The organism is Metabacillus sp. YM-086 (assembly GCF_048059995.1).
Lineage (GTDB): Bacteria > Bacillota > Bacilli > Bacillales > Bacillaceae > Metabacillus > Metabacillus litoralis_B.
Genome location: NZ_JBLUOI010000026.1, coordinates 1 through 57,671, shown reverse-complemented (window position 1 = coordinate 57,671; position 57,671 = coordinate 1). Strand labels below are relative to the sequence as shown.

63 protein-coding genes and 2 pseudogenes (1 of these 65 running past the window's edge) are annotated in these 57,671 nt (G+C 33.3%); 21 read left to right on the top strand and 44 right to left on the bottom strand.

The annotated features are described in order from the left end of the window. The 5 genes and pseudogenes from ACEWK1_RS12965 to ACEWK1_RS12945 form a co-directional block, all read left to right on the top strand. A protein-coding gene (locus ACEWK1_RS12965; RefSeq protein ID WP_212138009.1) for a heavy metal translocating P-type ATPase crosses the window boundary here: on the top strand, window positions 1-2,247 show its 3' portion. 153 nt of this gene lie to the left of the window's left edge; only the last 2,247 of its 2,400 coding nucleotides appear in the window; its start codon lies off the left edge, out of view; it ends in the stop codon at window positions 2,245-2,247. A gap of 225 nt (window positions 2,248-2,472) precedes the next feature. Continuing rightward, window positions 2,473-3,891 carry a dihydrolipoyl dehydrogenase gene (gene lpdA, locus ACEWK1_RS12960; RefSeq protein WP_212138008.1) on the top strand — a complete coding sequence of 473 codons (1,419 nt, stop codon included), beginning with the start codon at window positions 2,473-2,475 and terminating at the stop codon, window positions 3,889-3,891. An 85-nt stretch (window positions 3,892-3,976) separates the two neighbouring features. Beyond that, entirely contained in the window at window positions 3,977-4,675 is a 699-nt protein-coding gene (locus tag ACEWK1_RS12955; protein WP_212138007.1) for a ZIP family metal transporter, read from the top strand. Between the two features lie 124 nt (window positions 4,676-4,799). Further along, window positions 4,800-4,894: pseudogene (locus ACEWK1_RS12950) on the top strand (hypothetical protein); the annotation flags it as partial. A 17-nt stretch (window positions 4,895-4,911) separates the two neighbouring features. Further along, on the top strand, window positions 4,912-5,373 hold the full coding sequence (locus tag ACEWK1_RS12945; protein ID WP_212138006.1) for a putative iron-sulfur cluster-binding metallochaperone: 462 nt from the start codon (window positions 4,912-4,914) through the stop codon (window positions 5,371-5,373). Between the two features lie 187 nt (window positions 5,374-5,560). On the opposite strand, the gene ACEWK1_RS12940 is transcribed toward ACEWK1_RS12945, so the two are convergent. From ACEWK1_RS12940 to ACEWK1_RS12930, 3 genes are all read right to left on the bottom strand, one after another. Continuing rightward, window positions 5,561-5,857, bottom strand: a complete 297-nt coding sequence (locus ACEWK1_RS12940; protein WP_416636358.1) for a hypothetical protein — start codon at window positions 5,855-5,857, stop codon at window positions 5,561-5,563. A 58-nt stretch (window positions 5,858-5,915) separates the two neighbouring features. Next, a complete protein-coding gene (gene lspA, locus ACEWK1_RS12935; RefSeq protein WP_311315563.1) occupies window positions 5,916-6,371 on the bottom strand; it encodes a signal peptidase II in 456 nt (151 codons plus the stop codon). Between the two features lie 88 nt (window positions 6,372-6,459). After that, window positions 6,460-7,134, bottom strand: coding sequence for a CadD family cadmium resistance transporter (locus ACEWK1_RS12930; RefSeq protein ID WP_212138003.1), 675 nt, complete (start codon window positions 7,132-7,134; stop codon window positions 6,460-6,462). A gap of 230 nt (window positions 7,135-7,364) precedes the next feature. Between ACEWK1_RS12930 and resA the strand changes: the two genes are divergently transcribed. The 4 genes and pseudogenes from resA to ccsB all read left to right on the top strand — a co-directional run bounded on the left by resA (window position 7,365) and on the right by ccsB (window position 11,564). After that, a complete protein-coding gene (gene resA / locus ACEWK1_RS12925) occupies window positions 7,365-7,892 on the top strand; it encodes a thiol-disulfide oxidoreductase ResA (protein WP_061785993.1) in 528 nt (175 codons plus the stop codon). Between the two features lie 28 nt (window positions 7,893-7,920). Further along, window positions 7,921-8,627 (top strand): annotated as a pseudogene (locus ACEWK1_RS12920) (cytochrome c biogenesis CcdA family protein). A 104-nt stretch (window positions 8,628-8,731) separates the two neighbouring features. Beyond that, window positions 8,732-10,375 (top strand): cytochrome c biogenesis protein ResB, encoded by a 1,644-nt coding sequence (gene resB / locus ACEWK1_RS12915; protein ID WP_098796757.1) that lies wholly within the window; start codon window positions 8,732-8,734, stop codon window positions 10,373-10,375. 13 nt (window positions 10,376-10,388) lie between these two features. After that, entirely contained in the window at window positions 10,389-11,564 is a 1,176-nt protein-coding gene (gene ccsB, locus ACEWK1_RS12910; RefSeq protein ID WP_098796760.1) for a c-type cytochrome biogenesis protein CcsB, read from the top strand. A gap of 164 nt (window positions 11,565-11,728) precedes the next feature. Here ccsB and ACEWK1_RS12905 read toward each other — a convergent pair whose 3' ends face one another. Then, complete coding sequence (locus tag ACEWK1_RS12905) at window positions 11,729-12,109, bottom strand: ArsR/SmtB family transcription factor (protein WP_082138369.1); 381 nt, start codon at window positions 12,107-12,109, stop codon at window positions 11,729-11,731. Between the two features lie 220 nt (window positions 12,110-12,329). Here ACEWK1_RS12905 and ACEWK1_RS12900 point away from each other — a divergent pair, with 220 nt between their 5' ends. From ACEWK1_RS12900 to ACEWK1_RS12885, 4 genes are all read left to right on the top strand, one after another. Beyond that, window positions 12,330-12,563 carry a hypothetical protein gene (locus ACEWK1_RS12900; RefSeq protein ID WP_231309849.1) on the top strand — a complete coding sequence of 78 codons (234 nt, stop codon included), beginning with the start codon at window positions 12,330-12,332 and terminating at the stop codon, window positions 12,561-12,563. Further along, the gene (locus ACEWK1_RS12895; RefSeq protein WP_231309848.1) at window positions 12,544-12,993 is read left to right on the top strand and encodes a class I SAM-dependent methyltransferase; all 450 of its coding nucleotides are present in this window, start codon (window positions 12,544-12,546) and stop codon (window positions 12,991-12,993) included. The genes ACEWK1_RS12900 and ACEWK1_RS12895 overlap by 20 nt, the downstream gene beginning before the upstream one ends. Window positions 12,994-13,120: 127 nt before the next feature. Beyond that, a complete protein-coding gene (locus tag ACEWK1_RS12890) occupies window positions 13,121-14,497 on the top strand; it encodes a phenylacetate--CoA ligase family protein (protein WP_098796763.1) in 1,377 nt (458 codons plus the stop codon). A 390-nt stretch (window positions 14,498-14,887) separates the two neighbouring features. Next, entirely contained in the window at window positions 14,888-15,448 is a 561-nt protein-coding gene (locus ACEWK1_RS12885) for a recombinase family protein (RefSeq protein WP_098796766.1), read from the top strand. Window positions 15,449-15,691: 243 nt separating this feature from the next. Here the strand turns inward: ACEWK1_RS12885 and ACEWK1_RS12880 are convergent, their stop codons facing one another. The 12 genes from ACEWK1_RS12880 to spoIIP form a co-directional block, all read right to left on the bottom strand. Then, window positions 15,692-16,045: a hypothetical protein gene (locus ACEWK1_RS12880; protein WP_098796769.1), complete on the bottom strand. Its 354-nt coding sequence runs from the start codon at window positions 16,043-16,045 to the stop codon at window positions 15,692-15,694. A 356-nt stretch (window positions 16,046-16,401) separates the two neighbouring features. Next, window positions 16,402-17,550 (bottom strand): tyrosine recombinase XerS, encoded by a 1,149-nt coding sequence (xerS, locus tag ACEWK1_RS12875; RefSeq protein WP_396653920.1) that lies wholly within the window; start codon window positions 17,548-17,550, stop codon window positions 16,402-16,404. Window positions 17,551-17,633: 83 nt separating this feature from the next. Then, a complete protein-coding gene (gene hepT, locus ACEWK1_RS12870) occupies window positions 17,634-18,038 on the bottom strand; it encodes a type VII toxin-antitoxin system HepT family RNase toxin (RefSeq protein ID WP_098796774.1) in 405 nt (134 codons plus the stop codon). A gap of 89 nt (window positions 18,039-18,127) precedes the next feature. Next, the gene (locus ACEWK1_RS12865; protein ID WP_098796777.1) at window positions 18,128-18,862 is read right to left on the bottom strand and encodes a Fic family protein; all 735 of its coding nucleotides are present in this window, start codon (window positions 18,860-18,862) and stop codon (window positions 18,128-18,130) included. 49 nt (window positions 18,863-18,911) lie between these two features. Continuing rightward, entirely contained in the window at window positions 18,912-19,058 is a 147-nt protein-coding gene (locus tag ACEWK1_RS12860) for a hypothetical protein (protein ID WP_231309847.1), read from the bottom strand. 550 nt (window positions 19,059-19,608) lie between these two features. After that, window positions 19,609-20,166 (bottom strand): type II toxin-antitoxin system VapC family toxin, encoded by a 558-nt coding sequence (locus tag ACEWK1_RS12855; protein WP_212138002.1) that lies wholly within the window; start codon window positions 20,164-20,166, stop codon window positions 19,609-19,611. Next, entirely contained in the window at window positions 20,159-20,485 is a 327-nt protein-coding gene (locus ACEWK1_RS12850; protein WP_212138001.1) for an STAS-like domain-containing protein, read from the bottom strand. Before ACEWK1_RS12850 ends, ACEWK1_RS12855 begins: the two co-directional genes overlap by 8 nt. Before the next feature lie 15 nt (window positions 20,486-20,500). After that, window positions 20,501-21,370 carry a hypothetical protein gene (locus tag ACEWK1_RS12845; protein WP_212138000.1) on the bottom strand — a complete coding sequence of 290 codons (870 nt, stop codon included), beginning with the start codon at window positions 21,368-21,370 and terminating at the stop codon, window positions 20,501-20,503. A 691-nt stretch (window positions 21,371-22,061) separates the two neighbouring features. Further along, the gene (locus ACEWK1_RS12840) at window positions 22,062-22,874 is read right to left on the bottom strand and encodes a DUF4362 domain-containing protein (RefSeq protein ID WP_212137999.1); all 813 of its coding nucleotides are present in this window, start codon (window positions 22,872-22,874) and stop codon (window positions 22,062-22,064) included. A gap of 136 nt (window positions 22,875-23,010) precedes the next feature. Further along, window positions 23,011-23,574 (bottom strand): hypothetical protein, encoded by a 564-nt coding sequence (locus tag ACEWK1_RS12835; protein WP_416636357.1) that lies wholly within the window; start codon window positions 23,572-23,574, stop codon window positions 23,011-23,013. Between the two features lie 318 nt (window positions 23,575-23,892). Then, window positions 23,893-24,156 (bottom strand): CPCC family cysteine-rich protein, encoded by a 264-nt coding sequence (locus tag ACEWK1_RS12830; protein WP_212137997.1) that lies wholly within the window; start codon window positions 24,154-24,156, stop codon window positions 23,893-23,895. 377 nt (window positions 24,157-24,533) lie between these two features. Beyond that, window positions 24,534-25,025: a stage II sporulation protein P gene (spoIIP, locus tag ACEWK1_RS12825; protein WP_311315564.1), complete on the bottom strand. Its 492-nt coding sequence runs from the start codon at window positions 25,023-25,025 to the stop codon at window positions 24,534-24,536. 4 nt (window positions 25,026-25,029) lie between these two features. Between spoIIP and ACEWK1_RS12820 the strand changes: the two genes are divergently transcribed. The 3 genes from ACEWK1_RS12820 (at window position 25,030) to ACEWK1_RS12810 (ending at window position 26,532) form a co-directional block, all read left to right on the top strand. Beyond that, complete coding sequence (locus ACEWK1_RS12820) at window positions 25,030-25,215, top strand: hypothetical protein (RefSeq protein WP_212137995.1); 186 nt, start codon at window positions 25,030-25,032, stop codon at window positions 25,213-25,215. After that, window positions 25,172-25,687, top strand: coding sequence for a hypothetical protein (locus ACEWK1_RS12815; protein WP_212137994.1), 516 nt, complete (start codon window positions 25,172-25,174; stop codon window positions 25,685-25,687). The genes ACEWK1_RS12820 and ACEWK1_RS12815 overlap by 44 nt, the downstream gene beginning before the upstream one ends. A 149-nt stretch (window positions 25,688-25,836) precedes the next feature. After that, window positions 25,837-26,532, top strand: coding sequence for a hypothetical protein (locus ACEWK1_RS12810; RefSeq protein WP_212137993.1), 696 nt, complete (start codon window positions 25,837-25,839; stop codon window positions 26,530-26,532). Window positions 26,533-26,691: 159 nt separating this feature from the next. Here the strand turns inward: ACEWK1_RS12810 and ACEWK1_RS12805 are convergent, their stop codons facing one another. After that, window positions 26,692-27,129, bottom strand: coding sequence for a hypothetical protein (locus tag ACEWK1_RS12805; protein ID WP_251406675.1), 438 nt, complete (start codon window positions 27,127-27,129; stop codon window positions 26,692-26,694). A gap of 269 nt (window positions 27,130-27,398) precedes the next feature. Here ACEWK1_RS12805 and ACEWK1_RS12800 point away from each other — a divergent pair, with 269 nt between their 5' ends. Beyond that, entirely contained in the window at window positions 27,399-27,908 is a 510-nt protein-coding gene (locus ACEWK1_RS12800; protein WP_212137992.1) for a hypothetical protein, read from the top strand. A gap of 213 nt (window positions 27,909-28,121) precedes the next feature. Here ACEWK1_RS12800 and ACEWK1_RS12795 read toward each other — a convergent pair whose 3' ends face one another. Then, window positions 28,122-28,457, bottom strand: coding sequence for a YolD-like family protein (locus ACEWK1_RS12795; RefSeq protein ID WP_212137991.1), 336 nt, complete (start codon window positions 28,455-28,457; stop codon window positions 28,122-28,124). A 60-nt stretch (window positions 28,458-28,517) separates the two neighbouring features. Further along, window positions 28,518-28,778: an AraC family transcriptional regulator gene (locus tag ACEWK1_RS12790; protein ID WP_212137990.1), complete on the bottom strand. Its 261-nt coding sequence runs from the start codon at window positions 28,776-28,778 to the stop codon at window positions 28,518-28,520. 200 nt (window positions 28,779-28,978) lie between these two features. On the opposite strand from ACEWK1_RS12790, the gene ACEWK1_RS12785 reads away from it, so the two are divergent. Further along, window positions 28,979-29,959, top strand: a complete 981-nt coding sequence (locus ACEWK1_RS12785) for an aldo/keto reductase (protein WP_098796829.1) — start codon at window positions 28,979-28,981, stop codon at window positions 29,957-29,959. A gap of 433 nt (window positions 29,960-30,392) precedes the next feature. Next, the gene (locus tag ACEWK1_RS12780; protein ID WP_212137989.1) at window positions 30,393-30,575 is read left to right on the top strand and encodes a hypothetical protein; all 183 of its coding nucleotides are present in this window, start codon (window positions 30,393-30,395) and stop codon (window positions 30,573-30,575) included. Between the two features lie 25 nt (window positions 30,576-30,600). On the opposite strand, the gene ACEWK1_RS12775 is transcribed toward ACEWK1_RS12780, so the two are convergent. The 12 genes from ACEWK1_RS12775 to ACEWK1_RS12720 form a co-directional block, all read right to left on the bottom strand. Next, the gene (locus ACEWK1_RS12775) at window positions 30,601-31,623 is read right to left on the bottom strand and encodes a hypothetical protein (RefSeq protein ID WP_212137988.1); all 1,023 of its coding nucleotides are present in this window, start codon (window positions 31,621-31,623) and stop codon (window positions 30,601-30,603) included. Next, complete coding sequence (locus ACEWK1_RS12770) at window positions 31,620-32,813, bottom strand: hypothetical protein (RefSeq protein WP_251406673.1); 1,194 nt, start codon at window positions 32,811-32,813, stop codon at window positions 31,620-31,622. The genes ACEWK1_RS12775 and ACEWK1_RS12770 overlap by 4 nt, the downstream gene beginning before the upstream one ends. A 218-nt stretch (window positions 32,814-33,031) precedes the next feature. Then, window positions 33,032-33,748 carry a type II toxin-antitoxin system PemK/MazF family toxin gene (locus ACEWK1_RS12765; protein WP_251406671.1) on the bottom strand — a complete coding sequence of 239 codons (717 nt, stop codon included), beginning with the start codon at window positions 33,746-33,748 and terminating at the stop codon, window positions 33,032-33,034. 681 nt (window positions 33,749-34,429) lie between these two features. Beyond that, the gene (locus ACEWK1_RS12760) at window positions 34,430-35,023 is read right to left on the bottom strand and encodes a hypothetical protein (RefSeq protein WP_212137986.1); all 594 of its coding nucleotides are present in this window, start codon (window positions 35,021-35,023) and stop codon (window positions 34,430-34,432) included. Between the two features lie 55 nt (window positions 35,024-35,078). Beyond that, window positions 35,079-35,819: a M23 family metallopeptidase gene (locus ACEWK1_RS12755; protein WP_098796791.1), complete on the bottom strand. Its 741-nt coding sequence runs from the start codon at window positions 35,817-35,819 to the stop codon at window positions 35,079-35,081. A 106-nt stretch (window positions 35,820-35,925) separates the two neighbouring features. Then, on the bottom strand, window positions 35,926-37,743 hold the full coding sequence (locus ACEWK1_RS12750) for a reverse transcriptase/maturase family protein (protein WP_212137985.1): 1,818 nt from the start codon (window positions 37,741-37,743) through the stop codon (window positions 35,926-35,928). Between the two features lie 582 nt (window positions 37,744-38,325). Next, window positions 38,326-39,468, bottom strand: a complete 1,143-nt coding sequence (locus ACEWK1_RS12745) for a hypothetical protein (RefSeq protein ID WP_212137984.1) — start codon at window positions 39,466-39,468, stop codon at window positions 38,326-38,328. Between the two features lie 22 nt (window positions 39,469-39,490). Next, window positions 39,491-41,845 carry a hypothetical protein gene (locus ACEWK1_RS12740; RefSeq protein ID WP_212137983.1) on the bottom strand — a complete coding sequence of 785 codons (2,355 nt, stop codon included), beginning with the start codon at window positions 41,843-41,845 and terminating at the stop codon, window positions 39,491-39,493. Next, window positions 41,842-43,983 carry a VirB4 family type IV secretion system protein gene (locus tag ACEWK1_RS12735; RefSeq protein WP_212137982.1) on the bottom strand — a complete coding sequence of 714 codons (2,142 nt, stop codon included), beginning with the start codon at window positions 43,981-43,983 and terminating at the stop codon, window positions 41,842-41,844. The genes ACEWK1_RS12740 and ACEWK1_RS12735 overlap by 4 nt, the downstream gene beginning before the upstream one ends. After that, window positions 43,970-44,854 carry a hypothetical protein gene (locus ACEWK1_RS12730; protein WP_212137981.1) on the bottom strand — a complete coding sequence of 295 codons (885 nt, stop codon included), beginning with the start codon at window positions 44,852-44,854 and terminating at the stop codon, window positions 43,970-43,972. Before ACEWK1_RS12730 ends, ACEWK1_RS12735 begins: the two co-directional genes overlap by 14 nt. Before the next feature lie 3 nt (window positions 44,855-44,857). After that, window positions 44,858-45,163 (bottom strand): PrgI family mobile element protein, encoded by a 306-nt coding sequence (locus ACEWK1_RS12725; RefSeq protein WP_212137980.1) that lies wholly within the window; start codon window positions 45,161-45,163, stop codon window positions 44,858-44,860. A gap of 65 nt (window positions 45,164-45,228) precedes the next feature. After that, window positions 45,229-45,618 carry a hypothetical protein gene (locus ACEWK1_RS12720; RefSeq protein WP_212137979.1) on the bottom strand — a complete coding sequence of 130 codons (390 nt, stop codon included), beginning with the start codon at window positions 45,616-45,618 and terminating at the stop codon, window positions 45,229-45,231. 256 nt (window positions 45,619-45,874) lie between these two features. On the opposite strand from ACEWK1_RS12720, the gene ACEWK1_RS12715 reads away from it, so the two are divergent. Together ACEWK1_RS12715 and ACEWK1_RS12710 are read left to right on the top strand one after the other, a co-directional pair. Then, window positions 45,875-46,399, top strand: a complete 525-nt coding sequence (locus ACEWK1_RS12715; protein ID WP_212137978.1) for a hypothetical protein — start codon at window positions 45,875-45,877, stop codon at window positions 46,397-46,399. Window positions 46,400-46,424: 25 nt separating this feature from the next. Continuing rightward, entirely contained in the window at window positions 46,425-46,670 is a 246-nt protein-coding gene (locus ACEWK1_RS12710; RefSeq protein ID WP_212137977.1) for a hypothetical protein, read from the top strand. A 41-nt stretch (window positions 46,671-46,711) separates the two neighbouring features. On the opposite strand, the gene ACEWK1_RS12705 is transcribed toward ACEWK1_RS12710, so the two are convergent. From ACEWK1_RS12705 to ACEWK1_RS12645, 13 genes are all read right to left on the bottom strand, one after another. Continuing rightward, entirely contained in the window at window positions 46,712-47,554 is an 843-nt protein-coding gene (locus tag ACEWK1_RS12705) for an ArdC-like ssDNA-binding domain-containing protein (RefSeq protein ID WP_212137976.1), read from the bottom strand. 82 nt (window positions 47,555-47,636) lie between these two features. Beyond that, complete coding sequence (locus ACEWK1_RS12700) at window positions 47,637-47,894, bottom strand: hypothetical protein (RefSeq protein ID WP_212137975.1); 258 nt, start codon at window positions 47,892-47,894, stop codon at window positions 47,637-47,639. A gap of 46 nt (window positions 47,895-47,940) precedes the next feature. Beyond that, window positions 47,941-48,348 carry a hypothetical protein gene (locus ACEWK1_RS12695; protein WP_212137974.1) on the bottom strand — a complete coding sequence of 136 codons (408 nt, stop codon included), beginning with the start codon at window positions 48,346-48,348 and terminating at the stop codon, window positions 47,941-47,943. Between the two features lie 188 nt (window positions 48,349-48,536). Continuing rightward, a complete protein-coding gene (locus tag ACEWK1_RS12690; RefSeq protein ID WP_212137973.1) occupies window positions 48,537-48,782 on the bottom strand; it encodes a hypothetical protein in 246 nt (81 codons plus the stop codon). 67 nt (window positions 48,783-48,849) lie between these two features. Further along, window positions 48,850-49,332 (bottom strand): single-stranded DNA-binding protein, encoded by a 483-nt coding sequence (locus ACEWK1_RS12685; RefSeq protein WP_212137972.1) that lies wholly within the window; start codon window positions 49,330-49,332, stop codon window positions 48,850-48,852. 28 nt (window positions 49,333-49,360) lie between these two features. Further along, window positions 49,361-50,191, bottom strand: coding sequence for a Rad52/Rad22 family DNA repair protein (locus tag ACEWK1_RS12680; protein ID WP_212137971.1), 831 nt, complete (start codon window positions 50,189-50,191; stop codon window positions 49,361-49,363). A 204-nt stretch (window positions 50,192-50,395) separates the two neighbouring features. After that, a complete protein-coding gene (locus tag ACEWK1_RS12675) occupies window positions 50,396-50,659 on the bottom strand; it encodes a hypothetical protein (RefSeq protein WP_212137970.1) in 264 nt (87 codons plus the stop codon). A gap of 118 nt (window positions 50,660-50,777) precedes the next feature. Beyond that, the gene (locus ACEWK1_RS12670; RefSeq protein WP_212137969.1) at window positions 50,778-51,347 is read right to left on the bottom strand and encodes a hypothetical protein; all 570 of its coding nucleotides are present in this window, start codon (window positions 51,345-51,347) and stop codon (window positions 50,778-50,780) included. A 75-nt stretch (window positions 51,348-51,422) separates the two neighbouring features. Next, the gene (locus ACEWK1_RS12665) at window positions 51,423-51,794 is read right to left on the bottom strand and encodes a hypothetical protein (RefSeq protein WP_212137968.1); all 372 of its coding nucleotides are present in this window, start codon (window positions 51,792-51,794) and stop codon (window positions 51,423-51,425) included. Between the two features lie 666 nt (window positions 51,795-52,460). Beyond that, window positions 52,461-53,582 carry a hypothetical protein gene (locus ACEWK1_RS12660; RefSeq protein ID WP_231309841.1) on the bottom strand — a complete coding sequence of 374 codons (1,122 nt, stop codon included), beginning with the start codon at window positions 53,580-53,582 and terminating at the stop codon, window positions 52,461-52,463. 1,120 nt (window positions 53,583-54,702) lie between these two features. Beyond that, window positions 54,703-55,008 (bottom strand): hypothetical protein, encoded by a 306-nt coding sequence (locus tag ACEWK1_RS12655; RefSeq protein WP_212137967.1) that lies wholly within the window; start codon window positions 55,006-55,008, stop codon window positions 54,703-54,705. Window positions 55,009-55,024: 16 nt separating this feature from the next. Beyond that, window positions 55,025-56,605: an LXG domain-containing protein gene (locus ACEWK1_RS12650; protein ID WP_231309840.1), complete on the bottom strand. Its 1,581-nt coding sequence runs from the start codon at window positions 56,603-56,605 to the stop codon at window positions 55,025-55,027. Window positions 56,606-56,903: 298 nt separating this feature from the next. Further along, a complete protein-coding gene (locus ACEWK1_RS12645) occupies window positions 56,904-57,599 on the bottom strand; it encodes a hypothetical protein (RefSeq protein WP_212137965.1) in 696 nt (231 codons plus the stop codon). Between the last annotated feature and the right edge of the window lie 72 nt (window positions 57,600-57,671).

The following is a 57,671-nucleotide window of genomic DNA, read 5'->3' as shown; positions in this document are numbered from 1 at the left end:
GTTTACGGTGATACAACGATTGAAGAGCTAGAAAAAGCTGGTGCATTTGAGAACCTTAAAGTGGCTCCTGAAAAACCAAGGCGGGAAGCTAAACAAGAGGTTAAAGAGGATAAAAATGTTTACCGTGTTGAAGGATTTACATGTGCAAACTGTGCTGGGAAATTTGAGAATAACGTAAAACAGCTCCCAGGAGTTCAGGATGCAAAAGTAAATTTTGGTGCATCTAAGATATCTGTTTACGGTGATGCAACAATTGAAGAACTAGAAAAAGCCGGTGCATTCGAAAATCTTAAAGTGACTCCTGAAAAATCGGCTCGCCAAGTTTCACAAGAGGTAAAAGAAGATACGAAAGAAGAAAAAGTGCCGTTTTATAAAAAGCATAGTACTCTACTGTATGCTTCCTTATTGATTGCATTTGGTTACCTTTCCTCGTCTGTGAACGGAGAAGAGAACATTGTTACTACCTTATTGTTTTTAGCATCCATGGTTATTGGAGGGTTGTCACTTTTTAAAGTCGGTTTGAAAAATTTACTACGCTTTGAATTTGACATGAAAACCCTTATGACAGTAGCTGTTATAGGTGGTGCTATTATTGGAGAATGGGCAGAAGTTGCCATTGTTGTTATTCTCTTTGCAATCAGTGAAGCACTTGAGCGATTCTCTATGGACAGAGCAAGACAATCGATTCGTTCATTAATGGATATCGCTCCTAAAGAGGCACTCGTTAGACGTAATGGACAAGAAATAATGATTCATGTCGATGATATTGCTGTTGGGGATATTATGATTGTAAAACCTGGTCAAAAGATTGCGATGGATGGTGTAGTCGTAAATGGCTACTCTGCAGTCAACCAAGCAGCTATTACCGGTGAATCAGTCCCTGTTGAGAAAACAGTTGATGATGAGGTATTTGCAGGTACATTAAATGAAGAAGGATTACTTGAAGTAAAAATAACGAAACTTGTAGAAGATACAACGATTTCTAAAATTATTCATCTTGTAGAGGAAGCACAAGGAGAACGGGCTCCTTCTCAAGCATTTGTCGATAAATTTGCAAAATATTATACACCGATCATTATGATCATTGCAGCATTAGTTGCTATCGTCCCTCCTTTATTCTTTGATGGTAGTTGGGAAACATGGGTTTATCAAGGATTAGCTGTTCTTGTTGTTGGTTGTCCTTGTGCGTTGGTCATATCGACTCCGATTTCGATTGTTTCAGCGATTGGGAATGCTGCGAAAAAAGGTGTTCTTGTAAAAGGCGGAGTTTATTTAGAAGAAATGGGTGCCTTAAAGGCCATAGCATTTGATAAAACAGGTACATTAACAAAAGGAATCCCAGCTGTAACTGATTTTAATGTGTTGAACAAACAGATAAATGAAAAAGAATTACTATCCATCATTACTGCATTAGAGTATCGTTCTCAGCATCCACTTGCATCTGCGATTATGAAAAAAGCAGAAGAGGAGAACATTTCTTATTCTGACGTACAGGTAGAGGACTTCTCTTCTATTACAGGTAAGGGTATCAAAGGTATTGTAAACGGGACGACTTATTATATCGGTAGCCCGAAACTCTTTAAAGAATTAGCAATTTCTAATTTCGATAAAGACTTAGAGCAAAATGTTACTACTCTTCAAAATCAAGGTAAGACAGCCATGATTATTGGAACCGAAAAAGAAATACTTGCAGTTATTGCAGTTGCTGATGAAGTTCGTGAATCAAGTAAGGAAATTATTCAAAAGTTACATCAACTTGGAATCAAAAAAACAATTATGCTTACAGGTGATAACAAAGGTACTGCTAATGCTATCGGAGGGCAGGTTGGAGTATCTGATATTGAGGCAGAACTAATGCCACAGGACAAATTAGACTTTATTAAACAGTTAAGATCCGAGTATGGCAATGTAGCTATGGTAGGAGATGGTGTCAATGATGCACCTGCATTGGCCGCCTCAACAGTTGGTATTGCAATGGGTGGAGCTGGTACAGACACCGCCCTGGAAACGGCAGACGTCGCTCTAATGGGAGACGATTTAAGAAAACTTCCATTCACTGTAAAACTTAGCCGAAAAACTCTAAATATAATCAAAGCTAATATTACTTTTGCAATTGCTATTAAATTTATTGCCTTACTATTGGTTATCCCAGGTTGGTTAACGCTATGGATTGCTATCCTTTCTGATATGGGTGCAACCCTTCTGGTAGCACTAAATGGTTTGCGACTAATGAGAGTGAAAGAATAAAGGGAAAAGGGCTTTCCAGACTGATTGGAAAGCCCTTTTCTAAAAATGATCTCATTAATAGTATAACTTCTAAATATCCAGCCTAATTAAAAATGGAAAGATTGGGTATAAGTAAAACAGCAGCTTTTATATTACATATTGGTAACCACATGGGACAAAAACGCTTTCATCCTTAATTTAAAATAATTCTTTTCAATCTTTATAAAATCGAAGGAGGAAACTGAAATGACTGTTGAAGGAAAAAATGATGTAGATCTGTTAGTTATAGGCGCAGGATCAGGAGGTTATGTAGCTGCCATACGTGCTGCTCAGTTAGGGAAAAAAGTGGTTTTGGTGGATAAAGCAGAACTAGGAGGGGTTTGCCTTAACCGTGGTTGTATACCTTCAAAGGCTCTTATTAGTGCTTCTGAACGAGTAAAACACATAAAACATGCCAACTCAATGGGAATAAAGGTTTCTGGTGAAGTTGAAGTAGAGATGCCAGAAGTAGTGAAGTGGAAGGACGGTATAGTAAATAAACTAACGAATGGAGTTCGGACTTTACTAAAAGGCAATGGAGTGGAAGTTATTAGTGGGGAAGCTTATCTTACTGAACCCTATGTTGCCAAAATCAAAATTGGTAACGAAGAAAAATTCTTTTCATACAAAGACTTAATCCTTGCGATAGGATCATTACCTACTGAGTTAAAAAGTATGCCATTTGATAGAAAAAGAATTATCTCTTCAACTGAGGCATTGATGCTTCAAGAAGTACCAAAACATTTAGTTGTAGTAGGTGGTGGTTATATCGGTTTGGAATTGGGTACTGCTTATGCTAAATTCGGAGCTAAAGTGACCATCCTTGAAGGATCAGATACAATTCTTCCAGGTACGGACCCTATGCTTACAAATGTAGTAAAACGTCATTTAAAGGAACTTGGAATCACAGTTATAACGAATGCTTTAGTCCAAGGTGGAGAAAATACAGGCGATGAAGTAAATGTTCAAGTTCAGGTTAATGGGAAGGAAGAGATAATTAAAGGGGATTATTGCTTAGTTTCCATTGGAAGAAAACCGAACACAGGAAAAGTTGGATTGGAAAATATCGGGGTTGAATTAGATCAACGCGGTTTTATTAAGATAAATCATACATGTCAAACAAATGTTGAACATGTATATGCGATCGGGGACTGTGCTGGTGGTTACCTCCTTGCTCATAAAGCTAGTTATGAAGGTAAGATAGCTGCAGAGGTAATAAGTGGACTAAAAAGTGTAATTGATTTTCAGGCAATGCCTTTTGTTATTTTTAGCGATCCTGAAGTAGCCTATACAGGTTTAACGGAGAAGGAAGCAAAGGAAGAAGGATATGAAACGGTTTCTAGCCGTTTTCCATTCCAAGCTAACGGCAGAGCTTTATCTGTTTCGGATGCCGATGGTTTTGTACAAGTTGTGGCGGATAAAGAATCTAATCGGGTTTTAGGTGTACAAATGGTAGGGCCAGAAGTATCATCTCTTATTGCTGAAGCAGTTTTTGCAATTGAGTCAGGGGCAACGGCAGAAGATCTCAGCCTTACAATTCATGCACACCCAACTTTACCTGAACCACTCATGGAAGCAGCTGAAGGCGTTATGGGACATGCTATTCATATGCTGAATAAAAAATAATTCGAACAGTTAGAGCATATTTAATTTAACTAGGCCTGCACAATCATACGTGCAGGTCGAATTATTTATTTTGGAGTGACGATTAATGGAAATCATTTTTTATGTAATAACGGCAGCTTTAGCTAATGTTTTGGGCGGTTTTGTTATTTTTCTTAAGAAAAATTGGTCCAGAAGAAGTTTATATGCTCTAATGGCTCTAAGTTCCGGATTGCTTTTCTCAATTGCAATTATGGATCTAGTACCAGAAGCTTTAGAAATAATGGAATCAAGTTCAATTTATATCATTTTAGGTTTTGGCATCATATTTTTATTTCAACAGCTGGTAGCACCTCATTTTCATTTTGGAGAAGAAACACATCAATCTCAAACCCATACTACAATGTATGGTGCATTAATAGGCATGATAATACACACTTTTTTTGATGGTTTATCAATTGTAGCTAGTTTTGCAATAAACAGCGGATTAGGTTTTGTCGTATTAATTGCCGTCCTACTACATAAGATACCTGATGGTTTAACTATATCTTCCATTGTATTTACAAGCTTGAAAAGTAAAAAGAAAGCCATCGGTGCAGCTGTTATATTAGGTTTATCTACCGTAATGGGGGCTACAGCAGCTTTGTTTCTAACAGAACTTGTTTCTTTACAAAGTAGCATACTTGCCATTTCGCTTTCATTAACTGCAGGTATATTTTTATACATAGCTTTAACAGATTTATTACCTGTTGTAAATGCGACAGAGGATAGGCCTATTATTCTTTTCTTTTTCGGGGGGATTTTTTAAAATTTCGGGCTTCATTGGATGTTTGAGCAATTAGCTCCTCATATACACTAGAATGAAAAGAAGTAAATATTGTTTAAGGATATAGGTGTGGCTTTGAAATAAAGTCTGATAATTTGTAAAAAAGCTTGATAAAAAAGCACCAGATATATATATGACTGGGTAGGTGCAGGTATATGTTTAATTGGTGTCTCGGTAATGCTATTTGCACCTCGCCAATAAAAAGGAGAGCGTAAAATATGTCTGATTGTTGTTCTACAAAAGGGCAGGTTTCTGAAAGTAGTAGTAATGAGTTGTGTCCTTCTTGTAATGTAAAAGGGAAAAAAGTAAAAATAATTACGTTAAAATCAATGTTAAAACCAACAATTTTAGGTACATTGAATGCAGGCTTAACTCATTATTTTTGTTCGTCAAAAGATTGTAGTGTTGTTTATTATGATACGGATAAAAAAACGTATTTAAAGTCAGAAATTAAGGTTTCTGTTTATCAAAAAGATAATGCCACAGTTGTTCCTGTCTGCTATTGTTTTGGTTGGACAAAAGAAAAAATTAAACAATATGTTGAAAATGGAATTAATCCTAATCCAGTAGAACATATTCGTAAAAATATAAATGAAAACCGATGTGGTTGTGAAGTAAACAATCCTCAAGGTAGTTGCTGTTTGGGGAATGTAACGAGCTATATCAAAGAATTAACCTAAATAAAGATCCATCTTCAACGAATTTTTTTGTGCCGTAGAATATGGGTTTGTTGAACGATTTTTATTAAACTTTATTTTAAAGCTACAATATGGTTTTGAGGAGAATCTATTTTTTATTTCTAAACAAAGAAAGAGCTTGGACATTTATTGTAGCCCATGCTCTTTCTTTTTTGTTGTTTATTTCCTATCAACAATCATCATACATAGAATGGTTTTGGTTCTGGTGGTTATTCGAGGTACTATCATTATTTGAATTAGTCTGTTCTATATTTAAATTCTTTGATGTTGAGGTTATATGCTGGATATTGTTTTGATGATTATTCATGAAAGAATTCATCATTTCAGAACAATAATCCATCATTTGTTGCCAATTTCCGTTCCCTTGACTAGGAGTGCTGTTTGAATGTGCAAGAGCAGCAGTGCCAATACCTAGAAATAAAGCAACAGCTACTATAGACGTAAGTAATTTTTTCAATACTTCCACCCTCCTTTGTCCCCATTATACCCATATTTATAAAATACGAAAACAATGAAGATTCTTTTTAAGATTGATTCCTTTCTAATTTTGACTCTTTATAAGTGCTAATAAGGAATAAAATAACTCCACTAACTAAAAATACATCCGCAGTATTAAAAATTGGATAATTAATAAATGTAACTTCGAACATATCTGTTACTTCACCAAAAATTAAACGGTCTACAACGTTTCCCATTGCACCTCCTATAAATAAGCCAAAGGCTATACGCGTTAGCTTATCAGTTACTTTACGAGAATAAATAAGACCAACTACTATCACAATAATTGCAATGCTAATTAAGAATATTTTTTGCCCTGAAAAAATCCCCCAAGCAGCGCCTGTATTGCGATGAGATGTCAATTGGAAAAAACCATTAATAACGGGAATGGATTGCCCATAGTCCATAAAATTTCTAACTAAATATTTAAAAAGCTGATCAATACTTAATGTGAGTATAATGATCCAATACAAAGACTTCACCTCAGAATTTATTTTCTATAAAGACTTGTACTCAATACTTTAAAAGGAAAGAGGGTTTAACAATATTTTTGTAAATCATTACGGTTAATTAGGAATTTATATTTACGAAGTGAGACCACAGGTTAGAAAATATATTATTTTCTGCCATGATATAAAGGCCTAATCCTATAAACACAATTGGAATAACCCATCGGCCGTATTTCTCAAGTGTTTCAGAAACATATCTGAACCTTGCTAGACGATATCCTATTAAACACCAGACCGCAACCATTATAAAGAAAGTAACAACTGTAATGACCAGTTGGTTGTTATTTAAAGTAGAAAAGAACGGAACATAAATTCCAATATTGTCTCCACCATTGGCAAATGTGATAAAGGCTACACTTAAATAGAACTTATTAAATTTATTTAAACTGGAAAGAATAGCACCTTCATCTTCATCTTCACCTTTTATAAACAGTTTAACTCCTAAATAGATCGGGATAAATCCTAGAAAACCTACCCATTGATCCGGAATGAGTGTTACTCCAAATGTTGCTAAGAGACTGATTAAAACTAAAAGTGCAAAACCAAGATATTGGCCAATGACTATATCTTTAGGGTAAATACGATTTCCCTTGGCCTTCATGTTAACCGTTCGGCCATTACTTGCTTTCGCTTGTGAACTTGCCTGAGAGAACAGCAACATCAAAACAAAAATATCATCGATATTGGTTACTATAAAAGACCCTAAAGCAGAGAGAATTGTTAAAATTAAATTCATAAAAAAACTCCTTTTTAAAATACTCCCTAATCGGAATAAAAGATATTTAGTTGTGTTAGTTGTGTTACACCTCTATGTTTTCCCTTTCATGTTATTTTAGATGATGAAAATAATTAGACCCTATTATTCAAATATTTGTTTGAATATATTGTGCTTTTAGATTAAAATTATTAACGTAAAATGTCAACATTAAAATGTTGGTTTGAATGAAAATAAAAAGGGAGAGTAAAATGAAAAACAAAAGAACCAGATCGATTGTACGTATTAGTCTTCTACTTCTTATGGCTTTAGCAGTAGCCTATACTCTTTATCAAAACTTTTTTACAGAAAAATTACGAGTTCAGGCAGGGGACCAAGCACCTGATTTTGTTCTTGAAGATATGAACGGTAACAACGTTCAACTTTCTGATTTAAAAGGAAAAGGAGTTTTTCTTAACTTTTGGGGTACTTGGTGCAAGCCTTGTGAAAAAGAAATGCCTTATATGGAAAGACAGTATAGCCATTTTAAGAATCTTGGTGTAGAGATATTGGCGGTTAATATTGCAGAAAGTGATATTGCTATTGAATCGTTTGTAAATAGGCATGGGCTTACATTCCCTATACTTAAAGATAAAGATCGAGCTGTGACGGAAGCATATGACATAACCCCGATTCCTACAACATTTTTGATCGATAAGAACGGAAAAGTGTTAAAAGTGATCACAGGAAGTATGACCGAAAGGGATATAGCAAATTACATGGAACTCATTAAGCCATAGAATTAATAAACAGTTAGGTGGTATCTTTTTGGAACAACTAAGCTTATTTCTTGCATTTGGTGCAGGTCTTTTATCATTTATTTCACCTTGTTCACTTCCTTTATATCCAGCTTTTCTTTCCTATATTACAGGAGTGTCGTAAATGATCTAAAAAAAGAAAAAGGTATTTTACGAAGGAAAGCTTATATACACACTATCTTGTTTTTGGTAGGATTTTCAATTATTTTTTTAGCTTTGGGGCTTTCTACTTCTTTTATCGGTACATTTTTTATGGATTATCAAGATTTGTTAAGACAACTTGGAGCTATTGTGATGGTGTTTTTTGGTTTAGTTCTAACAGGGGTTCTTAAATTTGATTTCCTACTTTCTGATAAGAAAATTCATTTTCAAAAGAGACCTTCAGGTTATATAGGATCAATTTTGATTGGAATTGGTTTTGCTGCTGGATGGACTCCTTGTACAGGTCCCATCCTTGCAGGAGTCATTGCGTTAGGTGTATCAGACCCAGGAAAAGGACTACTATACATGGTTTTCTATGTCTTAGGTTTTTCTATTCCATTTTTATTAATGTCTTTATTTATTGATAAGATGACTTTTCTAAAGAAACACAGTGCAATCTTTATGTCTATCGGAGGCATTTTGATGATTGTGATGGGAGTATTATTGTACTTTAATATGATGACAAAAATTATTGCAGTCTTAACAAGTTTGTTCGGAGGATTTACTGGATTTTAAGGGGTTTTTAGAATCATTCTTTTTAATGGATTAAAAAGCAAATCTGAAAAATTAAAAGTGTAGTTAAGTATATTTAAATGATTAAATCGTAAGGAGTTATTAGAATGGAACATGTCAAATGCGAATGTGGTCACTCCATTCCACATGGAACGGTTATTTGTGAATCTTGTGGACGAACTATCGGGAATAAGAAGGATGAAGTTTCTAAAAAACTATTGGATATGAGATACGATGGAGGCGCAAGACGCTCACAAACATATAAAAAGTCACTTATCGATAAGATTTGGAACTTTTTCTCATCCGTTAAAGTAGGAATTTGGATAATTGTTCTTCTTTTAATTGCTTCTGCGATTGGAACAATTTTTCCTCAAGAGATGTATATTCCTCCAACCGTTGTCCCACAAGAGTTTTATAAAGATGAATATGGATTTCTTGGACAAATGTATTATGAATTAGGTTTTCACAATCTATATAGTTCATGGTGGTATTTTTTATTAATAGCAGCTCTTGGAATATCACTTGTTATCGCGAGTTTGGACCGGTTTATTCCATTGTATCGCGCTTTGAAAAAACAAGGGATTACACGTCATGAAAGCTTCTTGCGTAGACAACGTCTTTTCAGTGAAACAAAAGTCGAAGAGAACCTTGATGAACAACTGGATTTGATAATATCAAACTTGAAGAGGAAGCGTTATCAAGTACGTGAAGAAAATGGTCATTTTCTAGCTGAAAAAAGTCGGTTTTCAAGATGGGGACCTTATGTAAACCATGTTGGATTAATTATTTTCCTCATTGGAGGAATGCTGCGATTTGTACCGGGGATGTATGTAGACGAAATGCTTTGGATTCGTGACGGTGAAACAAGTGTTATCCCAGGAACCGATGGAAAATACTATTTAAGCAGTGACAAGTTCATTATGGATACCTATCAAAAAGATCAAGAGGATGAAGTTTTTGCTAATACTCTTTCACGAGTCGGAGATGGAAATGTCGTTAAAAACTTTCAAACAAACGTGACTTTGTATGAACGAAAGGGTGAAATCGTTCACGGGGCAGAACCTGAACTTGAAAAGATAAAAGATGAACAAATTAGAGTTAATTTCCCCTTAAAACACGATTCATATGCTCTTTATCAAACCTCTTATAAATTAAATGAACTAAATAAGTTTAATTTTAGTTTAGTAGACAAAGAGACAGAAGAAAGTTTTGGCAAGATTACAGTTGATTTGTTAGAGCCAAAGAAGGAGTATGATTTAGGCAATGGGTATAAAGTTGAAATTGTGACTTATTTGCCAAACTTCTATTTCAATAGTGAAGGTGTACCTGATACAAAAAACCGTGTTCCCGACAATCCAGCATTTGTATTTAACATGATATCTCCTGAAAAACCAGAAGGTGAAAGAAGCTTTGTTGCCATTCAAAAAACGATTGAACCAGAGAAAGATAATCAATTAAAAATGAAATTTGAAGGCGTAGAGACAAAAAATCTGTCAGCTCTTACGGTTCGGAAAGATCATACGCTATGGTTTCTTGGTTTAGGCGGAGCTATTTTCATGATTGGTGTTATTCAAGGAATGTATTGGAATCATAGACGTATATGGATTAGACGCGATGGTGAACGTATATTAATTGCAGGCCATACAAATAAAAATTGGTACGGTATTCGAAATGAAGTGAACCGTATTTTAAAAGAAACAAGCATTCAAGAACTAACCGATCAAACAAACGAAAAAAGCAAAAATTCGTAGAGGAGGTAAAGATGTGGTAGCTCTAAGCAGTAACTTACTATACGCAGCATTCTTACTATATCTAATTGCAACATTTCTATTTGGAGGAGCCATTCGAGATAAAAGAAAGCAATACGAAAACCCAAGCAAATGGGCGACAGTCGCAATAACTGTTACCATTTTAGGTTTTATTGCACATCTCGGTTATTTTATCACTAGATGGATCGCTTCTGGACATGCACCGGTGAGCAATATGTTCGAGTTTATAACGGCATTTTCTATGATGTTTGTATTAGCATTCATCGTCCTTTACTTTTTATATAAAGTAGCCATTTTAGGTTTATTCACCTTACCAATTACATTATTAATTATTGCCTATGCAAGCATGTTCCCAACAGACATCTCTCCATTAATACCAGCATTGCAAACAGATTGGCTTGCAATCCACGTAACAACAACTGCACTAGGTTCAGCTATTTTAGCCAGTAGTTTCATTGCAGGGGTCATTTATTTACTTCGTTCTGTTGATCAGACGAAACGCTCAAAAGAGACTTTTTGGCTTGAGGTTGTCATGTACACGATTGTGGCGACACTTGCTTTTGTAGTGGTTACAAGTGTTTTCAGAGGGATGGAGTATGAAGCCGTCTACAAATGGGTTGATAAAAATGATCAAGAGGTTGAAATGACATATAATCTACCTTCCATTGTAGGTCCAAATCAAGGTGAATTACTTACAAAAGGTAAAATAGAAGCCTTTGTTGAAGTACCAGCTATCATTGCAGCAGGCAAACTAAACATAGTTATCTGGTCATCTGTTACAGGTTTATTTTTATACGGGGTGCTAAGACTGATTTTAAGAAAAAGAATTGCTGCAGCGCTTCAGCCATTAACGAAAAATATCAAACTTGATTTGGTCGATGAAATCGGATATAGATCCGTTGCAATAGGTTTTCCAATATTCACTTTGGGTGCTCTTATTTTTGCGATGATCTGGGCTCAAATTGCGTGGACGCGTTTCTGGGGATGGGATCCTAAGGAGGTATGGGCCTTAATTACATGGTTATTTTATGCTGCTTATTTACACCTCCGCCTATCGAAAGGTTGGCATGGTGAAAAATCAGCATGGCTCGGAGTAATAGGTTTTGGAATTATTATTTTCAACCTAATTTTCGTTAATCTAATTATTGCTGGTCTACACTCTTATGCATAAAGAAATAAATTCTTTTAAAGCTAACTAAAAGTTTATGTGATAAATCTAAATTCATTTTTATCTATGTTATTGGAGGGGAATAATCTTGTAGATCCCCTCCACTTATGTAAATTGAAAGTATTTTTGAAAATGTATTTTAAACATATCCGAATTTCTATTCTTATTCAACTCTCCTTATGATGAAAAGAAAGTAGAACCATCGATTTAAAAATTTCATCATCGATATAGTAAAATGCTAATTTACCTTCCTTTCTATAGTTAGCTACACCTGAGCGTTTTAAAAACCTCAAATGATACGAAGCTGTAGCTATAGAGGACTGAATAATATTAGCCACATCACATACACAAAGTTCCCCTTCTATAGCTAATGAAAGAATAATCTTTAATCGTGTCTCATCAGCAAGAAGTTTAAATTTTTTTGATAGATGAAGTGTACTTTTAGAACTTAACAAATCTTGTAACCTTGATACTTTTATAGGGTCATAACAATAGATCTCACATTCATCTTTTAGAGTATCTTTTATATTTTTATCAACTAATGACAATTTTCCCACCTCATTAAAAATATGTGACTAGCTTATAATGAGCAAGCTTTAATGTCAACATTCAAATATTTACTTGAATAAACAAGCGAAGCGTTTCATATTCTTTTATGTCACAAATCGTAAGATACACGTGTTACTTTATATTAGCTCTTAACAAAAGTCGTTTATAAGTAATCCAAAAATCATCATAAGTTATTATAAATGAAGGGATGCATGTTTAATGGATAAAAACAAGAAAGGTGATTATATCCCTGCACTAAAATATCATTGGATGACTCGATTTTATGATCCGTTAATTCAATGGGGAATGCAAGAAAAAAAGTTTAAAACGCATTTAGTTAAGCAAGCAAACCTCCAACCAAAGGAAACGATAATGGATTTTAGCTTGCGGTACAGGTACGCTGGCACTTTTAATACAGCAATCACAACCTGGTGTGCAAGTAATTGGGGTTGATGCTGATCCTAAAATATTATCAATTGCTAAGGAGAAAATTAAAGAAACTCAAGTTAATAATATTACCTTTGAGGAAGGGTTTTCTGATAAACTTCCCTTTTCCAATAATCTATTTCATCACATATTTACAAGTTTATTTATTCATCATTTAACTCTAGAAATTAAAAAGAAAACATTTGAAGAAGTTTATCGGACACTCAAATCTGGTGGCCAATTACATATTATTGATTTTGAAAAGCCACAAAATTGGTTGATGCGTGTTGCATTTTTTCCTATTCAATTTTTAGATGGGTTTGAAACAACTTCAAATCATGTTAAAGGAATTATCCCTAACCTATTAAAAGAAACAGGATTTGTTTTAATTGAAGAAACTGGACAATTTTCAACTATCATGGGCACACTAAGGGCATATAAAGCTTTAAAGCCATAAGCTGTTTGATTTTTTATCAGACTTCTTTCATATTTAGTACCTGTAATTTTCAAATTTCCATTTTATTGTAAAAAGTAAATAGTTCTGACAATAAAATTTTAAAAACAGAGAGATGGGAATGACATACATGGAGAATATTTCACCTTTAAAAGCAGTTATGGATATCTGGAAGGTTAAACGAGGTAAACCAGAAGACATTCCCTCTCGGCAACAATCTCGTTTAGCTGAACTTATTAGTTTTGCACGATCAAACGCTCCATATTACGCACAAAAATACAGCGAGTTGCCCGAACAGATTACAAGCTTACAACAAATCCCACCAGTCACGAAATCAGAACTCATGGCTAATTTTAATGATTGGGTGACTGACCCAGAAGTAACCATCGAAAGTGTGAAAGAATTTGTATCAGATATGTCATTAGTTGGACAACTTTTTTTAGGACGCTATATGGTATCGACCACTTCAGGGTCAACCGGGGTACCCGGAATCTTTATTCAGGATAAAGGTTCAGATACGATCATGAAAACATTGATGGCGATTCGCGGAACAACAAAATTGAAATGGAGTGACATATTGAAAGTGGCAGCCAAAGGCGGACGAAATGCGGCGGTATGCTCTACAGCTGGGCATTTTACAGCATTCTCCACTGCTGAACGCCTACGTTTAAAACAGACAAACGGAAAAATAAGAGCTTTTTCTATCCAATCTCCCCTATCCAAGCTTGTCAAAGAATTGAATGAGTATCAACCAGCTTTAATTGGAGGGTATGCCACAGCGATGGAAATTCTAGCAGAAGAACAAAAAGCAGGTCGGTTAAATATTCAGCCTGTAGCGATCCTTTTGGGGGGAGAAAAGTTATATCCAAATGTTCGTGAGAAACTAGGATCCGTTTTCCAAGCTCGCGTTCTAGATCTTTACGGCGGTACAGAAGCAACAGCCATGACTTTCGAATGTGAAGAAGGTCAGTTTCATGTAAATACAGATTGGATTATATTTGAACCAGTAGATGAATATTACCAACCTGTGCCACCAGGGAAGCAATCTCATTCGGTTCTAATTACAAATCTAGCCAACAGAATACAGCCTCTTATTCGTTATGAACTAACTGACCGTGTTATCATGTCCCCAGAACCATGCAAATGCGGGAGACCATTCCCGGTCGTTCAAGTCGAAGGGAGAAAGGATGACATTTTCAAATTCTCTAGCTCCAACGGTCAAATCGTTCATGTTCTGCCCTTGGCTCTCAAAACCATTGTGGAGGAAATACTAGGCGTAAGGCGTTTTCAACTAATTCAAACGGCACCAGATAAATTAACAGTACGTTTAGAAGTGGACGAGGGTAATCTTAGAGATCAAGTTTGGGAAAATGTTAGAGAAGCTCTATTAGATTACTTTGCTACCCAGGGACTAACTAACCTTTCAATAGAAAAATCGGAAGAATTGCCACAAAGGCACCTTAAAAGTGGAAAGTACCAGCATGTTTTGATTGATTATCTTAAATAAAACAAATATTAAATAACATTGACGTATATTCTGTACGCTAAGAGATTTCAAATTTGCTTAAAGTATTAAATTCACGTTTTTGCTCTGGACATATAAAGACAAGGCTAATTCACCTTAGTGTTGGAGAAATCAGTCTTATCTTTTCTATTTATTATATAAATCCCAAATAGTACATAAAATAAATATCATAAACATTATTACTTTTAATAATAAGCTTTTTTTGTACTACACGTAACAAAAACGAACATTTTTGTTACATGTAGTGATGATCAACTTTTAGTCTAGCTAACTCGTTTAATGAGCGTAACAAAAATATGTAACAATATTATTCGTAACAATATTTATCACGAATGGATTTTGGTACAATATTTGATAGAGGAGAGGATGAACATGAAGTTTGGCTATATGCGTGTTTCTACATTTGATCAAAATTTGGATCGCCAAAAGAAACAACTTGAAGAATTTGGGTGTGATCGCATTTTCTTTGAAAAAGTAACCGGTACAAAACGAGAGCGACCGGAGTTGAATCGTATGTTGGAATTTTTGCGAATGAACGATACGGTTGTTGTGACGGATCTGACTCGTCTATCCCGTTCTACGAAAGACCTTATTGAAATTACAGAACTCATCTCACAAAAGGGAGCGCATTTAAAAAGTTTAAAGGAATCCTGGCTTGATACAACAACAGCACATGGGAAAATGTTGTTTACTATCTTTGCAGGTATTGCTCAATTTGAGAGAGATTTAACTTCTGAACGGACAAAAGAAGGGATTCTGGCTGCAAGGAAACGAGGAAAATATCCTGGAAGACCGAAAACCGATGAGGAAAAGGTTAAGTATGCCTTGTATCTTATGGACCAAGGGTTGAGTCGTACTGATGCTGCCGAGAAGGCTGGTATTTCTCGCATGACTTTGTATCGTAAGATGCAAAATAACAATAAAATCGAGTAGCAACCATCGGACAAAGGAATTCTGTCGATCATTTCTCAGATTTACTTTGCCCCTGGTTGCACGAACGCTGGTACTGCCCCAAAGAGCCAAACCCTTGATATCAATGGGTTTGGCTCTTTGACTTACTTCGTATAGTTGACATTATGTTAACTAGTTTTGTATAGAGTATTCATCTGATAAAATAATTCCAGAAATCCCTAGTGTTAAAAAGGGCCAACCTAAATATAAGATTGGCTCTTGTCATTATTTTTTGACTTCTTCATGCTCATATTTTATTAATTTCATTTGTTTAAGTACTTTAGGAAGATTAGTTTCGTTTACTCGTGAAGGTTCAACAGCAAGATATAAAGTGACTTTACCACGAATAGTTCCATCTTTATCCGTAGGAAGTATTGTTGTTTTTAATACATAACTAAATTGCTCTTCTACATCTTTTAGATTTGTTGAAGTCCTTATGTAAACAGGTTTATTACCTTCTGGCATGGAATAACCATTGATTTTCTCATCTTCATAATAATTCTTAATATGGTTCATTATATCTTTATGGTAAAGGTCTAACATGAAATTTCCGAATAATTGGTTATTTGCTTCAACCATTGATGGAAACTCAATATCTTTCACTTTTTTGTTTTTAGTTTTATATTTCTTTTATGTTGTTTTTTAATACACCATATTTATAAAAGTTATGGCTTACTTCCCAAAAATAGAATAGAGTAATCTTCCGCAATAGAATAAGCTTATCTTGAATTTAAAGGTCAATGCTTTTTTACAATAAGGTAATTACGATAATATATCTGGTTTCAAAAAATAAATACACCATCAATGAAACTACTATATTTTATGAAATTACCATATTTTAAAAAGGCCTTATCTTATCTATATAATTTATAATAAAGACAATTGAAGAGCTTAATTATCTGTATCTCGAAAGGATTACCAATCCCCTTTCTAGTTTAAAAAATATCCTTATCAGCGTCTTTTAAACGTTTCCTACGCTCAGATAACGCTTCGGCGGCTTTACGAGCTTTCTCTTGACTGGTATGAACATATAATAATGCCGTAGTTTCAGAAGTGTGTCCAAGCTGCTCCATAACGAGGGAGAGGTCCTTAGTTTCGTCCATTAGATTAGTCGCATATGTATGACGTAATTTATGAGGAGACATGCTGCGTTTTCCTTTATTAAACGCTTTAGTATATTTTCGTACTAGATCTTGAATTGTTCTAACTGTAGCAGGGGAGAAACCTTTATTATATTTTGAGAGAAACAAGTATTCATGCTCTGCATTAGTACCCTTATATCGCTTATTCCTTATATGTAAATATGCCTCTATATCTTCCATAACCTCTGCAAAGACAGTCACAATATCTTTCTTATCACCTTTTCTCATAACAGATATTGTACTCTTTTCAAAGTTAAGATCTCTAATTCTAATTTCAGCAATCTCGTTTACACGTATACCGCTACCTAGAAGAAGGGAGAGGATGGCGTAATCTCTTTCTTTATCTCTTAAAAAATAGGATAGTTGACGATTAGAAAGCCCTTTCTCATAATCATTTTTAACATAATATAGGAAATCAATATCAGAATCGTCCTGAAAGATAGCATCTGCCATTTTATTACTTCGGGAATTTAATGATTCTTTTTCTTTTATGACAGGTATTTTTTGCATAACATTACGATGAAATAGTGGCTCACCATCGTTACCCTCATATTGAGTCGTTAGGTATTTAAAAAGAGAACGTAAAGCTGATTTCTTCCTGTTAATGATAGACTTTGAACGAGTTTTCTTTTCATGCTTAGAAACATTATATTCTTCTTCTTCCAACTTCCTAAAGTATGCTTTCGCTAACTCAAGGGGGAGGGTAGCTAAAATATCATGATGAATGTCGTTTAAATGATCTGCTTCTGAGATTCCTTCCTGTATTAACCATTTAAAAAAATCTTGATAATCTAATAAATAATTTAATAGGGTGGAGGGAGACCGCTTGTTGTCCTCCATAGCAAATATATAATCCTTAACATATTCTGGCATTTGAGAGTATAATGCTTTATATTTTTCTTTGTGTTTTTGATGTTGTCTGGTATTGGCCAATAAAGACATCCTTTCTAATTGGAAATTATGTAGAATTTCGTGTAAAATACAATTTTTACGAGTAGTTGTTTACATAATAAATTTATTGTTAATTAATATAATAGTAGTGATCTTGTATATTCCATAAAGTCTATCAAATGATCTTCAACTAATCTTTGTAAGGTAGATAAATTGGTTTCTTGAAAATCGTAAACAGCAATATTTCTAAAACCCACTAAAAACTTCATTTTTTGAACGATTGAAGAGGGGAGAATATAGGCTGTTTCTAATAATGTAAAAGCATCTAGACTATTTTGCGGCAAACCAATTTTCTTTTCAATAACAATATGCATCGCCAAATCAATACTTGCTTCACACGCACGTTGCAAGTTAAGGATGATAGAGTCTTGCTTAGTGATATTTTGTAGATTTTCGGGATTATTGTCATATTCTTCTTTGACTCGTTTAACACAACGTTCAATAACGTTGATTTTATTTAGAATTACATCATTCTTCATTTAAGATTGACTCACTTTCTAGAACATAGTTACAATTAATTTAATCATTGGAATATAAAGTCATTTAATATAAGGCACATTACGGTGTTTCAGTTTTTGCTAATTGCGCTTAAATATAAATCCAGAGAATCTTCTACTTCTTCAGCAACCAATTGGATAAAATCAGAATAATCCTCTTTTGTATGTGATAAATCAAGTGCCTCATAATATGCTAATCGATTTTTTACTTTTATAACAACTGGTGGATACCCATCCTTCATCAGCTCTAAATTTAACAATAAGCGTGATGTTCTTCCATTTCCATCGATAAATGGATGAATACCAACAAAAATAGCGTGTAACATTGCACCACGTACGACTGGATGAAGTTTAACTCCTTCGTCATGATACCAATTCATCATTTGCATCATTTTTTCAGAAATCAAGTAATGTGCTGGAGGAGTATGTTGTGCACCCGATATGAATACTTGTTGATCACGATAAACCCCAGCATATTCATCATCAATTCCTTTAAGTACTAGCCGATGCAAATTTTTAATTTGCCATTCAGATAAGGGATCACTTTTATGTACAATATCCTCAACATACTGAATAGCATCACGATGGTTTATAACTTCTAGGTGTTCTCGCATAGTTTTTCCACCTACAGTTATTCCTTCTAACACTATTTTCGTTTCATTAATAGTGAGTGTATTACCTTCAATTGCATTTGAATTATAAGTCCATTCAAGCAACATCTTTTCTCTGAGGCCTTTTAATGTGTATTTTGGTAATGGCCGTGCTGTATCTAATGCGGCCTTTTTACGATTGATTTCATCAAACATTGATTATCATCCTTTACATGAACATAATTTTGATAAATTTAAATTATTCTTATTGCTCATCTGGATAGTAAAGGTATTTACGAAGAACAATATCTCGATGCTTTAAGGATTCACCATTAAAACGAAGCCATATTTCATCATCTGCCATTACTCCATGTGTTTTACGAACGATTCCCCAACGGTTATAAATTTTCAACCCGAGGACATTTAATAATTCATCGGTATTGGCCCTAGTAGGGGGAAATACACGCCATTTTAGCCATCTTTCTAGTTCTTCTTTAGTTATGGATCCCTTAGGGTTAGGGGGAAATTGTTTATTAAACCCTTCAATGTAATTAATAACGTATGGTCTGTCACTTCCAGGTGGTTTTAGAACTACTTTTGCAATAAATCATCAAAAAACATTACATCAAACTTCATATAACCGATCAATTTTATCACCTTAAATTTTCTAACATATTTCAAATTCATTTCGGAAAAACTTTCATAAATTGACTTAATTTTATTATAGCAAACATTTGTTTTGTTTTCTATATTCAACTATTCGTAAAATTAGTATTTTATACGAAGTTTAACTCGGAAGAGTTTAGGGAGCATGTCCTCCCTTTCTGTTTTTAAAATTATTAATTACTATGTTCAACTAACTGATCAACATTCGTATCTTACCCGAAGTCCTTAGTTAATATTTTAAGATAAGTAACGAAGTGAAAAACACCAAAGATTAGTTGTTGTTTGTTATCGAAAAATTAAATGTGTATTGGACGCTTATGATTAGTTAAAATAGTTACATCTTTTGAAACCTTAAAGAAATCTCTGTCATGTGTAACTATAGCAATAGAATTTTCCTTACATAAATCAATAAAATATTGATCATTAAAATCGAAATCCTTTGATTCACTAAACAACATATCAATATTTATACTTTCAAAATCATCATTTAACCTGTTTGTATTTTTAAGAATTTTCCTTTTTAAAATACTATGTATTAATCCTATTAATTCTTCAAACTCTTCACTTTTCCGAAAGTCTCTTTTATATTGGAATTCATGAAAACTCCTGTTTCCCCTGGTTATTTCATATTCCACTCTACAATAGGCATTGAAAAATTCAGAAATCACCATTGATGTAACATATATATTTGACCCAGCTTCAAGAACTCTTTGAAAAAAAGAGTTATATGAGTTTATATCTCGTTGGAAATAGTTACCCACACTACAAAATAAGTGCATCCATATATTAGCATCAAAGAAGAATCTATCTTCTCTTTTAGGGTTATATTCTGAAATTTTTATTATTTTACTCACTTCCGAATTCCCCCTTGATATTTCTTTCTTCGATGTTAAGTTTGGCTCTTTCAATTACTTTTTTCAATAAATATAAATCATAAGTATCTAGGTCAGTAATTTTTAGAAACTGATTTAACTTTTCAGGATTAAAATCATTGTAAAGTTTGGCAATAGCATTATTAAGAAAAGCTGTAGTTATTTGTTCTAACCCTTCAAAACTTACTACTGTATCGAGATCATTAATTAATCTGCTTTTAATGTTTTCATAAACCTTATCCCCATTCTCTGGTGACACCGCAAAATTAGTTCCAATAATATTTTTAATTATGATTAGCATCTATGTCTTCCTCCTCTAGAACTCTATATGCAGCGACATGTCTTCAAAAGTGTTCTCTAAACTAGATTGTATGTTAACAATTGTTCCTGGAAAGTAAGAGTCCATTTCAACAAAATTAACATAATTATTTTTCTTTTCCCAGTAACCACTACCCGAAATAATTTGAAAAGTACCCCCGTTTTTTTCAAGGAATTCATCTATTATATGTAGCCCAATTCCACCAGGCTCACCTTGGGCTTTAGTGGTGTTCCCCCATTTTGTAGCCCAATCAATTGATTCGCTATCACTTATAAAGGGGTTTTTAAGTTTACGTTTAACATTATTGCCTATTGTTTGACCAATATCAACTATTGTAAAACAAACCTTTTTATTTTTATAATAATATTGTCCGCAGGTAATTACCTCGTTGCTCTTAGCATGTAGGTCTACATTAACAAAAATTTCTGTTAAACTACTTATAAAACCTTTTGCTACCTTAGTTTCTAACTCCAGTTGTATCTTTGGTATAACATTTTCTTGTATATATTTTATAAATATCTCTTCTTCATCAACATTAAAGATTCTATATGAAATTGTGCTGCCGTAATCATCTCTTTCAGAACCCAAATTATAAAATTCATAAAATCCATTTTTCATAAACACTTTTCGAATTCTTTTACTGAGGTTTTCAAAAGTAAACGATATCTTATTGCTTTTCCTGTGAAACTCAATCCAAGCGCCTAATACTGCTACTAAATTAGCTTCAAACCAACGAGTATTGTTAAATTCTAAAATTATGTGTTTCCTACTATACTTTTTAGTTTCCTCAAATAAGTTGAGAAGAAATGTAAATCCAAAAACATCATTTTTAACCTTGTATGGTACTTTTATTTTAACTTGTTCCAAATATAATACACCCTTTAATAGTTTTCCTCTAAATTCGACACTCTTTAATTAGATTCCTGTAAATCCTAGAAACCAATTTATTAATCATTTGTACATATGCTATAAGTAACATTCTACTTACTTTATCCATTTATGGTAAGCGTCACTTTGTGGAAGAAGGTAAGGTAGAAGCTAGTGTTTCTTCCTCGAAGAAGAGTTAATAACACTGCTCTTATAAAAAACGCCTCAACTCCAATATTACCAATGAATGAAGACGTTATTAGCTTTCATTTTATAAAACTCTACAGCCCATGTTGTAATAGTTTTTTTCCTATTAAGCATATAGCTAATGATCCTGCAAAAATTAGAACAATAAAAGTTGCATTTGGGCTTTCTCTCCTCCTACCATGTATAGATTTCTCAATCTAATTCAGTTTTGGATAAGAAACTTCATTTATAAGTATTATATTTCGCACATTATTCTTTAGTTTATTTTAAAGTACTCCTATACCTATAAAATGATAAAGGGCCCACATCCTTATTCAAGATTAGCTCTTGATTGCTGAAGATTAATCCTATACTATTTCCTTGAAGTGACATAAAAAGAAATATAAAACTAAAAAAAGTGAGGTAGTTATATGAGCACCTACACTATATTTTTTAACATTGTTTTATAAATTAGTTAAGATTCAACCATTAGAATATATAGTCATCAAAACTCAATCACATCATTTTTATAACAATCTGTTATATATGACATTATTGAATCCTTAACTAGTTTCTTACAGTAATCTTCTTTTACTTTTTCCTCCTGGACTTGTATAACCTCTTCATCTTGGTCTATTCGGTTGTCTCTGTTAACTCTGGTGCTATCCTCTCGATAGTAAATAAGTTCACCATTAAATTGAAACTCTGTAATTATGGGGCTATTAGGTGAAGGGAACCGAACGAATCGAATAAAATCTGATTTATTATTATTTACATTACTAATAAACTCATTAATTCTTCTTCTCTGAGTTTCAGTAATAAATCCAGGTAGAATATCACCGTTTTCTATGGCATTTTTCTTACTATAGTTTTCAGGGACTTGATTCGTAAGCTTTTTACCAAAATCTTTAATTTGTTTATCAAACGAAGTGTCCAAACTTCTTGCTAACAGATTTTCTCCTTCTATATTAGTTACGGTTATAAAGTAATTTGCGTAAGCAACTTCAATATTTTTGGAAGACACTATATCATCCACTTTATTTTTAATTTCTTCAGCTTTACTCTCAGAGCCTTCATCAGTTTCTTTTAATGTTGTAAAAATCGTAAAAGTAGCCATTGTTTCAGTAATGTTTGGCAAAACATCAGTCACTTCTTTGTAATCTTTTAACCCCTCTAAAATACTCTTTCGCAACGTTTCAGATGCTTTGTTTGTCTCGGAGTAAACTTGTTCAGGTTCTTTGGAATAAAAATCTACAAACATAACTGTAAGAATGAATATACAAAGTAAACCTAACAGCCAAAAATATACTCTCTTCAATGTAATCCCCCCTTATATAAGGAATGTCCATCAATATGTAATTATGTATAAAACCTTATTCTAAAAGGCTGTCTACTTAAAAAAGACGCAAATATTTTACACATTTGCGCCCTTTAATGGAATAAATCAATTATTATTAAAGATTTGTAAGTTTAAAGAAATCAGGGTCTGGTTTCATCAATTTTGTACCTTTTTCTGATTGAAAATATATTTCTTTGCCATCTTCATAAAAAACCTTTATTTCTGTATTTCCTAATTCTATGACACTTGTTTTTTCACTAGATAATACTTCCTTATCCCACTCAATTGCATCATTTATAAATCTTACGATTTTCTCTACCTTAGATTTTTCTTCTATTTCATGACATTTTTCATCATTTTGATTCTGATAAATACAGATATTTTTTGGAGTTTCTTCAATCCAGGTTGTTGAATTATATAGAGGTGTTTTGTCAAAGATGACCTCTGTTTGTTCATCAAATTGATTGTAGTTTGCTGATATCCATAACTCACCGTCAAATCCTTCTTTTATCCATCGGGAATAAAACCCTGACCAATCATTTTCAGTATCGCCATCATTAAGAGCAGAATCCTCATATTCAACTTTCCACACCAAGGCAGGTAGCTCTTTTAAATAAAAATTATAAATATCAATCCATTTATTTCCTTTAACCACATATTGATGTTCAGTTGGTTTCAATCCCTCAAACAGAGGAATATCTTTGTGGTGTTCTGGAATTATGGACATCCCGTCATAAGTGTCATCTGTGATTTGTTTATATGTAAATTAACAATGCAATAACCGCAAAAGTTTTCCAATATGTCTTTATCACCAGATTTACTCCTTCCCAAAATATTACTTAGTAAAAATAATTTTTTCGGAAAATGCTGCCCTATTCCTCAATACCAATTATTTCAAAGCCACTCGTTCAACTCAATCTTTTTTTCCGTAAAAAAGACGCGTTTCAATAAACGCGCTTTTATTGTGGAAGATCGAACATTGGAGTGTTTATAACTCCTATAAAGGTTTCCAGTTAGGGTCTTTTATATCATTCTCGTTTGGTTTTCTAACAGAATCTATACAAAATTCTGAGCATGCACCGAATTTAATAAAGTTTTCTTGTGCTTGCCTTAATGAAACATCATTTGCTCCCCCCTGGTAATCTGGATCTCGAAATTGTACACCATCGTCTTCCCAAAAGCATATTTTACAAATTGCATATGTATCTGTTGGCTCTTCATCCAGCGTTTTATATCCACAACAAGGACAAGTATATTTCATGTAATCACCTCACTCTATATAGAAGAAAGTCTCCAATATTTTCTATAACTATCCACTTTATGTTCTTTATGTTCATAAATTAACTGAAGGGTCACGAAAAAAATAATACGAACTGAAAATACTTTACAAACAACTCTAAACAATCATTCCTTAACTTACAAAAGGCCTTTCCTTATTCATTAAAGGCGCTTTTGTTTGTGGAAGATGATTAACTACCTCTTAATCAACTCTCGCTTCACATAAAATATCCACCTCATGCTACATTTCTTATTGAATTATTCAGTTTATGTTTTTATACATTCTTTGTTTCTAAATTAAAAAGGCACATCTCAACATGAAATATGCCTAGTCTTTAGAGACAAACTCATTTTTTTATTTTAGTGTAGTTCTAATAATACCTCTTCTATAACCTCTGATAATATCTTTGTACTGTTGAATTCCTCAACTAAGGTGTTATCGACTCCACCAATTTGAACCATTAATGAATTGCCAAAGAGATCTTGGTTATAAGTATTTTTTGTATCTTCACCTTGTATAAAGACACCTGATGAAACTCCTGGATATTTCTCTTCTAATTTATTGTGAAATTGCTGTGCTATACTCATATTTTCATCAAATTTATTACTACTCCCAGAAACTATAAAGCTAATTTTCGAAGTACTGACACCATTAATATCTGTGGTTGTCTGGTCTTTTCTTTGAGAATCTCTGTGAATATCCAAGATTAACTTTATATTTTCATTTTCTTCGAGTGCCTTACTAATAATTGGCCTTGTAACCTCGTAGGACTTTGAAAACCTTAACCCCTTTTCTTTCATTAATCCCTGAAAATCAGTAAAAATCCCTGAACCTTCTAGAAAGAATGAAATTATTATGATGAAAGATTGGGCTATAAAAAGTGCAGAAAAATGGAGACGAATGGGATTAACTCCAGAAGTGAATCGTATGATGAATGTAATTAAAGATTGTGATCGAGAGCTACAAGAAATAGACTTAATTGAGAGGTTTAGAGAAGATGAAAATTACGACCCACCGATCCAATTCAAGCATAAAAGTTAATAATAAAAAATGGTTAGAAAAAGTATATAAACAAAAAAAAGAAAGAACACTTATTTTAGTAAAACGAAGTATTGATTATCTGTTAAAGTCAAATGAAGATATTACGCTTAGTAAAATCTCCAAAATTAGTAAGGAGTTAGACTCTGAAAATAAAGGGGTTCATGTCAATACAATTCGCACTAACCATGAATCTTATGATTATTATAAGCTCCATAGTTCCGAATATAAAAAACGAAACAATTCAACTAAGGGAAATAACAAAAAGATTTATAAATTTGACTATTCTAAATTGATTTTAAATAGAGATTTAGAAACTCTTAAGAGAAGATACTCTCGTCTTTCTAAATCCGAGCTCATCAACCGGCTAATATCTGTAGAGGAATATGTAATAAAAAACAATCAAAAATGGATCCAAAAACAATTTATGGATTATAAAAATTATAAAAATCAAACGGATGACAACCCTTCCTAAGATTGCCTAGAAGGACTTTTTACTAAACCTATTTTAACTGCAGAAAGAAAAATATTTAATTAGAGAAGTAGATTACTAATTTGTGTATTACAATTTTTCTGTAATAAATTAATTAAAGTGGACATTCCTTATAAGAGGAGGTGTCTAATTTGAAAAAGATAATTTTTGTTGGTGTTCTTTTAGCTTTTATATTAGTTGTTTCCGTTGTCTCTTTAAAAATGCAAGCCGAAAAAGATGAGGTAATTTTTCTAAAAGGTAAAGAATTGAATGAACAACAGTATGAAGAGTTTAGAAAAAGAACTTTTAAATTAAAGGACTTTATTAATGAGAAATTAAGTGATTCGAATCTAAAATTAAACACTATTGAACTTTTTCCTAAGCAGCTTATTCAAATTGATTCGATGGACGAAAGCTTAAGTGAAAAAGAAGTCGAGAAAAGAATTAGGAACATTATTAACTTAGCAAAAGAAGAATCAATATTAGAAGAGGATGATCCTTCTTTTGATGTTTTAGTTACTATTGCTAGTAAAGAATCTGTTACAAACAAAGGTGATAAAGTCGATAATCAATTAGCTTTGAAGGAATTAACAAGCATAACAGACAAAGTTATAGAGGTGTTAAAGAGTTATGAAGGGATTGGAGATATAGAAACTGATTATCAAAGTTCTCTAACTATACAAACATCTTTAGACAGTATCAATGCAGAAACTCAAAATATAGCAAGAGAAATTCAAGATAAAGTTGAGAAGGTTTTAAATTCTAAGGAACTAGAATCAATATCTAAAATTGACTCATATAAGATATATGTAACGAATAAAGATGGTAAAGTTATTCCCATCAATTAAACTAATTTAATTCCACACAATTTATAATAAGTTGCTCTACCCATAATTATCATTTATCTATCCCTTTTACGTCCAACCTAACATTAGAAGCATAAACCTCTTTTATTAATGAAAGCTTAGTAAAAGCATCGCATCCACGATGCTTTTTTTGTTTAGGGATTAGTAACTAACTGAGTTTGCTATCTCCACTAAAACTTCTGTGGGTACTTGATTGGATACCTTTTTATTAATGCTTAAAATATATTGAAAATCATCTTTCTCGAATATAAGAAGATTAACCCCTGCAATTTTCGAGCTATAAATAGCCCTACTTCCATCTTTAAGTTTAAATGTTTGGTCTATATTTTTCTCAATAATTTTAAGACCAAATTTAACTGGTTTAACCCGAATTACATAGTTATTTTTTGGTTTATCTTTATGGTGATACTCAATTTCAAATCCATCATTTACAACACCTTCTGAATCATTAAACCTTCCAAAAACATGCGTAAATTCAATAGGAGGTATTTGTAATGGTAATGCAATTTCACGTTTAAAATGATTATTACTTTCTTGTAGTGCTTTATAAACTTCTTTGTAGCCAATATCAAAAAACAATTTCTGAAACTCTTCACTTGTTGTATTGCTAGCTTTAGCTACAAATGGAAAAAATGTGGTTAAAACAAAACATATTAGGGATATTTTTATAATCTTAATAAATAATCACTTCCTTAATTAATGTTATTATTTACAATTATTGCCTTAATTATCTACCGTAATTATTATCAATCAATATTTCATTTAATTTATTTTTTCTAAAAGACATCATAAAAGTAAGTCTGATCTTCAACAATTTTGCATAGTTATTTGGACAAGGGGTGATTAGTTTGAATAAGACGTTATACCTATTAACCTTATTTGTTTTACTAATTGGTTGTGACGATAATATACAAAAGGAAAACCAAAAAGAATATATCGAAAGTTCTGCTGTTGATCCAAAAAAGCTTGGTATTTATACACAATTATCAGAAATAGAACAGGATTTAGATGGTAATGGAACAAATGAAGTAATATCAGTATATATAGGGTCAAGTTCAAATAATGACGAAGAACAGTCAGCCTTTACCCCCGATGAAGTTAATTATAGATTAATGGTTAAAGATCAAAAAGAGACCTACACGTTAATAAATTCAAATAAAAAAATCAAGAATATCAGAGAAATGTGGTTCGAGACAGAGCTGCATAAAACTAAGATAGTTGTTTTTTTTGATGGTAAGTTTAGGGAAATAGCTTCTTTTAGTTACGACAGTAAGAATTCAAGATTCATAAAAGAACTCCAATACATGAATACTGGAAATATAAAAGACATCCAACAGCAATTCTATCCAATAAAATAGTTTGTAATGATTAATAGTTCACTTTCAAACAAAGCAAAGGGGACAGAGGATTTTCGTCCCCTTTGTTCCTATGTAATTTTATCTAATTGCTTTCATTGATCTTAAACATCTCTTAGGAAATAGTAGGCATATTTATACCTTTCGTAATCCACACCGCGATTCATAATGAATTAAGTCCAACTAAAACACAAAAGCCAGCGAAACATACTGGCTTTACGTCTTGTTAAGGTCAACATTAATTATAGAGTTGAAGGAAATTTGAAAAGCCTTCCCTTCTCTAGATACCACTCTAATTTTTTGATTTTGCTCATCTACATAGTGAATATTTCCGATAATTGTTTTATATTGCTTATTATCAAAAAACAGCATCGAAATCGGTGAACCAAGAGCCATTGACTCGCAGATAACTTTATTCATTTCTTCAAATTGTTGTTCATCAAGTTCTGGCATTTTTTGAAACTCATCTTCTTTCTCCCAATCTCGTAAGAGTTTTACATGTTCAGGGAGCATCATTGAAACCCACTTGATATTTCCTCTGTCCCTAAGCAATTTTTCATCCCCCCATAAAATGTATAACATCATATAAATAAACTTTATATATATTAATATTTAATAAATATATTGACTTTTAATATAAACAATGTAATCCCAAGGACCATACCTAAAATATTCCTCTCCTAACCATACCTCTTTTTCTCCTTGTACGATAATGCAAAAAGAGGGCTCATTAACCCTAGAGATGGGTTCGGTAATAATAGATTCACGGATGAGAAATAAAGATGAAATAGAGGTTTGATGAACACCATCCTGCCATGTGTAACGCTCAATAAGTTTTCGTAGTTCATTCTGCTTATCAATTTTCTCAGACATATCTTATCTCCTTCTTCGTTCATCTTAGATTGTTTCATTTTACTTGATATTGGTTGAGTGAGGAAGTGATTTGATAGGATTAGGCAAAAACCTGATAGTAATGGGTTTAGGTTTAGTTCCTGATTTGTGACATAATTAGAAGTGCAATATCCTAACTAAAAATAGATATGTGTTAATAAATGAAAGTGAGGATTAAAGAAGTGGAATATGTGAAACTAGGTAATACAGGATTGGATGTATCTAGATTTTGTCTTGGCTGTATGAGTTTTGGTGAAGCAGAAAAATGGATTCATAAATGGGTACTTAATGAAGAGCAAAGTCGCTCTATTATTAAAAAAGCACTTGATCTTGGGATCAATTTCTTTGATACGGCAAATGTATATTCAATGGGAACCAGTGAGGAATTTCTTGGACGAGCTCTAAAGGATTACGCCAATCGTGATGAAGTTGTAATCGCAACAAAGCTACATGGCCGAATGCATGAAGGTCCAAATGGCGCAGGATTATCCCGAAAGGCAATCATGAGTGAAATTGATAAGAGCCTGAAGAGACTGGGAACCGATTATGTAGATCTTTATATTATCCATCGTTGGGATTACAATACCCCTATCGAAGAAACGATGGAAGCATTACATGATGTGGTGAAAGCTGGAAAGGCAAGATATATCGGTGCATCAGCCATGTACGCATGGCAATTCCAAAAGGCATTACATGTAGCTGAAAAAAATGGCTGGACTCGCTTTGTTTCGATGCAGAATCATTACAATCTCATATACCGTGAAGAAGAAAGGGAAATGCTTCCTCTTTGTAAAGAAGAAAAAATTGGGGTGACTCCATATAGTCCGCTTGCATCAGGAAGATTAACCCGTGATTGGTTGGAATCAACTCAACGCTCCGAAACAGACTTCATATTAAAATCTAAATATGATGCGACTGCTGAAGCAGATCGATATGTTGTAGAGAGAGTTGCTGAATTGGCAGAAAAACATGGAGTTCCACGAACTCATATCGCACTGGCTTGGCTACTACAGAAAGAACCAGTAACTGCGCCCATTATAGGTGCAACGAAAATCTCTCATCTCGATGGTGCTGTAGGTTCTTTATCAGTTAAGCTAACTCCTGAAGAAATGACATACTTAGAAGAACCATATGCACCACACCCAATAGTTGGTCATAATTAATCCTTTGTTTATAAATAAAAGAGAACCCAATTTTCTTTACAAGGAAGATTGGGTTTTCTTATAATCTTCGAGGAATCTCCACTTGCTCTAACAAAATCACCTAAAAATGAAGATATTTATTGCGCAGTATTTAGTCAATTGTGTACTTATAAGAGTTTCCACAACATGGCCGATTGATGAAAAAAGAGACTTGGATTGAATCCTAGAGTTTCATCCCACTTGATGTGTTAATAACACTTATCTCTCTTTCCTGAAAAAACCGTCTAAATCCCAGTAATTTCAATGGTTTAAGACGTTATTTATACTTAGGTTTAGTTGTGTTACACGAAGTTTATTTAAGAGTTAGAAAATGCTAGCTTCTTTAACTTCTCGGTCACAATCGAAAATTCCCCTTCATGCTTATACCTAAACGTTGCGTCAATGATGATACTACATGCGAGCGGATTGGTCTGTTCAACCTATCTCAATAGCTTGTCCAATTGCAACGGTCAGTCAAGAGATGAATGACCGTTGTCAAATCATTGTGGAAAAAACAGGTCTTATTTCTGAATCCTTTGTCTACTTTTCTAGGATATCTTCAGATTTACGGAAGTCTTTATTTAATATCCTATTTTAGTATGATTTTCTTACCTATAACCATTTTAAACAACATCTAAAAATTCATCGATCGTCAGTTGCTCAAAATTCTCAAAAATATTTTGTCCGGTTTCAAGGAATCTATCTGAAAGTAGGTATCTTCTTACATTTTTAATTTTTTTCTCTTCAACTGAAGTGAACGAATAATTCTGTTCATGTACAGTTACATTTATACCCATTTGTACAATTTGTTCGATAATTTCTTTTATATAATTATGAACCCACCGCCTCATTTTCTTCTTAAATGGGACCGGTAATTGTCCCCAAACAGGATTAATTTTTTCACAAATACTTGTACTATTAAAAGAAAAAGGTTGTGGTCCGATATTTTTACCTATAACACTTCTTATAGAATTTCGAACCTGCGTTTGTAGAATTTCTCCATTTTCTTTCTCTAATTGACCATTAATATCTACTGGAATAATATAAATCAGAGCATTGTTTAATAAAGTTTTTTCATTTATAACCCTATGACTCTCTAACTCCTCTCCATTTCGCACTGATAAGTATAAACCATCTGGTTTAATTTCAATTCCAAAAGTATCATGCTTCATAGCATGTCCCAACGTATCTTTAACTGTTTCACTAATAGATTGCAGAGTTTCAAACATATGTTGTTCTTTTTGTTGATTAACACCATAAATAACTTTTGTATTTATTTTCGCTTTACTTTCTAATCCAAAAAAATTTTTTAAATGATCCAATGGTAAACTCAGGTATCCAGCAGCCTGCCTTGTTCCATGATGTGTCCAATCAACATCAAAGTCTTGGACTTTGCATTCAATTAATAAATATTCTTTATCACTGTCCTTATATAAGACTACTTCTGGTGTCACTGCTCTTTTAGGTTCACATATTCCTTTTAACTTTTTTATACTCCCCAGGTCAAGTGGTATAGTCTTTTCTATTTGTTTTAAAGAATAACCTTGCCTATTAAAATATGGGTTTAAGCTAGAACCTTCCGGGTATGGTAAACTTAAATGTATTAGCAAATTTAGTTGAAATAATGGAGTCAATTCTGTTTTCATAAATCTTTGCCACCTATTACTTGATTTAATATTCCTTCATACGGAGAGTTACCAATATATACATCAATCTGTGGATCTAAGAATTTCTGAATATTAGTTACTAAGCGGTGAATTGTATTCCCGCATGTACCTTTTGGAAGAAATAGAATAAATTCTTCCTTACTTAAATCTAGAACAACATTTTGCCATAAGTGAAGATCTACCCCGTAAATGTGCACCCTTTCTTCACTCACCCTTTTTATTTCACCATAAATTTTAAATGGTTCTCTTCCTTTCGGAAAAGTGTATTCCACAAAATTATTAAATACATAATTATTTAAAGGCTTACTAAACCTAATTGTAACGGGACTTGCCTTAAAAGAATTATCTATTAGATTATTCTTACTCTTTATTTCCTCTACCTCTATCCACGCCTTTTTCTCCAAACGCTCTGTCATATCTTGATATACTGAGACTATTTGTTTCAGTTGCATACGATGATCAGAAAAGCTATCGGAGCGATTTGTAAACTTACCATTTTGATATACATCATGACCACCTTTTCCAACATGACTTGGAAAGCGTAAACTTCCAACTGAGTGAAAAGAAGAGATGTACTGTCTCACTCCATTTAGTTTATGTACTATACCACCTAACTCTTCCACTAATGATACCGACGAAGCTTTATGTTCTATAATCTTTTCTTTATTTAGGTGATCTATTTCAAACATTGAATTAAACTCGAATTTCATTTTTGTAAAACGTTCTGGGGGATGGTATAAAGTAATTTCCCTTAAAAAGTTGTCATACATTTTACCAGAAATCCATAAAGAGTCTAAGGTTGTTGACTTCTTTACATAAGATTGGGCTAGTTGGTCTGAATACTTAGAAGATTCAGTCGTATATAATGTACAAAATCGTGGATTTATCTGCTCGATAAACCCTACTAATTTATTATTTTCATTTAAAGTATATAGTTCCTCATCTATTTGTTTAAGAAAATGTTTTTGGTCACCAAATAAATTCTGAATATTTAAAATTTCTTTCGAAATAGGTACAGACTCAAAAAGGCTTTCATTAAATGTTTCAAACACATATGACTTTAAGAGAGTATTTTTCATTTTATAATTATCAATTTGCTCTTTGGTACTTTGAGAATATTCTTCAAGATAACTAAATATATCTTCTCTAGAATTCCACTTACCTTCCACTCTAACAGTTCCCCCCATGTTATATGATTATAAGTACGAAAAAACCCTCCCCATGTAAAGATGAGGAGGGTTCGTGGGAACGGTGCGCTCAATTGCGCGGAGTGCTAGGACTCAATGTTCCCAAACATTGAATGCGCTCGGTTACGCGGTGCGCTAAGGCACAACATACTATATTATATACTGATACTTTACTACATATTCCATCATATTGCAATATTTTATTCCTCTAGAGTAGCAGCCGCTGTCTGGTATGCACTTTGTTTCAATTGCTCTTTCAATGTTTCAATTTCATCCATTAATTCTTTATTTTTTTGTTGTTCCTCAATTAATTTAATTTCTGCATCTTTAAATTTTTTAAACATATTAGGCATGAAATGCTCCATAACTGCTAAATCAATCCTATCCAATACTTCTGATCTAACTTTTGCATTTTTTCCATCTTTTGAATGTTGATATAAAACCCTATTTTTGTCTACCCCACGAATAGCCTCTAAACAAATTCCACTTTCATGATGAAGTCCATCACTTGAATCAACATCAATATGAAGAGGATCACTATCTCCGTGTTTTCCCGAAGTAATAGGTGCTACAAGAAGTTGCCCTTTATTATTATCAAACAATACTACTGCAGGATGTAAAAATGTTAGTTCTTTGTTAAAATGCCCAAATAACTCAACTTCCACTATATGGCCTCTAGATAGATTTTTCCTAAAGATACGAGGAATTTTTTTTGATTGGTCTAAAACATATCTTTCCAGTCCCATTAACCAACGAATACCATAATATTGGTTTTGTTTCAGTATTACATTAAATAAATCTGATAGTAGTTCATTACTGTCTTTAATTAACTCTAGATCTTCATGCATTTTAGGTATATTTGCACTTGGAGTTGCTTTGAAACCACTTAGTTTCGCTTTGTATTTATTTGTTCTCAATCAGACCTCTCCTACTTCAAGTATATAATTCTAATGCTCCTCTATTATACTCTTATTAACGGAGTTACTTAAAGAAAAAATACAGATAGATAGTATTAGATTAATAACAATTCAATGTTTTCCATCCGTATAGTACTAGATTATTCATACTCCATTAGTTAGGCACAAAAGCACTCCCCCTTCCAACCGGTTGTGTTAGATAGTTATCGCTCCCTTTTCCTCTTGTTCATACCGTACGTGAGACTTTCATCTCATAAAAAGGCAGTGTCTTATATTAACGCAATTAAGGGATTTACTGTATTTGCGAGTTCAGTTTTTATCCTATATTTAATTACACAGCTATTATTGGAGGTGACAAAGTGCTTTTTGAAAAAAATTCACTCTTTGACAAGATTAAAAAGCAAGGAGCCACGGGAAAAGAACAGAGTACTACTACTCCTGTTCCTTCAAAAGCAAAAGTGTGAATGCAAATATTTTACCTAAATTTGGACATAAACTAAACTAGAAATATCATCCAAGAATAGAGAAGTTTGAAAGCTAAAATAGCAATTGATAAATATGAATATAAATGCTATTATTAATGTATCCTAAAATTTTTAAAGGGATGTTTTTTCATCCTCTTAAAATGTGTAACAAAAAAGCGGCTCTTCGGAGTCGCTTTTTTGGCTTTTATTTACTTTTTCATAGACCTTTTAGGTTCTCTTTTACCTGGTCAACAAAGTTTTTAGGACTATTATTTATATAGTATATTCTTTCGCTATTAAAATGTTCTGTTCCCACCAATTGCAAATCTATTTTTGCAGTTGATATCTTATTATCATTGTAAATAAGCTGAAGATTTATATCTTGATCATCCCTTGAAAAGGATTTACCTTCTGCCATATGAGATTCCCAATTCACTTCAATTAATTTTCCTTCTCTATTAATTTCTCTTATCATTTGAAGAATGACATCCTCACTTGAAGGATCGTCACTATACTCAAACATTGATTTAGAAAGGTTCTCAGGTAAAAAAAGTGAAGAAAAATACTCCCTCTCTTCTTCTATCAATGTAGCCGCCATAAAGTCAATCGTATTACCAACAGATTGAAATTCTTCTATAATTTCAACATCATAGTCATAACCAGCCTCATTATGATCATGGCTATGATTATGTTCATCATCTGAAGAATGTACTAAACTCTCGTCTAGTACATTCATTAATTCTTTCCCTTGTGCAATATCAGCCGAGTTAGTTTTAAAAAATAATAAATAGACTCCAGCACCAATAACCATTAAAACTATATATCCAGTAAAGAATAATATAAATCTCTTAATACTTCATCACCTACTAATCTAATTGCAGGAGCCCTGATCCTATTGGATCAATAGCGTTTGATTTATTTGTTGACCAATCCCCTTTACGAATTTCAAAATGAAGGTGTACACCTGTAGAGCTACCTGTTGTTCCTTTTATTCCAATCACTTGCCCTTTTTGAACTGTTTGTCCCGTCTGAACCCTTCTACTACCAGTAACCATATGAGCATAAACCGTAGTATAAGTTTCACCTTCGATATTATGTTTTATCATAATACATTCTCCATAACTTGAAGATGTATAGGACCTAACTACAACGCCATCCGCAGAGGCTACAATAGGGTCTGTTGAAGCATTTGAACCAATATCAATACCAGCATGTAATTTCCCCCAACGAGGACCAAACGGACTTGTGATGGGCCCTAAAGAAGGTCGCATAAATTTTCCTTTGGTTACTTCTGGAGTACCACCAGTATTTGAAGCAAATAATTCTGCATAGTGTACAACCTCATCAACATAGGCATTCGAATGGTTATAGCTATAAATCGCTTTACGTTTATCTTCTAAAAAACCATTATCCTTTAAAAGGTGTGCGGATGAAAAAACTGCATCCCATATGTTCCACATATCTGCCTCACCATCATTATTCCCGTCTGTTCCATATCCTCCCATTCTACTAATATATGAAATGCTCTTTTTATTACTTTCTGATATATTACCTTTACCATTTCCGCTACATGTAGGATCTTGCCAACCAACCCAGGTACAAGGCATGAAGTAGAGTAAGAACCCAGCGCCTTGGCATATTTCTATACTAGGTTTCCAAGAACTCCTCCCCGAACCGTACGTACACCTCTCGGCGTATACGGCTCTCCACCTATCAATCTAACTTACCGTTGTGTAAATCGAGATGACACTTCTTACAGAGCGCAATCGTCTTACGGTTTCGTTCAATCATACGCTTTTCCCATCTTTTTTTGCCATCAAGGTTTTTTAGTTTCTTAATGTGATGGATTTCTAGTTCTACATTTTTTGAGTAACACCATTCGCATTGACCTGCAAGTAATCTTTCGATTAAACCTGTTCGGTTATAAATAATTTTCCTTGTTTTAGAAATCACATCAACATCAGAGTATGAAGATGGGAGTAATTGTTTTTTGAATCCATCTTTATAGAAATAAGCAATTTTACTGCCGTTGGCAGTATCATACCTTACCGAAAAGTCTCCGTTTATACTGTATTTTCTATGAATTTTTCTTACACTTGATTTGTATTTATTAGCGAAAGTTTTGTACATGCTGTATTCCATGATGAATTTGAATCCATCTAGCTTATATACGTTATTCGCTAGTTTGTAATAGTTATACAAACCCCTTATTTCAGCATTATAGATGGTCAATATTTCAAGGTCATCATTTTGTAAAAGATGTGCTCGATGTGTAGACTCCCATTTGTTTGTTTTTTTATCTATTTTTAACGCTTTATATTCGATTAATTTATTACGCCAAACTTCATGAGGTAGTAATAGTTCACAGCTCATTGTTCTTGTTCTTTGTTTATGTCCACTAGCCGTGTATTTTGTCGTTTTATTATCATGACTAATTTTGATGTCATATCCAAGAAATCTTGCTCTTTTACTAGAATGAGTAATGAGAGTTTTTTCTTGAGACAATTCAATTTTCATTTCTTGATTGAGAAAATTACTGATGTCATGTTTTATTTGCTGACAATCTTTTTTACTACCAATAACCCCAATAATGAAATCATCGGCGTATCGCACGTATTGTATTCGTTTGTAGTTTTCGTCCATAGGGTCTTTATAGGGTAATTCCATCATGTGATTTTTCAACTCGTCCAAGTGTTGACGTGCTTCTTCTTTTTCTATTTCATCCATTTCAGACCATTTCTCTTTATACCTAGCATTCGCACGGTAGAGTCTGGCTTCACGTGTACGATACTCTTGTCTTCTTCCTTTTCCTTTATCAAAGTTCTCCTTGTAAGACATGATAAATTCATCAAGTTCATGTAAATAAATATTTGATAGGATTGGACTGATAATACCCCCTTGCGGAGTACCACTGTACGTTTTGTGATAGTGCCAGTCTTCTAGATAGCCAGCCTTCAGAAACTTCCAAATCAGATTGATGAATTTCTCATCTTCAATTCTTCTTTTAAGTAGTGCTATTAACTTGTGATGATCAATATTATCAAAGAAACCTTTAATATCTCCTTCGATAAACCATTTTGCTCCGGAAAATCTGTCTTTTACTTGCATGAGTGCTGTATGACAGCTTTTTTCTGGTCGAAACCCATGAGAATGTGGAGAAAATGTTTTTTCATATATCGCTTCGACTAACAACCTTACTACTTCTTGTACGAGTTTATCTTCGAAAGATGGTATGCCTAATGGTCTTTTACCAGTTTTCTTTTTTGGAATGTATACCCTTTTGGACGGTTTAGGTTGATAACTACAATCTTTCATACTTTCAATTAATCGTTCTATACGTTCTAGACTCATCCCATCAATGGTTTGTCTATCGACACCTTGTGTCATATTGCCTTCTTTCGCATAGATCTTAGTGTAAGCCATTAAATAGAATTCCACATTATACAAATTTCGATAGATTCGTTCAAATTTGTAGTTTTCGCGTGTTGATTGTTTTGCTAGACTGTCTAACACAGTGTTTGGACTTCTCATAGAGCCTCACGCTCCTTTCCAATTTTAGTTAGACTTGATAAGCTGTTCTCCTTCGCCATGTGATGGGCTTTCCCCACCTCGGACTACTACGAGAACTCCGTTACCATATCAGATATTCAGATACTATTTATCATAGCTTTTTATTAAAGCATTCTGACGTAGGTAATCACCATTTAGTACATATAAGAACAAGCACGATGTAATGTCGGATATGACGTTCGCCCTTTACTACTGATTGTAGTTGGTCAACGATAGACTACGCACAGCTGACATGCAATTCATCAGTGTGTATTTCGTAATGAGCCTACAATTAACTCATTCGTTTCGTTATATGACGTACATAACCATCTTCCGTCATAGGTGGGTCAATAATCCCCTCGGACTGTCATTAAGGCAGTTTAGCTTTTATCCTCGTTTACCTCTTTTCACTTCGCTACTCAGTCGTATCGCGATGATTCGATAACTTATAGCTTTCCAAACATGCTACACTCCCCGATTTTGGTTTCCCTCACGGATAAGTTTGGTAGTGATAGGCGTTGTAGTCTTGCCTACTCCTTGCTAGAGGAAATTTCTTATATGACCTTATGGTCGCACCTGCATATGCCCTTCAGCTCCCACGTATGATATCATTGGGTCCATAGTTGAGAATCGAGTTTCAATAAAATGATGTGCCGCTAGATAATTCCAGTCAACTCCATATTTTTTATTAGCAGCTATATATATTTCCATATATTCTTGTGGAACCATCATACCCATTCCATTTTCTATAAAGACATCGAAATAAGATCCGGTATATCTATCCATATGAATACCATTTTCTATAAGAGAGGCTACCAATAAATTGATATCATCATCTTTAAATTGTAGTGACGTAATTGTACTGTCAAACTTCTCGTAATTCTTTATATTATTGACAGTATCGAGTTGCCACTCCTTAACCAGCCGCTTATAAGTAGTCGTTTTTGTATTTCCTTCTTTGTTCTCACTTTGCTTTGAGAATTCTCCATTAACATCAACTTCTTTATAATAAAAAGTATCAAGAGTATTCCAAGCATGAGCGGATTTTAAAAATTCCCTCTTTACAGTTTCTTTTTCAATAACTGTTTCGGTTTCAATATGTTTATGTTCCTCTCTTTCAGAACAAAATGCACTTGAAATTTCCTCCCTAGTTTGACATCCTTCGGTTCCCATATTGGGATAAGTGTAGGTGGTTACTTCGGTTTCTATCACCTTTTTTATCTCATAAGTATCTTCATGGGTTTCATATTCAAAATCTGGTGCAAGCCCGTTAACAATTGGTTCAGGATCAATTTCCCAAGGCTGTTTATCTTCCTTTAATATTCTAACTGCATCTATGGCAGTAACTAATTTAAAGGGAGGTCTATATTGCTCTAACTCACTAGAATCTAGAATTAGTTGATTAATCTGTTTCTTTGCTTCTTCCGGTGTGATAGGTGAATCATCACCGAACCATTCAAGACTAGGAGCAACTATTAAAATTGCACCACCGATAATAGTAATAACTAAAAATACTATAGTACCTGGTATTCCTATTAGTGCTACAAGACTAAGGAAAGCCTTTAATAAAAGTTTACCTATATATAAAGCTAATTTCTTTAAAACTTTTAAAAGTACTTTCCTAATTACTTTCTTTACTAACTGTTTAACTTTTCGTTTAGCATATTGTTTGGCATACTGCTTAGCATTTTCTTTCGTTTTTTCCAAAGCATTCCCCATCTATATAACCTCAATCTTTCTTAGGAGGGAAATTATTGTTATTTGTAGGTGGAACTATTGGTTTGTTAGGAATTAATGTTGAGTTATCCCCTTTATTAATTTGGTTATTGTTAGGTACTATCGGTTGAGTTGGTGGTACTTTCTCACTCTTATTTGGCATTGAACCCTGTTGATTCATATTAGGCAAAGGTTGCTCATCTATTTTAGGAATCAAATTAGTTCTAATTGGTGGTTCATTTGAATTTACCTCTGACGTATTACTGTCGATAAACGTGCTAACATGTGGAGTTTTCACTGAATTATCAACCTTAAATGTTTGAACGTCCATTTTTCCATTATTAGGACTTTGCACTTGTTGTGTAGCATACTTTTCAGAAGTAGGATTTATACTTATAACACCCGTATCACTAGTTGTAATCTTATGATCCTGCATAACCTTAGCATCTTTAGGTAGACTCGGATCTCCCGGACCGTAATTAGATATAGGTGTAAGAGTATTGTTTGGACCTTTCTCAGCTAAATAACTTCTATCCCTTTCTGTAACAACTGAGTAGTCTGCGCCTTGATCAAGTCTACCAAGTTGCGGATTTGCTACACCTTTACCCATTACACTTGTGGCAGCATCTGCCCCCATTTGATAGCCAATACCTCGACCATAAAGAGCTTCACCCATGACACCACCTGCACGCTGTAAAGTTTCTCTACGAGCCTGTGGGTTGTTTCTAAACTGGGGAGAAACCATTGCATCACCTGTTGCTCTCCCAAGGTTACTTGCAACAGTTCCAACATTACGCCCAGCTTGTTGCAATGGGTTTATATTTTGCTCACGAGATTGCTCACGAGTCATTAATGGATTTTCCTCAAAATTACCTTTTAATGATTGACCAAAGTTCTTTGCTTTGTCAGTCATTCCTTTACCGACACCAAAACCAACGACTCCAGAACCATATCCAGCACTTTGTCCCATATTGGCACCCGCTTCAGCCATAATGTGTTGACCAAAAGGACTTACACCTAATCCAGTTGCATTTCCTCCCATTCGCCCTATAGCTGATCCAACCCCACCTGCAACATGCCCAACCGTTCTCATACGTTGAGTGAATTTACTAGGATTTGAACTAACGTTTTGAACAGCACCTCCATATTGACGCTCCTCATTCATTCCCATCATAGGGTTTAAGGAATTCATTGCACCTCCAGATTTTCCGTTGTTCATGGCCATCATAGACATTCCAGCGTTTCCTTTACTGCTTTGTCCTCCTTTCCCTGAAGATCCTTCAAATAACCCTTTACTCTCTGCATAACCATTTTTAACTCCATTCTTTATGTCACCTACCGCTTTAGCTCCATGCATAAGAGAACCAAAGCCGGCAGCAGTACCAATCATGGCTAACTTTCCACCACTCTCAGAAGTAGCCCCCATTGCAAAACGTAGCGACTCTGAAACTGGGATAAAGATAGATAAAGCAATAATATATGTCAACCAATCTGTGTTGCTATCAAACAACCAGAAATACAACCAAAATATTGCTGCATGAATTGTTTGAGCAATTGTTTGTGCCCATAGCTCCTTCATAGCATAGCTTGTAATACCTTGTAGCTTAGGAAAAAATATAGTTGATATCCATACAGGTGCTAGAAGTATTAACCCGCTAATCATAATTAAGCGTTGAATATAATAAGCTTTAAACCAAATTGAAACTCCTAGAGAGAAAAAGGAAACGATAGCATCCTTTATCCAGTTGTCACCTTCTCCAGAAGATAGGTCAGTAAACTCAATCTTTTCACCAGCTGTTTTTCCATCTTGACTAGTCAAAACAGTAGCTCCTAAATCTCTTAGACTAACTGGATCAGTAATACCCGTTTCGAACATTTGTACAAAATAGTGATTTAATGTAAAAAATGAATTAACAAGCGGGAAGAACTGAAAAAGTAAAACAATTCCCAAAATAACCTTCAAAAAATTATCTGTTATATCGGATTTCATACTTGAGGAAAATTTGGCATATCCATGTTGAATCCCCATCATGACAATAGCACCACAGAGTAAGAAACCAACAACAAACAGCATCATGTTAAATCCATTATATATAGCACTGTTATACTGCTCCTGTGTATACAATCCCCATATCTTCCCTGCTCCTTGATAGAAAATATAATAAGCGGGTTCATGTAGTCCTATGAATGGCTCTAATATCCATTCAAATAGTTTTGAAAACATGAAAGCAAACGGCTTTTCGTACCACTTACTTTCAGCAGCGTGTGCAGCTGAACCAGGGAAGAACATCAACAATAGGATCAAAATGAACGCAATTCTTCTATTCTTATCTGATTTTAACTGTTGTTCAAGTGTATTTAGCGTCATACTAATGACGCCTCTCTAACTTCTTCTTCCTGCTTGTCATACTCTTCTAAGCCTGGCAGAAGACCATTATTGATTAGATAGTCCGTATCAGTATCAATAAACCCACGCATTTCATCACTAACTTGTACTTTTACATATGCAGAAGATCCACCAACACGAAGGATTCCTTCTCCTTTAGTTTGGGAATCTTCTGATTCAGCAGGCTTACGACAAATGATTTGTAGTTCACCCTCAGACAAGTTAAAAATTGACTGCAATTTTCGTTTTTCCTCATCATCAACTGAACCTAATCGAAGGAACAATGCACTTGTTGCTTGCTTTACAACTGCTTGTCCATCTGAATCTTCTAAGAACGGATTTAAATCCTGTGTAATAATATCTACACCCGCCTGATACTTACGACTACGGCGTGCTAATTCCTCTACGAATTGCATAGCACCATCAATTCTTTTCATTCTCCATGCTTCCTCGATCTTCAAGCGTTTTTTAAATCTACGTAAAGAAGGCCTCTTAACGAAGTATTCCCATCCTAATAGGGTAAGGACATGCATGATAATGTCGTATATATCAGATCCTTCAACAGCTTTCATGTTAAAGTTTACCCAACATATATCATCAAGTAGGTTATCGATTTTCTCTCCATTAAACTGGGTTTCACCATCGAGAATTTTTCCATCTGGTCGATCTCTTAGGTATCCTCTTAATACCTTAATTAATCTTCTCGCATCAGGATCAATAATTTCTTGATATGAAAAATCATGCAGATTATAACCTAAGGTTGTATTCTTTAATATCTGTTTATAGATATCAGATAGGGTAAATTCAGGTTTACGTTGTTTTTTATACGTAATATCTCCATTTGATAATCTAACTGGAGTTTTTTCATTTTCATACAGTGATTCTGGATTCTCTGTAATACCCCATTCTTCAATTACATCCATAATTGCTTTTTTTAATAATTCCTTTTCAAGTGAAGAGATTCCATCTAACAACTTATTGTAGAACGTTATTAATCTACCGACTTTTGAACCTATTGGTACGATAACTTTTGAAACTCTTCTTCCATTTGGTAAAGTCTGTTCAATTTCTTCTTCGGTCAAAGCACAAATATTAATTGTACAAGATCCACCTTCACGTATCTCAACCTCTTTTCCGCCCATAAGTACACATATAGGTCCATTCTCCCCATCAGGATCAATACTAAAGATCCGATATCCTAGTAATACTTGTGAACTGGAAATATACTTGTTACTGAATGATTTACCAGAACCAGAGGCACCAACTATAAGAGAAGAATAGTTATCTAAGTAAGGGGCAAATACATTTAAAAATTCCATATTTTGATTGTGTAAATTCGCACCAACAGGTACACCACCGCTGAATGGAATTTTAGAAGAATAGAATGGAGAAGCAGCAACAATTGAAGTCCTATCAAAGAATCTTCTATCAACTGTTGCGGTAAGTCGATTACCCGAGAATGGTAGAGCTGATAACCATCCATCCTTTTGGCGAGCGTACAACGGTCTCAGATTATGTTCGTTATGTTCTAAGGTATCTTGGATTAACATTCCTATGTTATCAAGGGTCTTGTCGTCCTTTGCAAATAACGTAACAACCATTGTACCTAAGAAACCATCATTGTAACCATCACTAATCTCATCCAGCAGGCGTTCTGCGTTTGATCTTGCTTTTAGAGCTTCGTTTTCCTCAATATCGTTTCCTGACTTTCTCGCTTGAATAACACGAGAACCTTCGTCTGTAACTGCATTCTTATATTTACGAGTCGCTTGGTTTTTAGTGAGTTTAGTAAGGTGAAACGTTATATTACTAGCTCCTGCACGATACAATGTCTCTAATTCTCCTGTAGATATAGAGGTATTACCAAAATCTAAAATGTAGGACCTAGAAGAATATTCTGCACCTGCTCTTTGGTCACATTGGTATGCACGATCTTTAACATGTTCAGGAAAATGCACACCTGCTGAACCAATTTTATCGAAATAACTTTGTCTTGCTACAGCATGTAAATCCTCTTTAGCTTTTTTCCCTTTTTTACTTGCTCTCCTCTCTTCTTGTTCTATATCTTGTTCTTCTATTAATTCAGGCGATGAAGCCTTCTTCTTTTTAAATAGCCCCATACTCTGTTGTCTCCTCTCCATATTCTTCAAATCTAACTTTAGGTTTTGATTCTTTCCCCATAACAAATGGTGATAAAATACCTTCTTTCTCAATAAAACGGTTGAAATGTTCAATGCTCCCTGTTTGTTTATTTACTGAAAAATATAATGCCTCATAAAGCTGTCTTTCAGAACAGATCTTACTTCTTCCGCCCATATTGGCATAGTTACGTACAATAATTTGAGCAACTCGATTGAATTCATTTCTTACCTTTAAAATAATTGAATCTTCATCTAGATCTTCTAAGAGCTTTTGGTCGTAATAAAGGTCAACAGTAAAATAAGTATGGTAATCAAATTCATCTACTGTTTGTTGCCAATATTCCATGTACGGAAAGAACATCGTTTCTCCATATCTCTGTGCAATCGGATTTAATTGTTCAAATGACTCTTGGTATGGTTTTAATTGTTCAGACAAGTCAATTGGTCTCGATTGAATATGAATCCCTACGTTAACTTCACGACCTGGCCCTAAGTTAAGCTGCGCTAATAATTGCTCATAGGATAAATCAGTCGTTTGTTGTTCGCTCATACTTCTAAGCAAATAGTTAATTGATTCAGTTTTAATTAACCCTATAAAGTGACGGCTCTCACCTGCTTCATTTAGCTCTACTACCTCACCATGAATACCTTTAACTCCAATTAATTCTTGGAAGTTCACTTTAAGTTCTTGTGTGTTTGCAGCACTTCCTCGTTTTTTTCCTGAATTAACATTCTTTTTAGACTTTCGTTTTTTAAACGGGTTAAAAGGATATGGTTTTCCCATGATTGGATAACCGAAGAAATATACCACAAGACCTATTAGTACAATCATTATTAAATTAGTTAACATTTGTTATTGCCTCCAGATACCTGTTTGAGATTTCTTAAACTTCGCAAGAAATATAAGATGTTGATCGTAGTAGTATCCTGATTTTCCATTCTTTAAAAATGCCAAAATCAGAAAGGGTGCTGTTATTGGCAAAGTCAATGCACAAAGAACAAATCCAACAATAAATGTGAATCTTCCTGAAAATAAAATCTCTGAAGCTATTGATAGGTAAACTAATGCAGCAAATAAAATGTAAGTTGCTTGTCTCCACGAAACCCCTCTAATGCTTTTCCGTTCCGCTTCAGTATTAAACGGCATTCTAGTACGCATATAAATTCCTCCTACTCTTTAAAAAAAGACCTTACAAGTGAAGTGTAAGGTCATACTATTATTGTTTAGCTCCCACTACCAGATTGAGTAATAACATAGTTTGCTAGGTCAGGCGCTTTTAGAACAAGAATTATTCCTACTATTGCACTAACTAAAGCAGAAATACCTAGTGCTCTTTTAGCTGAATTTCCCATTGAAATACCAATCATAATCGCAGCAAGAACAATCGCAATAACAATTACTACTGCTCCAATTATACGAATATTAGTAATCCATCCTGTTAAGATAGTATTGATAGTAGTCACATCACTACCTCCAGACCCACCAGGAATCGTCGGAACAGTCGCTGAAGCACTCTCTACACCAGTAAAGAAAATAAGTGTACTCATATATGCGAATACAAAGGCGTAGGGAACAACCTCTTTAACAATTTTTTTAATACTAAATCCTTTCATAAACTTACCTCCATATAATTTTTGAAAAAAAAAGACGCAAAACAACCCTTTTAAAAAGGATTATTTTGCGTCTTCCGCCTAAATAATCGCATGAATGCGAAAATATTAAGTTGTCTTCATTATACAAAAAAAGGTCATTTATGACAACACTTTTATTACAGAATTTGTTGTATGAGGTAAAATGATACTGTATAATTAGTTTATCACTATATTATACATTTATACGTATAATAATAGAAGTCTGAGAGGTGATACTATGAGAATATTAATAAGTGTAGGAATTATATTTGGAAGTTTATTTTTATTTTCTTTGATTCCAGAATTCATGAACTTTATGATAGATATTGGTGTTGTACCTAATGAGCCTAGATTTCGAGATTCATTTTGGTTTCAAATACAAGGTCTATTTCTTTTATGGGTAATGCTGTGGATCATTATAAGCTTAGGTTATTTTATTGTTGTCTTATCAGGTGGATTCTTTGATTTTTCTTTACATCATAAAATCAAAAAAGCTAAAAAGAGAGCTATTAAAGAATTTGGAACAGATTTGCCTTACTTTGGATATCTTTCAAAAAAACTTATAAACGGATTTTACCTTGATGTATCTAACTATCCAAAGATGATTACAATGTATTACCTCTCAGAAAAGGGCAATATGTCGTATGAAGATATGTATAGTTCAACAACAAAAGAAGATCGCCAAAAATTATACCTAGATGCAAAAGAATATTATGGTTTACCTGAAATGTCAGAATATGATTTACTATCACATGTCAAGTAAAACCATTTTAGAGAAGAGGTCATACATGGAAATGGAATTTGTTTTCAGCAAGAGTGTACTAAAGAAATGGGATATATATAAAGAGCTAAGCGGAGAAAGGCTTTATTACTGTTTTTCTAATGATCTCCTAGGGAGAGATTATATACTTGTTTGTTTAAACGACGAAACGGAGCCTGAGCTAGTAATATCTCAAGAAAAGTTCAATACTGACTATACCTATATAGGCTATCACGATGAACATTTACATTTTCACCCAGCTTTAATAAATTAAAAAACCAGACTTCTACTCAAGAAATCTGGTTTTTTTCTATTTTATTCAAGCTCTTTATCTTCTATTGCAACATAAGTATCCTCAAAATCTCCTAATATTCGCTGTACAGCCCTATTAATTCTATCTCTACTTATATCAATTAATTCATCTGACCTACTTCTTCCATAAGAAGCAATATACCCAAAAGAATTTTCAGATGTGTCTATACCTAAAGCATGACAGGTCACAAACCCAACACATTCAGCTTCTATTTCTCTCACTGCTTTACTTGGAATGTTATTTCTATCTGCATGTAATAAGCCATGACCCATCTCATGAATTAGAGTCAATAACTTATGAGACGTAGAATTTTTAGAATCTATGAATATATCCTTTTCCTTAATACGGTAATAACCATCAGCACCCTTACAGTCTATAGTTTCTGTTACAGGAAACGGGCTTATAGTTTTGATTTTTTCATAAAGATCCGTTTCTCCATTTAAGGTTTTTACATATTCACCAATAGAAGGGATGGGTTCTCCTTCTGTTTGAGATATATCAAAAACATATATTGGACGATATAACATAAATTCTTCATCTTCCTCATGCTCATCTTTTTTTCTGGTGATCTTCATAGGAGATAAAATCATAATCCCCTTCTCTCCTTTTTTCACATACCTTCCTCTTTTTTTCCATGTTTCAAATCCAGCAACAAAAGTAGCACTTGGTTTTTGAATCCATATCAATAGTTGATTTCTAAAAGAGTAATTGTGGAATGAAGAGGAAAATTTTAAGAATCGTTGAAAGTTAGAATTTTTAGCAATCTCTACAGCACCTTTTTTCACTAAATCAAAAGCTTCTTTCACTTTTTTTTGACGATTAACCTTCGTTTTTGTATTTTTCATTATATTTCCTCCTAAAAATGTGCAATAAAAAAAGACCTTTCATATGCCTCAGCATAAAAAAAGTCTTCCTAAAGTGTAAAATTTATTTGTTTTCTTCCCCGATACCTAGCTGTTTAAAGTAATAGTCTACAGCATTACGAGCCTCTTTAAAGAATTTAACACCTTCATCTAGCATAGTTTTAGCCTGTATAGGATCAAACTCACTTAAATCTTTATACTCCCCAATTGTCTTAAAATAATGACTGTTCTTATCTACTTTCATCATAAGATAAGGTCCCTTGTCACCATAATCTACGAGAATATAAAAGAAATCTGCCTTTTTAGTAATTTCAGTCGGCATGTCATCCCCCTTACTAACTTATCCTTCTACATTCCTCACAAAGATACTAAGCATAGCGTTTAGCTTGTGCTTTTTGCATTGAAATGTACTGGTAGGTTTCCATACTCTTTCGTTCTGTTTCAATATCCATTACAAAGAACTTCAAAGGAATATCTACTAACTTCCTAAACTTCTCTATTTCTTTGTTTGATAAGAAACCCTTGATTATATATTCTTCTACTTTCTCCATAGATATTTGTCCATACTCCAATAAGAAATGTGAGCCAAATTCTTTAAAGATAGATTCTACATCATAAACAACATCTTTCTCCCTAAGTTTAATAGTTCCATAATTACATTTTAGAGTTCCAGCTTGTTTAAGCATAGGACATTTTTCTATATCTAGTAAAGTATTACGATATTTTTCTTCCAACCTATCAAAATTCTTTTTTTCAGATTTGAATAATTCTGCCATACCTTCTAATGATGTATCGAATAGGAATTCTCTTTTAACGACTTCATTTTTGCCTTTTTTATTTAAATAAATTTGAGCATAAAATTCTTTCGGATAAGAATAGTCTGCAAGTAAATCAACTAGATCCTCATCATTTTTTATGAACGAATACTTCAGTTTAACTACTTTATGTAGTATTCCTATATCATTTAAAAGCCCTTTAAATGCAACAGTATCAGTTTTATAAATGGGATCTCTAACAAACTTGGCTTGGCCACAATACCATGAAATTCATTTCTTCTTGTTTCATAATTAGAGAATGTTTTTCTCATAGTATGCTTTAGTTGGTCAAGGAACTCTTTAGAACTTTTCCTTCTTTGATAGATACCATTTAAGAATAAATCTTCCATTAGTTTAGCAGCACCTATTAATTGTAATTCTTCGTTTTTAGACATAAATCCTTCCTCCTATAAAAAAATATAAAAAGGAGCAGCTAAAAGCTACTCCTTTCTCGTTTTTAAATCATCTTCCAAACGGGTTTGTATTTCTTTGCTCAAAAGGGTTAGAACTATAATTCTGGTTCTCATTACCTCTTTGAAATGGATTATTACCTACTTGTGTATAATTATCTTCCTGGTAACTGTTTAGTTGACCTTGTTGGTCAGAAGAATTATTTTGATTATTACTGTTACCTTGATTATTGCTGCCTAAGTACTTTACAGATTCTGCATGAAGTTCATTAAACGTATACTTTTTATTACTGATCTCTTGTTTTACAGGTTTAATTGTTCCGTTAACGAAAACTTGTCTACCTGTATCAAGATACTTACATGCATTAACAGCATTGTCTTTCCATAAAGTTACCTGCAGATAATCAGTTCTTTTCTCTTCTCCTACCCAGTAATTATGAGCAATATCTAAATTTGTCACAGGAATTCCTGAGTTCGTTTTTCGAAGCACTGGTTTTTTTGTTAAATTCCCGATTAGTTCAAATGTATTCCACATATATGATTCCTCCAAGTTTAGTAATTTATTAACCTACTTTTACAACGTTATTAAGTACCCATTGTCCTCGATGTTCTTCAGAAGATATAGCAACTCTATCCTCTGGTTTCAATTGTAATTTTTTGATTTCCTCAGCCATTTTGCCTATCGCATAGATCACGCAAATTTGACCACCTTGTTCAAAGCAAATCTCATAAACTACTCCGTCGTCATATTGTTTCTCCACCATATCTTTGAAAATACATTCAACCATGCCAGCTGGTACTGTATTAGATTGTTGATTGTGGTGTTTTTGAGATGACAAGTCATTTCTAGACGGGGACTGCTCATGTCCAAAGCCCTCTGGTAATGCCCAATTTGGTAATGTGGGAGGAGTAAAGTAACCTCTAACATCTTTAGATTGATCTTTCTTATCCTTGTGGTATGTATAGATATCTCTATCGGTTTTTCTTTTCTCGTGTACTTCAACCCAAACTTCATTAAGGTTATATAAGTACCTCCCCACTCCAAAAAGCACAGCGGTACGCTTTAATGCCGAAGAAATTCCTCCTTTGGTTTCCTCAAAATTTGTAGGATCAGCTCCATCACACTTTGTAATTGTTTGATTCTCACCTATCCTAATACTAATTGATTGAATAAATGCACCATTCGGTAATTGTTGAATTTTATTTTCCCATCGATCCCATCCAACTACATTGTCAAATCTATTTTGGATAGCTCTCGAAGAAACATAAGGTACAACTATAGCTTGCGGCCCTCGACTGTTAACACTAACTCGCGATACTCTCCACTCAATTTCATCTGGAGCAAAAGGTGCAGCTAACTCTTTTCCAGCCTTCTTTACATCAAGTGTTTCCATTCTTTCATCCTCCTAAAATGTGTAATAAAGCTTTCTAGAAATGCAAAAAAGCCCTATAGGCATACTTCCTCTTAGAGAAAATACCACCCATAGGGCTTAACACTTCAATACAAGGCTCATTATAGAGCAAAAAGAAAACTTTATATAATTAGTCTATCAAATTATTATATATACTACAACACAACTGTTTTTTTATATTAACACTTATGTAAATGAAGGTTTTATCGCTAATAGAGTTTCAAAATTAGAATGATCATAATGAAAATTAAATAGATTTAAATCAGTCTTCTTTGACCTGATATACTCGATCTTCCCTTCAATTTTCTTCTCTGACAACAATAGTTTTTGTTTTCTATCATTTACTTTAACTAGCCAAGCTTGTCCATCGATTGAATATAAATCTGGACAAGCTTCAATTATATAAGGGCAAGAGTACCAAGTAAATGAAAAATGACGATTAGGATACATTTCCATTATCTCTCGTATGATTTTAATACGAAATTTTTTAGTATATCCTTTAATTCTCGATATAGCAGTCCCTCCAATAGCGATATATTGTGTGTGGTCTGTATAATATTTAAGCACATCAAAATCCCGATTTTGTATCACCTTTTCTACCAAGAAAAGTTGCTGCTTGATACACAGGTATAACATTTAAACCAAGAGATTGCATCACTTTAAATGTTAATAATCCCGTTTCATTGCTACCCATTGTATCAAATGCGATACAATAATCTATATACTTTTGATTGGCAAGGATAAAATTAATATATTGTTCAAAAAGGAGAAATTGATTTTTATCCTCACAATATTCCATTTCTGGAAACTCATTGAACCACCACCAAGAAAATTCTTCAAAAGTAAACTCCTTTCCATCTTCCTCTATCATTTCTTTATAGGTTTCAATAATTTCTTCTATTCCTATATCAATGTTTCCAAACGTAAATGCTCCACTATCTACAATTTTACTTTTAGGTGTATAACCAATTTTTTGAATGAGATCTTTCTTTAAACATTTGTCCTTATGTTTTTCTCTCCATAATGCAAAAGATACTAATAGATTAGCTGGTCTAACCTTTTTTATAATTTCTATTTCATCTTTTCTTGCAGATGTAGCAAAATAAACTCTATCCTCAATTCTAAATGTTTTATTCATCATAAAATCCCTCCTGGTATCCTTAATAAAAAGAAAAGGCAAAGGATAATCCTATTGCCTTTGGTAATTATATTTTTACCCTTCGATATGATTTGTATATTTAGGAGAAATTGATAAGTCATTTAATAAAGTATAGGGAATTGTTGCAATATCACTTACCCAATCAAGATCAATAACTTTTAGATCAATGCTACCGTTATATAGTGTATTAAATTCATATTTCCACATTTCATCCATAGCAGCTTTACTAAGCTTAAATGAAAAAGTAAACGGAGTTCCTTCAAAGTCACCACCTATATATTTTATAAAAATACTTTCATCATCTAATTTAATACCTGTAATCAAATTTGAATGATTACTTCCTGCTGTAATGTAATACCAAATTCCATTAGATAGTGTTGATAGCTTTCGTTTTCGATCTTCAATTTTATTAATTTCTGAATTCACCTTGATTCCTCCTAAAATGTGTATAAATAGAGCTTCCAAAACACAAAAAAGCCCTATGGGGCAGACTGTATTTGTCTATACCACCCATAGGGCTTATATCTTCTATTTAAGGCTCATTTGAGCATCTTGGAAACTTTACCTATACAGTCTATCAAAGATATATTCTTAAATCAATTTAGATACTATTACTTACTTTATTACTATTTCCATTGTTAAATATCATATAAAAGTAAAAGAAACATATATTAATAAAAAAGAACAGTAATAATAAAAAATACAAATAATAATAAGCAAATATAAAAAAGGTAGAGAAAACCCTTGTAAATAAAGAGTTTTCGAGGGTTAGCTAGAAGTTATATATCGTATTTATAACATATTAACTAGATTAACCTCGTTAAAAACACATGTTAACATACTTATATTTAAATTGTTTACATATCAAGAGGCAAATTTACATTATTTCAACATATACACAAGTTAGTATTCAATATTAACATATTAACAGGTAAACATTCGTAAATAGTTTCCATAAAAAAAGGATAAAAAATTGATATAGTTGATAGATTTATCCTGAACCCCGATTATGCTTATAAGTAATAGTTTTTTAGGTAACGTCAAAAAGCCTAGTAGAAATTGGATTTTTTCAATTTCACTAGGCTGGCTATTTTAAATTATAGTAGAAAGCAGCGGTTTACTTCCAGTTAGTTGGAATTCGCGTATTTTTGCATCATGGATATATTCGTATGGAATATCTTTAATAGCATTTTTGAACTGCTTTCTAAACACTTTTCTAAAGAAACCACCAATTGTATATAGCTTAAAGTGACCTAATCGCTCTTTTTCCCGGTGTATATGTTCAACCACGCTATCAAGCGTATTTAGGAAGAAGGATCTCAACCATTTATCTCTGTATTTGTAACTATTATCATCCTCGTCGATTAAATGGTAAAGAAATGACACTACTTCTTGTTTAAAAGCGATCATTATATCTTTCTTATCACGAGCTTTATATTTAATTTGCAGTTCATCTAAACGATATGTAAGTTCTTGTGAAAATTGTGCTAATAAACGATTTACTTCAAACTCATCAGTATCTTCAATTACACATTCAGGTTTTAAAGAGAAGTTGATCTTTTTAATCCAAACCTGCTCTTTACGATAAGAAAGACCTTCAAATTCAATATCAAAAAGAGCTTCAAGAATCTCAAGTACTTTTCGAACATCTTTGGCTTTTTTATTAAGCTTCTTTTTTAAGGTGGACATTTTTCGAGATTGCTTTAATTTATCTAGTGAGATCATCCCTCTGTTAGACATACTGGTTCTAAACTGGTTAAAAAGAGATAATAGCAGTTCAATACCTTCTGGATTAGAAGTACGTACAAACTCCGCCAAAATGTTTGTGTCAAAAAGAGCGTGCGGAACAAGAAGGTAGTTTAATTTTACGCCTTCTCTTTCGGGAGTATTTAATTTTTCAACATCTTTCAATACCAAAACTGGTAAATCGTTTTGGATCTCTTCTTTAACAAAATGGTACTTCTCTAGAAACTTTTTCCCACCATACAATGAGGTATAAGGAATGTCTAACTTTTTAGCCCAGTATGATAAGTTATATTCTTTCAAAATCCCTCTTGGATTGTTTTCAATGTGCATTTGTTTTAGCATAGTTAAATAGACTACATATGCAGAGGCAGTAGGCTTATCAAAGGATTGATCTTTAATATATCTGAATTCATCTAGAATATGTTGGTGCATTCTAAATCCATCAATTTTAATCTTTCCCATAGACATGTTCATACCTCCTTTATGTAGTGACTTGATGATAGAGCTGTTTAAATCTTTGCTTATAGTAAATGTCTATCATATATATTCTATCGGCTAATTAAATTAGTCTGTCATTAGAATTTAGTAACCATTTGTAGAAATATTTACTAATATGCAGTATTATAGCAAATCGGTTGTGCACAAAATTCCCTTCTTAATTAAGGACTTGTGCACAAAGATGCACAGCCTTTGAAACTGTACGTATCAAGGGTTTGAAAAAAAAGTCGAAAAAATTTATGTTCACTCAAACGTCATTTATTCGTGCACATTCGAGCATGTTAACGTCATAGCTTCATCAGTATGTGCACAGAAATAACTGAGATATTGTTGATATATCAAGGGTTTTAGAGAATTGGAGACTATAAATTGTGCATGTTAACGTCATATATATAAATTTTATTAGTAGTATTTATGTGCAAGGAAACGTCATTAATTCACAATTGTGCAGGTGCATAAAGACATCTTGATAGTACTTAAATGATATATTGTTAACTCTTGTTTATATTAAAGACATTTTATAATCCTATTGTGCACAAAAAAAGTACCTAAAAGGTTGGTAAATCAAGGTTTTTTCAACAAATAATTATTGATACGAGCAAGGTAACGTCAGTAGTTCACATTTGTGCACATTGGAGCAAGCAAACGTCAGTAAATTTTTTTCTGTGCACATTGGAGCAAGGTAACGTCACTAATTTCACCTTGTGCATGCACAATTTCATTCTGTGCATGCACATTGGAGCAAGGAAGCGTCATTGATTCACAATTGTGCATCTGTTGGGTTATAAAAAAGTTTGATCGAAAACACGTATTGATCAAAACAGGCTCTATATTTCACAAGGTGTTGCTTTAAAAAAATTTTTAATCAAATTGATACTAATAATCTTGACATAAAAGCAAATAAAAAGAGTATGTTTTGAAAAAAGGTTGATCAAAACATACTCTTATAGGATTTTATCGGTTTATTCTTTTATAAAAAACTTTGATCATTTTCTAGTGAATCATCTTCAACAATCGCGCTTTAATTGCTGAAGATGTCCTAATAAAAGCCTATTTAAAAAAATAAAACTCATATAAGGCTTACTCATTACTAGACGTTATTGATTTTGTCTTTATAAACTTTTAATATTGTTGTGTTTAAATCACTGATTTCTGAGAAATGCCATTCAAACGTCGTTATAATTCTATGAAGTTCAAATAACATTTTCTCTATTTCATCACCATCGTTCTTATCTAATGAATCAAAGTTGTTTAATATAATATCTAAATCTCTAGCTAATATTCTAAAATCTTCAAGGTTCTCGTACTGTTCATCTAAATCTTCTGTATTTACAACATTAATACTTGAATTTAGTTTAACTAATATGTCTAATATTCCTTCTAACTTTTTATCCATATTAATTCCACCTCCCTTATTTCCATCCCTTAACTACTCGTCCAAGTGCTTTTTTAGTCTTATCAGGGTTTAAAGTACCATCTAAATTCAAGACATACTTCACATTCCCTGTCTTATCTATTACTTCTAAATGGTCTTTGTGTAATGCGTCAAGATAAACTCCATAACCCTTTTTCAGATACTGGTTATCAGTTTTCTTTTCTACCTTATAAATCGATTGTCCATCGTACTTTACTTTAGATTTAGATAAGGAGTTACTTACTGATTTTCCAAATTCCATATCAAAAAACTCATTCATATTTGAAATGGGTTTTACAATAAGCTTAGAAGCACCTTTACTTACTTGTTTTTTTACAATGTTGTTTATTAACTTTTTAATGATATTCTTCGGACTTACTACAGTTTCTAGTATTGCTAAAGGGGTTCCTTCAAAAAAGGTATCTAATCCTTTTGCAACACCTTGTGTATCCGGTGGTATCTTATTTACTTTCTCAAAAACATTCCCATATACTCTGATGATTAAACCATTTCCGTATACATAATAGTCACCAGAGTTTTCTCCTTTTGCATCATCAATTACCTCTACAATTTCTACGGGTTCCTCTTGAATTGCTTCAAATTCTTCTTTTGTAAGAGGAATTTTTGTGAGTTCAACAGTTTCATAGTTTTCTCTATCTTCCACGGCAGGTCTAGAACCAAACCTAATATAATTTAACAATGCATAATTCAATCGTTCATCTAATCTCAGCTCTAATCCAGTTACTGGATCAAATCCGTATCTGGCACGAAGTAAATCATGATAACCAGAGAACTCAGCCAAATTAAACTCATCATGATTCCCATTAGCTTCGTATCTTGTATTGGTTTGGATTCCAATTTTCTCAAGCTCTTTATGTTTTAGCCGAAGGTAGTTATCCGTATGAAACTTTACTCCTCCTTGAAGCTGATAGATTTCACTCGTACGAAAAGCTTCTGCATCAAACGAAATTGGTTGTATTCTTACTCCTGTTGAAGTGGCATCTTGTAACGCCTGAAACAAGGCTCGTACATTGTCCTGTTCATAGATGGAATACATATATTCATTGAGTAATTCTTGATCTACCCTCTCAACAGCTTCAATTGTTTTTTCTCTATTCATTTGTGCTTCTTCCATGTTTGCCTGAAAGTCTGAGGTGGAAAATACTTGTAAGGAAAGTATATCATTTATTTTTTGGAAGATGCTATTTAGTTCACTTCTATATTGATCGACCATATCGACCGCTTGTCTTTCACTTTTACTTAATTCATCTTCTAAAAAGCTGCTATGTACAACCGTATCTGCACCTAACTTTTCACTGACTAATTTATGCTTTACTCCTTCAAAAAACGCAATTTGACAATCTATTAATAAAAACAAGGCATCTATGACTTCCGTATGAGCCTTATAAAACCCTTTTATCGCATCGGCACCTTGCCCGACAAATGAGTCTAGTTGGACAATCACTTGAAACGTTTTTTGTAAGGTTTCTAGCTGTGATCGTAGTTTTGCGTAATCATTTGATCGTTGATCCATCGTATCGACTAGCGACTGTGAATCAAGTACTCTCAATTTCTCCACCTCATCTCCTCAACCGTGCATTCATATCGTAATTGAATCCTTGTGCGCTCTTTCTAACTTTCACCCAAACAAGCACGTTTTCAAGATACAATTCAGATAGCTACTTGTTTACATACTTATGCATTATAAATGAACGATTCAGGAAAAATAAGGTAAATATTAACTAAATTGTCAAAGTAGTGCTACTATGTTCCTGTATATAAATACTCAATAATTTAAATAATTTCACATAAAAAGACGCAAATGTTATTACACATTTGCGCTTCATATTGTTGAATAACATTATTATCATCACTAACTAGTCATAATAATATGAGTTAGTCCATCCATATTCTTTACCATTATCTGCACACCATTTAAGAAAACCTTTTTTACCCTCATTTTTAAAAGCAATCCAATCGCTTAACAGATTTTTGTAGTAGTTTACACTTTCAGCTACATGCTTTCTACTATCAAGATTTGTGATTTCTTTAGAAAGGTTTTCGATTTTCAAAACAATGTCTTGATCCTCTGAAATATCCCCAAGGTAGGCATCCTCAGAAATGTGGTGAAAAGAAAAATTAAGGAAATTAAGATAATAGTTAATGATTGCCATTAATACTTTTTGTTCACTCTTTCCACCAATTCTTAGTGCCGTTTCAAGGTACTTTAAATGGTTTTCTGTTTTTAAGAATAAACCGTACCATCTATATGGTTGAGGGTCTATTGGATTTTCATACAACCACTCATCAAGAATTGGTTTTAGTATGTTTTCCTCAAGTGGATGTACTAGTACATCCTGTATATCCACTGATTCCTCAAACAATTTAAAAAGCCAGTGAGCAAATTCCTTTTTCTGTTTAGCCTGCCAGGCCTCTGCCTCATTAATAAAAAGGTTAAGCGATCTAAAGGCATCTTTCCTAAGTCCCTTTTCTTTAAAAAGGCAAAAATCTTTAAAATGCGGATAAATATCCAAAGTTTTATCTTGGATTAAATTCGTTAGTATATCAATCAAATCAGCTACACCTTCTTTCATTGAGGAATTTTCAGCTTATTATGAATCAGCACCCTTAAATTTTCAAATTTG

Bases quoted from the DNA above. Each gene is read 5' to 3' on its own strand.
- lpdA (WP_212138008.1), top strand. From the start codon at position 2,473: ATGACTGTTGAAGGAAAAAATGATGTAGATCTGTTAGTTATAGGCGCA.
- ACEWK1_RS12955 (WP_212138007.1), top strand. From the start codon at position 3,977: ATGGAAATCATTTTTTATGTAATAACGGCAGCTTTAGCTAATGTTTTG.
- ACEWK1_RS12945 (WP_212138006.1), top strand. From the start codon at position 4,912: ATGTCTGATTGTTGTTCTACAAAAGGGCAGGTTTCTGAAAGTAGTAGT.
- ACEWK1_RS12930 (WP_212138003.1), bottom strand. From the start codon at position 7,134: ATGAATTTAATTTTAACAATTCTCTCTGCTTTAGGGTCTTTTATAGTA.
- resA (WP_061785993.1), top strand. From the start codon at position 7,365: ATGAAAAACAAAAGAACCAGATCGATTGTACGTATTAGTCTTCTACTT.
- resB (WP_098796757.1), top strand. From the start codon at position 8,732: ATGGAACATGTCAAATGCGAATGTGGTCACTCCATTCCACATGGAACG.
- ACEWK1_RS12900 (WP_231309849.1), top strand. From the start codon at position 12,330: ATGGATAAAAACAAGAAAGGTGATTATATCCCTGCACTAAAATATCAT.
- ACEWK1_RS12890 (WP_098796763.1), top strand. From the start codon at position 13,121: ATGGAGAATATTTCACCTTTAAAAGCAGTTATGGATATCTGGAAGGTT.
- ACEWK1_RS12885 (WP_098796766.1), top strand. From the start codon at position 14,888: ATGAAGTTTGGCTATATGCGTGTTTCTACATTTGATCAAAATTTGGAT.
- ACEWK1_RS12880 (WP_098796769.1), bottom strand. From the start codon at position 16,045: ATGGTTGAAGCAAATAACCAATTATTCGGAAATTTCATGTTAGACCTT.
- xerS (WP_396653920.1), bottom strand. From the start codon at position 17,550: ATGTCTTTATTGGCCAATACCAGACAACATCAAAAACACAAAGAAAAA.
- hepT (WP_098796774.1), bottom strand. From the start codon at position 18,038: ATGAAGAATGATGTAATTCTAAATAAAATCAACGTTATTGAACGTTGT.
- ACEWK1_RS12865 (WP_098796777.1), bottom strand. From the start codon at position 18,862: ATGTTTGATGAAATCAATCGTAAAAAGGCCGCATTAGATACAGCACGG.
- ACEWK1_RS12850 (WP_212138001.1), bottom strand. From the start codon at position 20,485: ATGCTAATCATAATTAAAAATATTATTGGAACTAATTTTGCGGTGTCA.
- ACEWK1_RS12830 (WP_212137997.1), bottom strand. From the start codon at position 24,156: ATGAAATATACTTGTCCTTGTTGTGGATATAAAACGCTGGATGAAGAG.
- ACEWK1_RS12820 (WP_212137995.1), top strand. From the start codon at position 25,030: ATGATGAAAGATTGGGCTATAAAAAGTGCAGAAAAATGGAGACGAATG.
- ACEWK1_RS12815 (WP_212137994.1), top strand. From the start codon at position 25,172: ATGAAAATTACGACCCACCGATCCAATTCAAGCATAAAAGTTAATAAT.
- ACEWK1_RS12790 (WP_212137990.1), bottom strand. From the start codon at position 28,778: ATGTCTGAGAAAATTGATAAGCAGAATGAACTACGAAAACTTATTGAG.
- ACEWK1_RS12780 (WP_212137989.1), top strand. From the start codon at position 30,393: ATGCGAGCGGATTGGTCTGTTCAACCTATCTCAATAGCTTGTCCAATT.
- ACEWK1_RS12775 (WP_212137988.1), bottom strand. From the start codon at position 31,623: ATGAAAACAGAATTGACTCCATTATTTCAACTAAATTTGCTAATACAT.
- ACEWK1_RS12760 (WP_212137986.1), bottom strand. From the start codon at position 35,023: ATGGTTATTGGTGCTGGAGTCTATTTATTATTTTTTAAAACTAACTCG.
- ACEWK1_RS12755 (WP_098796791.1), bottom strand. From the start codon at position 35,819: ATGCCTTGTACCTGGGTTGGTTGGCAAGATCCTACATGTAGCGGAAAT.
- ACEWK1_RS12750 (WP_212137985.1), bottom strand. From the start codon at position 37,743: ATGAGAAGTCCAAACACTGTGTTAGACAGTCTAGCAAAACAATCAACA.
- ACEWK1_RS12740 (WP_212137983.1), bottom strand. From the start codon at position 41,845: ATGACGCTAAATACACTTGAACAACAGTTAAAATCAGATAAGAATAGA.
- ACEWK1_RS12735 (WP_212137982.1), bottom strand. From the start codon at position 43,983: ATGGGGCTATTTAAAAAGAAGAAGGCTTCATCGCCTGAATTAATAGAA.
- ACEWK1_RS12730 (WP_212137981.1), bottom strand. From the start codon at position 44,854: ATGTTAACTAATTTAATAATGATTGTACTAATAGGTCTTGTGGTATAT.
- ACEWK1_RS12725 (WP_212137980.1), bottom strand. From the start codon at position 45,163: ATGCGTACTAGAATGCCGTTTAATACTGAAGCGGAACGGAAAAGCATT.
- ACEWK1_RS12720 (WP_212137979.1), bottom strand. From the start codon at position 45,618: ATGAAAGGATTTAGTATTAAAAAAATTGTTAAAGAGGTTGTTCCCTAC.
- ACEWK1_RS12715 (WP_212137978.1), top strand. From the start codon at position 45,875: ATGAGAATATTAATAAGTGTAGGAATTATATTTGGAAGTTTATTTTTA.
- ACEWK1_RS12710 (WP_212137977.1), top strand. From the start codon at position 46,425: ATGGAAATGGAATTTGTTTTCAGCAAGAGTGTACTAAAGAAATGGGAT.
- ACEWK1_RS12705 (WP_212137976.1), bottom strand. From the start codon at position 47,554: ATGAAAAATACAAAAACGAAGGTTAATCGTCAAAAAAAAGTGAAAGAA.
- ACEWK1_RS12700 (WP_212137975.1), bottom strand. From the start codon at position 47,894: ATGCCGACTGAAATTACTAAAAAGGCAGATTTCTTTTATATTCTCGTA.
- ACEWK1_RS12695 (WP_212137974.1), bottom strand. From the start codon at position 48,348: ATGGCAGAATTATTCAAATCTGAAAAAAAGAATTTTGATAGGTTGGAA.
- ACEWK1_RS12690 (WP_212137973.1), bottom strand. From the start codon at position 48,782: ATGTCTAAAAACGAAGAATTACAATTAATAGGTGCTGCTAAACTAATG.
- ACEWK1_RS12685 (WP_212137972.1), bottom strand. From the start codon at position 49,332: ATGTGGAATACATTTGAACTAATCGGGAATTTAACAAAAAAACCAGTG.
- ACEWK1_RS12680 (WP_212137971.1), bottom strand. From the start codon at position 50,191: ATGGAAACACTTGATGTAAAGAAGGCTGGAAAAGAGTTAGCTGCACCT.
- ACEWK1_RS12675 (WP_212137970.1), bottom strand. From the start codon at position 50,659: ATGTATCCTAATCGTCATTTTTCATTTACTTGGTACTCTTGCCCTTAT.
- ACEWK1_RS12670 (WP_212137969.1), bottom strand. From the start codon at position 51,347: ATGAATAAAACATTTAGAATTGAGGATAGAGTTTATTTTGCTACATCT.
- ACEWK1_RS12660 (WP_231309841.1), bottom strand. From the start codon at position 53,582: ATGTCTATGGGAAAGATTAAAATTGATGGATTTAGAATGCACCAACAT.
- ACEWK1_RS12655 (WP_212137967.1), bottom strand. From the start codon at position 55,008: ATGGATAAAAAGTTAGAAGGAATATTAGACATATTAGTTAAACTAAAT.